At 51.2% G+C, this 55,610-nt stretch carries 57 protein-coding genes and 5 tRNA genes (1 of these 62 only partly in view); 27 read left to right on the top strand and 35 right to left on the bottom strand.

Going from position 1 to position 55,610, the window contains the following annotated elements; translation table 11 throughout:
* Together metE and metF are read right to left on the bottom strand one after the other, a co-directional pair.
* Nucleotides 1-804, bottom strand: the beginning of a protein-coding gene (gene metE / locus Q9J32_RS01750) for a 5-methyltetrahydropteroyltriglutamate--homocysteine S-methyltransferase (RefSeq protein WP_301885435.1). The gene continues 1,473 nt to the left of window position 1, outside the view; the window shows 804 of its 2,277 coding nt (coding positions 1-804); its start codon is at nucleotides 802-804; the stop codon falls past the left edge of the window.
* A gap of 135 nt (nucleotides 805-939) precedes the next feature.
* Nucleotides 940-1,818, bottom strand: a complete 879-nt coding sequence (metF, locus tag Q9J32_RS01745) for a methylenetetrahydrofolate reductase (protein ID WP_002217399.1) — start codon at nucleotides 1,816-1,818, stop codon at nucleotides 940-942.
* A gap of 198 nt (nucleotides 1,819-2,016) precedes the next feature.
* Here metF and Q9J32_RS01740 point away from each other — a divergent pair, with 198 nt between their 5' ends.
* Both Q9J32_RS01740 and ykgO read left to right on the top strand, forming a co-directional pair.
* Nucleotides 2,017-2,292, top strand: a complete 276-nt coding sequence (locus tag Q9J32_RS01740; protein ID WP_002217400.1) for a type B 50S ribosomal protein L31 — start codon at nucleotides 2,017-2,019, stop codon at nucleotides 2,290-2,292.
* Complete coding sequence (gene ykgO / locus Q9J32_RS01735) at nucleotides 2,292-2,417, top strand: type B 50S ribosomal protein L36 (RefSeq protein WP_250314035.1); 126 nt, start codon at nucleotides 2,292-2,294, stop codon at nucleotides 2,415-2,417. The genes Q9J32_RS01740 and ykgO overlap by 1 nt, the downstream gene beginning before the upstream one ends.
* Nucleotides 2,418-2,678: 261 nt before the next feature.
* On the opposite strand, the gene Q9J32_RS01730 is transcribed toward ykgO, so the two are convergent.
* Nucleotides 2,679-2,879, bottom strand: a complete 201-nt coding sequence (locus Q9J32_RS01730; RefSeq protein WP_003675061.1) for a protein MIGRI — start codon at nucleotides 2,877-2,879, stop codon at nucleotides 2,679-2,681.
* Between the two features lie 156 nt (nucleotides 2,880-3,035).
* Between Q9J32_RS01730 and metX the strand changes: the two genes are divergently transcribed.
* The 3 genes from metX (at nucleotide 3,036) to Q9J32_RS01715 (ending at nucleotide 5,715) form a co-directional block, all read left to right on the top strand.
* On the top strand, nucleotides 3,036-4,175 hold the full coding sequence (gene metX / locus Q9J32_RS01725; RefSeq protein ID WP_301885436.1) for a homoserine O-succinyltransferase MetX: 1,140 nt from the start codon (nucleotides 3,036-3,038) through the stop codon (nucleotides 4,173-4,175).
* Nucleotides 4,172-4,753: a methionine biosynthesis protein MetW gene (gene metW / locus Q9J32_RS01720; protein WP_107863269.1), complete on the top strand. Its 582-nt coding sequence runs from the start codon at nucleotides 4,172-4,174 to the stop codon at nucleotides 4,751-4,753. Before metX ends, metW begins: the two co-directional genes overlap by 4 nt.
* Nucleotides 4,754-4,869: 116 nt before the next feature.
* Nucleotides 4,870-5,715: an NMB0938 family lipoprotein gene (locus Q9J32_RS01715; RefSeq protein ID WP_301885437.1), complete on the top strand. Its 846-nt coding sequence runs from the start codon at nucleotides 4,870-4,872 to the stop codon at nucleotides 5,713-5,715.
* 49 nt (nucleotides 5,716-5,764) lie between these two features.
* Here Q9J32_RS01715 and efp read toward each other — a convergent pair whose 3' ends face one another.
* From efp to Q9J32_RS01700, 3 genes are read right to left on the bottom strand one after another with little or no spacing between them, the layout of a single operon-like run.
* The gene (gene efp, locus Q9J32_RS01710) at nucleotides 5,765-6,325 is read right to left on the bottom strand and encodes an elongation factor P (RefSeq protein WP_002213793.1); all 561 of its coding nucleotides are present in this window, start codon (nucleotides 6,323-6,325) and stop codon (nucleotides 5,765-5,767) included.
* Between the two features lie 42 nt (nucleotides 6,326-6,367).
* Nucleotides 6,368-7,519 carry an elongation factor P maturation arginine rhamnosyltransferase EarP gene (gene earP, locus Q9J32_RS01705; protein ID WP_304675354.1) on the bottom strand — a complete coding sequence of 384 codons (1,152 nt, stop codon included), beginning with the start codon at nucleotides 7,517-7,519 and terminating at the stop codon, nucleotides 6,368-6,370.
* A gap of 48 nt (nucleotides 7,520-7,567) precedes the next feature.
* Complete coding sequence (locus Q9J32_RS01700; protein WP_304675353.1) at nucleotides 7,568-7,846, bottom strand: hypothetical protein; 279 nt, start codon at nucleotides 7,844-7,846, stop codon at nucleotides 7,568-7,570.
* A 122-nt stretch (nucleotides 7,847-7,968) separates the two neighbouring features.
* On the opposite strand from Q9J32_RS01700, the gene Q9J32_RS01695 reads away from it, so the two are divergent.
* The 5 genes from Q9J32_RS01695 (at nucleotide 7,969) to rlmB (ending at nucleotide 11,664) form a co-directional block, all read left to right on the top strand.
* Complete coding sequence (locus tag Q9J32_RS01695; RefSeq protein ID WP_304675352.1) at nucleotides 7,969-8,637, top strand: carbonic anhydrase; 669 nt, start codon at nucleotides 7,969-7,971, stop codon at nucleotides 8,635-8,637.
* Between the two features lie 50 nt (nucleotides 8,638-8,687).
* Nucleotides 8,688-9,629: a tRNA (adenosine(37)-N6)-dimethylallyltransferase MiaA gene (gene miaA / locus Q9J32_RS01690; RefSeq protein WP_304675351.1), complete on the top strand. Its 942-nt coding sequence runs from the start codon at nucleotides 8,688-8,690 to the stop codon at nucleotides 9,627-9,629.
* A gap of 3 nt (nucleotides 9,630-9,632) precedes the next feature.
* Nucleotides 9,633-10,352, top strand: coding sequence for a tRNA adenosine(34) deaminase TadA (gene tadA / locus Q9J32_RS01685; RefSeq protein ID WP_304675350.1), 720 nt, complete (start codon nucleotides 9,633-9,635; stop codon nucleotides 10,350-10,352).
* 4 nt (nucleotides 10,353-10,356) lie between these two features.
* Nucleotides 10,357-10,845 (top strand): DUF456 domain-containing protein, encoded by a 489-nt coding sequence (locus Q9J32_RS01680; protein ID WP_301885441.1) that lies wholly within the window; start codon nucleotides 10,357-10,359, stop codon nucleotides 10,843-10,845.
* A 66-nt stretch (nucleotides 10,846-10,911) separates the two neighbouring features.
* Complete coding sequence (gene rlmB, locus Q9J32_RS01675) at nucleotides 10,912-11,664, top strand: 23S rRNA (guanosine(2251)-2'-O)-methyltransferase RlmB (RefSeq protein WP_003675027.1); 753 nt, start codon at nucleotides 10,912-10,914, stop codon at nucleotides 11,662-11,664.
* A 61-nt stretch (nucleotides 11,665-11,725) separates the two neighbouring features.
* On the opposite strand, the gene Q9J32_RS01670 is transcribed toward rlmB, so the two are convergent.
* The gene (locus tag Q9J32_RS01670; protein ID WP_061818234.1) at nucleotides 11,726-13,117 is read right to left on the bottom strand and encodes a nucleobase:cation symporter-2 family protein; all 1,392 of its coding nucleotides are present in this window, start codon (nucleotides 13,115-13,117) and stop codon (nucleotides 11,726-11,728) included.
* Nucleotides 13,118-13,494: 377 nt separating this feature from the next.
* On the opposite strand from Q9J32_RS01670, the gene dapA reads away from it, so the two are divergent.
* A complete protein-coding gene (dapA, locus tag Q9J32_RS01665) occupies nucleotides 13,495-14,370 on the top strand; it encodes a 4-hydroxy-tetrahydrodipicolinate synthase (protein ID WP_301885442.1) in 876 nt (291 codons plus the stop codon).
* Between the two features lie 8 nt (nucleotides 14,371-14,378).
* Nucleotides 14,379-15,575 carry an NlpB/DapX family lipoprotein gene (locus Q9J32_RS01660; protein WP_301885443.1) on the top strand — a complete coding sequence of 399 codons (1,197 nt, stop codon included), beginning with the start codon at nucleotides 14,379-14,381 and terminating at the stop codon, nucleotides 15,573-15,575.
* Between the two features lie 56 nt (nucleotides 15,576-15,631).
* On the opposite strand, the gene pip is transcribed toward Q9J32_RS01660, so the two are convergent.
* Complete coding sequence (gene pip / locus Q9J32_RS01655; protein WP_301885444.1) at nucleotides 15,632-16,564, bottom strand: prolyl aminopeptidase; 933 nt, start codon at nucleotides 16,562-16,564, stop codon at nucleotides 15,632-15,634.
* Between the two features lie 1,263 nt (nucleotides 16,565-17,827).
* On the opposite strand from pip, the gene Q9J32_RS01650 reads away from it, so the two are divergent.
* The 5 genes from Q9J32_RS01650 to yciA all read left to right on the top strand — a co-directional run bounded on the left by Q9J32_RS01650 (nucleotide 17,828) and on the right by yciA (nucleotide 20,139).
* Nucleotides 17,828-18,580: an opacity family porin gene (locus Q9J32_RS01650; RefSeq protein ID WP_304666770.1), complete on the top strand. Its 753-nt coding sequence runs from the start codon at nucleotides 17,828-17,830 to the stop codon at nucleotides 18,578-18,580.
* Between the two features lie 13 nt (nucleotides 18,581-18,593).
* Complete coding sequence (locus tag Q9J32_RS01645) at nucleotides 18,594-18,764, top strand: hypothetical protein (RefSeq protein ID WP_304675349.1); 171 nt, start codon at nucleotides 18,594-18,596, stop codon at nucleotides 18,762-18,764.
* A gap of 182 nt (nucleotides 18,765-18,946) precedes the next feature.
* The gene (locus tag Q9J32_RS01640; RefSeq protein WP_199901114.1) at nucleotides 18,947-19,117 is read left to right on the top strand and encodes a hypothetical protein; all 171 of its coding nucleotides are present in this window, start codon (nucleotides 18,947-18,949) and stop codon (nucleotides 19,115-19,117) included.
* Between the two features lie 157 nt (nucleotides 19,118-19,274).
* Nucleotides 19,275-19,505, top strand: a complete 231-nt coding sequence (locus Q9J32_RS01635; RefSeq protein ID WP_300905696.1) for a hypothetical protein — start codon at nucleotides 19,275-19,277, stop codon at nucleotides 19,503-19,505.
* A gap of 187 nt (nucleotides 19,506-19,692) precedes the next feature.
* Entirely contained in the window at nucleotides 19,693-20,139 is a 447-nt protein-coding gene (gene yciA / locus Q9J32_RS01630) for an acyl-CoA thioester hydrolase YciA (RefSeq protein WP_002230436.1), read from the top strand.
* 50 nt (nucleotides 20,140-20,189) lie between these two features.
* Here the strand turns inward: yciA and Q9J32_RS01625 are convergent, their stop codons facing one another.
* On the bottom strand, nucleotides 20,190-21,011 hold the full coding sequence (locus tag Q9J32_RS01625) for an SDR family oxidoreductase (RefSeq protein WP_118788102.1): 822 nt from the start codon (nucleotides 21,009-21,011) through the stop codon (nucleotides 20,190-20,192).
* 114 nt (nucleotides 21,012-21,125) lie between these two features.
* Between Q9J32_RS01625 and Q9J32_RS01620 the strand changes: the two genes are divergently transcribed.
* Nucleotides 21,126-21,584 (top strand): c-type cytochrome, encoded by a 459-nt coding sequence (locus Q9J32_RS01620; protein ID WP_002217424.1) that lies wholly within the window; start codon nucleotides 21,126-21,128, stop codon nucleotides 21,582-21,584.
* Between the two features lie 163 nt (nucleotides 21,585-21,747).
* Here the strand turns inward: Q9J32_RS01620 and lst are convergent, their stop codons facing one another.
* Nucleotides 21,748-22,863: an N-acetyllactosaminide alpha-2,3-sialyltransferase gene (gene lst / locus Q9J32_RS01615; protein WP_301885448.1), complete on the bottom strand. Its 1,116-nt coding sequence runs from the start codon at nucleotides 22,861-22,863 to the stop codon at nucleotides 21,748-21,750.
* Nucleotides 22,864-23,191: 328 nt separating this feature from the next.
* On the opposite strand from lst, the gene Q9J32_RS01610 reads away from it, so the two are divergent.
* Both Q9J32_RS01610 and Q9J32_RS01605 read left to right on the top strand, forming a co-directional pair.
* The gene (locus tag Q9J32_RS01610) at nucleotides 23,192-25,417 is read left to right on the top strand and encodes an NADP-dependent isocitrate dehydrogenase (protein ID WP_301885449.1); all 2,226 of its coding nucleotides are present in this window, start codon (nucleotides 23,192-23,194) and stop codon (nucleotides 25,415-25,417) included.
* Nucleotides 25,418-25,559: 142 nt separating this feature from the next.
* Nucleotides 25,560-25,862, top strand: coding sequence for a hypothetical protein (locus tag Q9J32_RS01605; RefSeq protein WP_301885450.1), 303 nt, complete (start codon nucleotides 25,560-25,562; stop codon nucleotides 25,860-25,862).
* A 328-nt stretch (nucleotides 25,863-26,190) separates the two neighbouring features.
* On the opposite strand, the gene Q9J32_RS01600 is transcribed toward Q9J32_RS01605, so the two are convergent.
* The 5 genes from Q9J32_RS01600 to dut form a co-directional block, all read right to left on the bottom strand.
* Nucleotides 26,191-26,280 (bottom strand) — tRNA-Ser (locus tag Q9J32_RS01600).
* Between the two features lie 78 nt (nucleotides 26,281-26,358).
* Nucleotides 26,359-26,449: transfer RNA gene (locus Q9J32_RS01595), tRNA-Ser, on the bottom strand.
* Nucleotides 26,450-26,531: 82 nt separating this feature from the next.
* Nucleotides 26,532-27,311 (bottom strand): peroxide stress protein YaaA, encoded by a 780-nt coding sequence (yaaA, locus tag Q9J32_RS01590; protein WP_301885451.1) that lies wholly within the window; start codon nucleotides 27,309-27,311, stop codon nucleotides 26,532-26,534.
* A 155-nt stretch (nucleotides 27,312-27,466) separates the two neighbouring features.
* A complete protein-coding gene (gene dapC, locus Q9J32_RS01585; protein ID WP_301885452.1) occupies nucleotides 27,467-28,654 on the bottom strand; it encodes a succinyldiaminopimelate transaminase in 1,188 nt (395 codons plus the stop codon).
* 71 nt (nucleotides 28,655-28,725) lie between these two features.
* Nucleotides 28,726-29,178 carry a dUTP diphosphatase gene (dut, locus tag Q9J32_RS01580; RefSeq protein WP_301885453.1) on the bottom strand — a complete coding sequence of 151 codons (453 nt, stop codon included), beginning with the start codon at nucleotides 29,176-29,178 and terminating at the stop codon, nucleotides 28,726-28,728.
* A gap of 165 nt (nucleotides 29,179-29,343) precedes the next feature.
* On the opposite strand from dut, the gene Q9J32_RS01575 reads away from it, so the two are divergent.
* Complete coding sequence (locus tag Q9J32_RS01575) at nucleotides 29,344-30,054, top strand: AzlC family ABC transporter permease (protein ID WP_301885454.1); 711 nt, start codon at nucleotides 29,344-29,346, stop codon at nucleotides 30,052-30,054.
* Nucleotides 30,051-30,359 carry an AzlD family protein gene (locus tag Q9J32_RS01570; protein WP_301885455.1) on the top strand — a complete coding sequence of 103 codons (309 nt, stop codon included), beginning with the start codon at nucleotides 30,051-30,053 and terminating at the stop codon, nucleotides 30,357-30,359. Before Q9J32_RS01575 ends, Q9J32_RS01570 begins: the two co-directional genes overlap by 4 nt.
* A gap of 68 nt (nucleotides 30,360-30,427) precedes the next feature.
* On the opposite strand, the gene Q9J32_RS01565 is transcribed toward Q9J32_RS01570, so the two are convergent.
* The 6 genes from Q9J32_RS01565 to dnaB all read right to left on the bottom strand — a co-directional run bounded on the left by Q9J32_RS01565 (nucleotide 30,428) and on the right by dnaB (nucleotide 35,282).
* Nucleotides 30,428-30,901 carry a PilX family type IV pilin gene (locus Q9J32_RS01565; RefSeq protein WP_300905694.1) on the bottom strand — a complete coding sequence of 158 codons (474 nt, stop codon included), beginning with the start codon at nucleotides 30,899-30,901 and terminating at the stop codon, nucleotides 30,428-30,430.
* Between the two features lies 1 nt (nucleotide 30,902).
* Nucleotides 30,903-31,499 carry a pilus assembly PilX family protein gene (locus Q9J32_RS01560; protein ID WP_301885456.1) on the bottom strand — a complete coding sequence of 199 codons (597 nt, stop codon included), beginning with the start codon at nucleotides 31,497-31,499 and terminating at the stop codon, nucleotides 30,903-30,905.
* Nucleotides 31,478-32,419, bottom strand: a complete 942-nt coding sequence (locus tag Q9J32_RS01555; RefSeq protein WP_301885457.1) for a PilW family protein — start codon at nucleotides 32,417-32,419, stop codon at nucleotides 31,478-31,480. Before Q9J32_RS01555 ends, Q9J32_RS01560 begins: the two co-directional genes overlap by 22 nt.
* Nucleotides 32,416-33,027 (bottom strand): type IV pilus modification protein PilV, encoded by a 612-nt coding sequence (gene pilV / locus Q9J32_RS01550; protein WP_301885458.1) that lies wholly within the window; start codon nucleotides 33,025-33,027, stop codon nucleotides 32,416-32,418. The genes Q9J32_RS01555 and pilV overlap by 4 nt, the downstream gene beginning before the upstream one ends.
* A 28-nt stretch (nucleotides 33,028-33,055) precedes the next feature.
* Complete coding sequence (locus tag Q9J32_RS01545; protein WP_301885459.1) at nucleotides 33,056-33,721, bottom strand: GspH/FimT family pseudopilin; 666 nt, start codon at nucleotides 33,719-33,721, stop codon at nucleotides 33,056-33,058.
* Nucleotides 33,722-33,875: 154 nt separating this feature from the next.
* Nucleotides 33,876-35,282 carry a replicative DNA helicase gene (dnaB, locus tag Q9J32_RS01540; RefSeq protein ID WP_301885460.1) on the bottom strand — a complete coding sequence of 469 codons (1,407 nt, stop codon included), beginning with the start codon at nucleotides 35,280-35,282 and terminating at the stop codon, nucleotides 33,876-33,878.
* A 160-nt stretch (nucleotides 35,283-35,442) separates the two neighbouring features.
* Between dnaB and Q9J32_RS01535 the strand changes: the two genes are divergently transcribed.
* Complete coding sequence (locus Q9J32_RS01535; RefSeq protein WP_301885461.1) at nucleotides 35,443-36,024, top strand: superoxide dismutase; 582 nt, start codon at nucleotides 35,443-35,445, stop codon at nucleotides 36,022-36,024.
* Between the two features lie 64 nt (nucleotides 36,025-36,088).
* Here Q9J32_RS01535 and Q9J32_RS01530 read toward each other — a convergent pair whose 3' ends face one another.
* Entirely contained in the window at nucleotides 36,089-36,421 is a 333-nt protein-coding gene (locus Q9J32_RS01530) for a general secretion pathway protein GspG (protein WP_301667833.1), read from the bottom strand.
* 333 nt (nucleotides 36,422-36,754) lie between these two features.
* On the opposite strand from Q9J32_RS01530, the gene cysT reads away from it, so the two are divergent.
* The 3 genes from cysT to Q9J32_RS01515 all read left to right on the top strand — a co-directional run bounded on the left by cysT (nucleotide 36,755) and on the right by Q9J32_RS01515 (nucleotide 39,784).
* Nucleotides 36,755-37,591 carry a sulfate ABC transporter permease subunit CysT gene (cysT, locus tag Q9J32_RS01525; protein WP_301885462.1) on the top strand — a complete coding sequence of 279 codons (837 nt, stop codon included), beginning with the start codon at nucleotides 36,755-36,757 and terminating at the stop codon, nucleotides 37,589-37,591.
* Between the two features lie 262 nt (nucleotides 37,592-37,853).
* Nucleotides 37,854-38,714, top strand: coding sequence for a sulfate ABC transporter permease subunit CysW (gene cysW / locus Q9J32_RS01520; RefSeq protein WP_301885463.1), 861 nt, complete (start codon nucleotides 37,854-37,856; stop codon nucleotides 38,712-38,714).
* A complete protein-coding gene (locus tag Q9J32_RS01515; RefSeq protein WP_301885464.1) occupies nucleotides 38,711-39,784 on the top strand; it encodes a sulfate/molybdate ABC transporter ATP-binding protein in 1,074 nt (357 codons plus the stop codon). The genes cysW and Q9J32_RS01515 overlap by 4 nt, the downstream gene beginning before the upstream one ends.
* Nucleotides 39,785-39,839: 55 nt before the next feature.
* Here Q9J32_RS01515 and ilvA read toward each other — a convergent pair whose 3' ends face one another.
* Nucleotides 39,840-41,366: a threonine ammonia-lyase, biosynthetic gene (gene ilvA, locus Q9J32_RS01510; protein WP_301885465.1), complete on the bottom strand. Its 1,527-nt coding sequence runs from the start codon at nucleotides 41,364-41,366 to the stop codon at nucleotides 39,840-39,842.
* A 147-nt stretch (nucleotides 41,367-41,513) separates the two neighbouring features.
* Here ilvA and Q9J32_RS01505 point away from each other — a divergent pair, with 147 nt between their 5' ends.
* A complete protein-coding gene (locus Q9J32_RS01505) occupies nucleotides 41,514-42,683 on the top strand; it encodes a D-alanyl-D-alanine carboxypeptidase family protein (protein WP_301885466.1) in 1,170 nt (389 codons plus the stop codon).
* 124 nt (nucleotides 42,684-42,807) lie between these two features.
* Here Q9J32_RS01505 and Q9J32_RS01500 read toward each other — a convergent pair whose 3' ends face one another.
* From Q9J32_RS01500 to panB, 12 genes are all read right to left on the bottom strand, one after another.
* Entirely contained in the window at nucleotides 42,808-45,459 is a 2,652-nt protein-coding gene (locus Q9J32_RS01500) for a restriction endonuclease (RefSeq protein ID WP_301885467.1), read from the bottom strand.
* A 234-nt stretch (nucleotides 45,460-45,693) separates the two neighbouring features.
* Nucleotides 45,694-47,643, bottom strand: a complete 1,950-nt coding sequence (locus Q9J32_RS01495) for a site-specific DNA-methyltransferase (RefSeq protein ID WP_304675348.1) — start codon at nucleotides 47,641-47,643, stop codon at nucleotides 45,694-45,696.
* A 347-nt stretch (nucleotides 47,644-47,990) separates the two neighbouring features.
* Nucleotides 47,991-48,563 carry a 50S ribosomal protein L25/general stress protein Ctc gene (locus Q9J32_RS01490; RefSeq protein WP_003678083.1) on the bottom strand — a complete coding sequence of 191 codons (573 nt, stop codon included), beginning with the start codon at nucleotides 48,561-48,563 and terminating at the stop codon, nucleotides 47,991-47,993.
* Nucleotides 48,564-48,628: 65 nt separating this feature from the next.
* Complete coding sequence (locus Q9J32_RS01485; protein ID WP_301885468.1) at nucleotides 48,629-49,612, bottom strand: ribose-phosphate pyrophosphokinase; 984 nt, start codon at nucleotides 49,610-49,612, stop codon at nucleotides 48,629-48,631.
* 167 nt (nucleotides 49,613-49,779) lie between these two features.
* A tRNA-Gln gene (locus tag Q9J32_RS01480) sits at nucleotides 49,780-49,855 on the bottom strand.
* An 8-nt stretch (nucleotides 49,856-49,863) separates the two neighbouring features.
* Nucleotides 49,864-49,939, bottom strand: a tRNA-Gln gene (locus Q9J32_RS01475).
* A gap of 12 nt (nucleotides 49,940-49,951) precedes the next feature.
* Nucleotides 49,952-50,027: transfer RNA gene (locus Q9J32_RS01470), tRNA-Gln, on the bottom strand.
* A gap of 7 nt (nucleotides 50,028-50,034) precedes the next feature.
* Entirely contained in the window at nucleotides 50,035-50,880 is an 846-nt protein-coding gene (ispE, locus tag Q9J32_RS01465; RefSeq protein WP_301885469.1) for a 4-(cytidine 5'-diphospho)-2-C-methyl-D-erythritol kinase, read from the bottom strand.
* Between the two features lie 9 nt (nucleotides 50,881-50,889).
* On the bottom strand, nucleotides 50,890-51,471 hold the full coding sequence (locus Q9J32_RS01460; protein WP_301885470.1) for an outer membrane lipoprotein LolB: 582 nt from the start codon (nucleotides 51,469-51,471) through the stop codon (nucleotides 50,890-50,892).
* 99 nt (nucleotides 51,472-51,570) lie between these two features.
* Nucleotides 51,571-53,415, bottom strand: coding sequence for a tetratricopeptide repeat protein (locus tag Q9J32_RS01455; RefSeq protein WP_301885471.1), 1,845 nt, complete (start codon nucleotides 53,413-53,415; stop codon nucleotides 51,571-51,573).
* Between the two features lie 326 nt (nucleotides 53,416-53,741).
* Nucleotides 53,742-54,578 (bottom strand): pantoate--beta-alanine ligase, encoded by an 837-nt coding sequence (gene panC / locus Q9J32_RS01450; RefSeq protein ID WP_301885472.1) that lies wholly within the window; start codon nucleotides 54,576-54,578, stop codon nucleotides 53,742-53,744.
* A gap of 122 nt (nucleotides 54,579-54,700) precedes the next feature.
* On the bottom strand, nucleotides 54,701-55,492 hold the full coding sequence (gene panB, locus Q9J32_RS01445; protein ID WP_301885473.1) for a 3-methyl-2-oxobutanoate hydroxymethyltransferase: 792 nt from the start codon (nucleotides 55,490-55,492) through the stop codon (nucleotides 54,701-54,703).
* Nucleotides 55,493-55,610: the final 118 nt, after the last annotated feature.

Genomic DNA, 55,610 nt, shown 5'->3' with positions numbered 1-55,610 from the left:
CTCGGGCGCGCGTACCAAGTCGATATGCAGACCGTCAACAGGCAGGGCTTTCAGCAATGCGGCGTGTTCGGCAACAGAACCGAAGTAAGTGCTCAACAGGATTTTGGCGTTTACTTTGCTCAAAGTAGCGTAAACGTCTTTGTAGGCTTCCACCCATTCTTTAGGCAGATCGACAGCCAAAGCAGGCTCGTCGATTTGAATCCACTCGGCACCGGCTTCAACCAAAGCAGTCAGGATTTCAACGTAAACAGGCAACAGTTTAGGCAACAGGCTCAGACGGTCGAATTCGACTGCGCCTTTTTCTTTACCCACCCATAGGAAGGTCAGCGGACCAACAACAGTCGGTTTGGCTTTCAGGCCCAAAGCTTGGGCTTCTTGCAGTTGTTGAACGTAGTGTTTAGCGTTCGCTTTGAATTCGGTATCGGCGTGGAATTCAGGCACCAAGTAGTGGTAGTTGGTGTCGAACCATTTGGTCATTTCGATAGCGAATTGGTCTTTGTTGCCGCGCGCCAGTTGGAAGAATTGTTCCAAAGACAGGTTTTGGCTGTCGAAGCCGAAGCGAGCAGGGATGGCACCGGTAGCGACTTGCAGGTCGAGGATATGGTCGTAGAAAGTGAAATCGCCTGCGGCAACGTAATCGGCGTTAGCGGCAGCTTGGTGTTTCCAGTTTTTCTCGCGCAAGTCTTTAGCAACAGCCAGCAATTCTTGCTCGCTGATTTCTTTGCGCCAGTATTTTTCTTGTGCGAATTTCAATTCGCGGAAGGCGCCGACACGCGGGAAGCCTGAGAAATGTAATGTTGTCATGTTGAACTCTCCAGTTGGATTTTGTAAGGACCGGTTCGATCCGAATCGGCCGGTATTGTAAATCAGAATGGCTAGGATGGGGCGGCGTTTTGCTTTTCAGACGGCCTCGGATGCCGTCTGAAGCCGTTTTCAGCTTTAAGGGCGCACGCCCAAAATATGGCAGATGGCGTAAGTCAGCTCGCTGCGGTTAAGCGTGTAGAAGTGGAAATCTTTCACGCCTTCGCGGGATAGGACTTTGACCATATCGATGGCGATACTGGCGGCGACGAGGTTGCGTGTGCCTTGGTCGTCGTCCAAACCTTCATACATTTGCGACAGCCAGCTTGGGATTTTGACGTTGGTTACTTGCGCCATTTTGCCGAGCTGCTTGAAGTTGGTAACAGGCAAAATACCAGGGACGATTTCCACATCGATACCCAACATCACGCAGCGGTCGCGGAAGCGCAGGTAGCGTTCTACGTCAAAGAAAAATTGGGTGATGACGTGGTTTGCACCCGCATCGATTTTGCGCTTCAGATTAATCAGATCGGCTTGTGCGGATTTGGCTTCGGGATGCACTTCGGGATATGCCGCCACAGAGATGTCGAAGTCGGCGACGGAGCGTAATAGCTTAACCAAGTCTTCGGCGTAAAACGGTTTTTTCTCATAACCGGGCGGCTCGTCGCCACGCAGGGCGACAATGCGGCGGATGCCGCTGTCCCAATAGTCTTTGGCGATTTGGCGCAATTCGTCGGGGGATGCGTCGATGCCGGTCAGGTGCGGCGCGGCTTCCAAGCCGGTTTCCTGTTTGATGCGTTTGACAATGCCGTGCGTGCGGTCGCGTTCGCCGGAGTTTGCGCCGTAGGTTACGGATACGAACTTGGGATGCAGGGTTTGCAGACGGTGGATGGAATCCCACAGCATCGTTTCCATTTGCTCGTTTTTCGGTGGAAAAAATTCAAACGAAACGTTGATGTCGCCTTTCAAATCGGAAAGGCTGTTATTTAACGCATTGATTTCTTTTGCGTAATTCATATCTGCATACCTTCGTTATCTTTTATATGATGTTTTAGGCGGTATGATAAGGTTGCACCGAATATGAGTCAATTTCAAAATTTTCAGGTTTATGATGAAAATTTTTAATATTTAGCAAAAACCATACGCTTTCCTTGTACAACCCTTCTAAATTATGCTAGAGTTTGTTATGTTATAACACTCCAAGCAAGGCAATATATGAAACCGAATATTCATCCTGACAATTACCGGACCGTTCTTTTTTTCGACAGCAGTGCCAATGAAGGCTGGCTGATTCGTTCTTGCGCCGAAACACACGGAAAAACGATGGTTTGGACAGACGGCAAAGAATATCCGCTGTTTTCGCTGGATACTTCTTCCGCATCCCATCCCGTCTATACCGGCAAACAGCGCAACGTCAATACCGAAGGCCGTGCCAGCAAATTCAACCAACGTTTCCAATCCGTCATGTCATCGTTTAGAAAGGACAAATAATGCAGGTTCTGTCTTCACTCAAAACCGCCAAACAACGCCAACGCGACTGTCAGATTGTCAGACGTAAAGGCAAAGTTTACGTCATCTGCAAAAGCAATCCGCGTTTTAAAGCACGCCAACGCTGACCCCCTGCCCCTTCCTGCTTCGGTTGTATAGTGGATTAACAAAAATCAGGACAAGGCGACGAAGCCGCAGACAGTACAAATAGTACGGAACCGATTCACTTGGTGCTTCAGCACCTTAGAGAATCGTTCTCTTTGAGCTAAGGCGAGGCAACGCCGTACTGGTTTAAATTTAATCCACTATAAAGCACCTCCTACCGCAAGCCCTTTTCATCAAATATGCCGTCTGAAACAGAAAATGCGTTTCAGACGGCATTTTTTCCGTCAATACGAATCCGGAATGTGTTTGAAATACAGCATGACCAAATACCAAAACAGCGTCGCGGCGGCTGCGCCAAGCAGTACCCATGCGCTGATTTTGGCGACATCGCGCAGGGCACGTTTTTGCTTGCGGCTGAAGAGGCGGTTGATAATCAGCGCGGCAAGTGCGAAAAAGAAAAAAATACGGAAAAGTCTGCCTATCATATAGGGAAGCGGTGGAGGTCGTCTGAAAAAGTATGGATCGGTTGCGGCGGCATGGGGACGGATGTTTCAGCGCGTCGGGCTGCCTGCCCAGCCGTGTCAAAAAGTCATACCGTTTGCGATATAATAACGCTTTTGCCGCATTTGTTGGAACAGGATATGAGTCAAAATGCCTCGGTGGGCATTGTTACGCCCCGAAAAATTCCGTTTGAGATGCCGCTGGTTTTGGAAAACGGTAAAACTTTGCCGCGTTTCGATCTGATGATTGAAACCTACGGCAAGCTGAATGCCGAAAAAAACAATGCGGTTTTAGTCTGCCATGCGCTGTCGGGCAACCATCATGTTGCGGGCAGGCATTCCGCAGAGGATAAACATGCGGGCTGGTGGGACAATATGGTCGGACCCGGCAAACCGATTGATACGGAACGTTTTTTCGTGGTCGGTTTGAACAATCTGGGCGGCTGCGACGGCAGCAGCGGGCCTTTGTCGATCAATCCTGAAACGGGCAGGGAATACGGCGCGGATTTTCCGATGGTTACGGTGAAGGACTGGGTAAAATCCCAAGCCGCGCTTGCCGATTATCTCGGCATCGGGCAATGGGCGGCGGTTGTCGGCGGAAGTTTGGGCGGTATGCAGGCTTTGCAGTGGGCGATTTCCTATCCCGAACGCGTGCGCCATGCCTTGGTGATTGCCTCTGCGCCGAAATTGTCCACGCAAAATATCGCGTTTAATGATGTAGCACGTCAGGCGATTTTGACCGATCCCGATTTCAACGAAGGACATTACCGCAGCCGCAACACCGTTCCCGCGCGCGGTTTGCGGATTGCCCGTATGATGGGACACATTACCTATCTTGCCGAAGACGGTTTGGGCAAAAAATTCGGACGCGATTTGCGTTCCAACGGCTATCAATACGGCTATGGCGTTGAATTTGAAGTAGAATCCTATCTGCGCTATCAGGGCGACAAATTCGTCGGGCGGTTTGATGCCAACACCTATTTGCTGATGACCAAGGCTTTGGACTATTTCGATCCGGCGGCGGATTTCGGCAACAGCCTGACTCGCGCCGTGCAGGACGTGCAGGCAAAATTCTTTGTCGCCAGCTTCAGCACCGACTGGCGTTTCGCGCCCGAACGTTCGCACGAACTGGTCAAGGCCCTGATTGCCGCCCAAAAATCCGTGCAGTATATCGAAGTCAAATCCGCACACGGGCACGATGCCTTTTTAATGGAAGACGAAGCCTATATGCGTGCGGTCGCCGCCTATATGAACAACGTTTATAAGGAATGTCAGCAATGAACCTGCGCGATGATTTGCAACTGATTTACGACCGGATACCCGAAGGCAGCCGCGTCTTGGACTTGGGCTGCGGCGACGGCGAACTGCTTGCCGCATTGGTCGAACACAAAAAATGCAGCGGCTACGGCATCGAAATCGACACCGACAGCGTGATTGCCGCGATGTCGCGCGGCGTGAATGTTATCCAAGCCGATTTGGAAGAAGGTTTAACCGCATTCAACGATCAAAGTTTTGATGTGATTGTGTTGAGCCAAACCATCCAAGCGATGCAGAATACCGAAAAAATCCTGCGCTGCCTCATGCGTGTGGCTAAACAGGCGATTGTTAGCTTCCCGAATTTCGGCTACTGGCGCAACCGCGTCCAAATCGCACTCGGCGGACATATGCCGGTTTCCGAACGTATGCCCTACCATTGGTACGACACGCCGAACATCCATTGGTGTACGCTCAAAGACTTTGATTTGTTGTGCGCCAAAAACAACATACGCGTCCTCGAGCGCGCCGTGATGACGGGTAACAAACAGGTCAAACATTTCCCCAACCTTTTGGGCAGCCTTGCGTTTTACCGCGTCGGGTAAGACAGGTTGAGAACCTTGTCGGCAATAACGGGTTCTTCGGTTCTATTAACAACAGGCCGTCTGAAAAATGAAACGGCAGGTTTTCAGACGGCCTCTTTAATACTGGAAACAATAGAATGAAAAACAAAACCTCATCACTTCTCTTATGGCTTACCGCAATCATGCTGACCGCGTGTTCTCCGAGCAAAGAAGATAAAACGAAAGAAAACGGCGCATCCGCCGCCTCGTCCACGGCATCCGCCGCTTCGTCTTCCGCGCCCCAAACCGATTTGCAACCGGCCGCATCCGCCCCTGATAACGTCAAGCAGGCAGAAAACGTGCCGCCGTCAAATTGCACCGACCTGCACCCCGCCACCGGCATTGACGATCTCATGCAGCAAATCGCCGAACACATCGACTCGGACTGTCTGTTTGCCCTTTCCCATCACGAACTGGAAACCCGTTTCGGCTTACCCGACAGTGGCTATGACAACATACAGCGGCTGCTGTTTCCCGACATCCGCCCTGAAGATCCCGACTACCATCAGAAAATCATACTGGCAATTGAAGACTTGCGTTACGGAAAGCGCACGATCAGCCGGCAGGCACAAGATGCCTTGATGGAACAGGAACGCCGCCTCCGAGAAGCGACGCTGTTGCTGACACAGGGCAGCGAAGAAACCCGCGGGCAAGGCGAGGAGCCGAAACGCACGCGTTATTTTGAAGTTTCGGCAACATCTGCCTATTTGAGCCGGCACAACAACGGACTCGGCGGCAATTTCCAATACATCGGCCAATTGCCCGGCTATCTGAAAATACACGGAGAAATGCTTGAAAACCAATCACTCTTCCGGCTGTCCAACCGTGAACGCAATCCCGACAAACCGTTTTTAGACATCCATTTTGACGAAAATGGCAAAATCACGCGTATTGTCGTTTACGAAAAAAACATCTACTTCAATCCAAACTTGGGGCGAAGATAAAAAAATGCCGTCTGAAACGTTTTCAGACGGCATTTTTCAATGCAACAAATCAAGCGCGTTTGCGGAATTCGCCGGTGCGGGTGTCGATTTCGATTTTGTCGCCGTTTTCGATGTAAGACATCACTTGGATTTCAGTGCCGCCGACCAGACGCGCGGTTTTCATCACTTTGCCGGAAGTATCGCCTTTAACGGCAGGCTCGGTGTACTCAACTTCGCGTACGATGATGGTGGGCAGTTCTACGGAGATTGGGTTGCCTTCGTAGAAGGTTACTTCGCATTGGTCTTCCATGCCGTCAACGATAAATTTCAACGCGTCGCCGATGTTGTCGGCTTCGATTTCGTATTGGTTGAATTCTTCGTCCATAAAGACGTACATAGGGTCGGCAAAGTAGCTGTACGTACAGTTTTTGCGGGACAGGATGACCACGTCGAATTTGTCGTCGGCTTTGTAAATGGTTTCGGAAGCCGCACCGGTCAGCAGGTTTTTCAGTTTCATGCTAACTTTGGCGGAAGAGCGGCCGCCTTTGATGTATTCGGTTTTTTGAACGACCATAGGATCGTTGCCGACCATAAATACATTGCCGGCGCGCAGTTCTTGTGCTGTTTTCATTGTGATTTTCCAATCAAATCGGTTGTCGTAAAACGCGCTATTCTAGCGTATTTTTTGATGCTTTGAAACAAAGGCGGCGAGTTTTTCGGATGCGGACGGCTGCCCGAAAAGATAACGGCTCCAATCCTCCGCGCCTTGCCGCCAGTCATTTTGATGTTGTTGCAGAGTTTGCCAACATTCGAGGCGTTGCGTGGCGGATAAAGCCCTTCCGCCGTTGAGGTCGTCTGAAAGGCGGCGGTGTGCCGATGCGGTTTCGGGCGTGTAGAAACCGTGTGCCTTATCCCAAAAGGCGTGGAGTTTGTCAAGATGGACGTTTTCGTCTTGCGGGTAGATGTGCCAAAAGAAAGGTTTTCCGGCAAGCTGGGCGCGCACGAAACTGTCTTCGCCGCGGATGACGGCGCAGTCGGCGAGGTGCAGCAATTTGTCGAAGTCCTGTTGCGGCACGAAAGGGATTTTGACAAGGCGGACTGATGCCGTCTGAAAGACATCGCCGTCGTTTTGCAGGGCGTTTTGCGGAATGATGCCGCTTTGTTTGAGGCTGTCGATAATTTGCGCCCCCGCCAGCAGTAGGGTCATCGGGCTGCCTGCCTGTTGCCACATTTCCAGCCACTTCGCCCAAACATCGCTCCGATAGCCGAAAAGCAGCCATTCGGGGGCGTTTTTTTCGGGCAGCATCAGCCGCTGACGCAGGGCTTCGGTATCAAAACGGACGGCATCTCGGTAATCATGTTCGCGTATCAACCCGCCGCTTTTTTCGCTGAAACCCATAAACCAAAAATATTTTTGAACGCCCTCCTGCGGCGAAGGCATCAGGTGCAGCCTTTCATTACTTTCTTCCGCGCTCAAATATTCCCAATTCAGCCAAAGCGGTTTGTGTTGGCGGATAATGTTCAACACATTTTCGGGCAGGTCGCAGGCAAAAGTTTCGATAACGGCATCGGGAACGGAGGCAGTATCGATGTCCGCCGCATCAGAATGCCAAGTGCGGACATAAATATCCTGATGAACGCAGGGAACATCGGGCAAATCAGGGCAAAGCGCACGCAAGGCGGACACATCGTCCGTCCACAAATGCACCTGCCAACCGAACTCACGGTGCAAAACACGGGCAAGCCGCCACGAAACGCCGATGTCGCCGAAATTGTCGATGACGTTGCAAAAAATCCAACAAACAGGAAAAGCGTATGTATTCATAAAAGACTTGAGGCCGTCTGAAATCCGTTTCAGACGGCCTTTTCAAAACTAAAACGCGCCGAAATAGTGGAACAAATACACAACCAGCAAAACAATCGGAACAAACAGCAACATGGTTTGCCGTTTCAAATCAAACTCTTGCTTAAGATGATGCTTGATGGTGTCAAAAAGGACGAATTTGAACAGAAACGTCGCTTCGCAGGCAAGAATGATGCCGTTGATTAAGTGTTGCGCCGCATCTTTAGGCGGATTGGCAGCGAAAACGGCAAGCGTCGCCAAGGGTATCAGGCAGACGGCAAGCCAGCGGACAAGCAGGTTTCGGGACATCGCAAGGCTTTCAAAAAAAGCAAAACGCCATTATCGCCTCAAGAACGAACCTTGTCTAACGGCAGCATCGGGCATAGACTGTCGGCAATGCCGTCTGAAACGCGCATCAAAAGGAGAAATACATGAACAAAACCAAACAGGACATTTTTGAATACAACCGCCGCTGGGCAGAAGAACAGTTGCGGCACAACCCTCATTTTTTTGAGACGCTCTCCGCAAATCAAACGCCTGACTACCTCTACATCGGCTGTTCCGACAGCCGCGTTACTGCCGAAGAAATGATGGGCATGAAGCCGGGTGAGGTATTCGTCCACCGCAACATCGCCAATATGGTCAACCCTCTGGACATCAATGCTGCCAGCGTGGTCGGCTATGCGGTCGATCATCTGAAAGTCAAACACATCGTCGTCTGCGGACACTACAACTGCGGCGGCATCAAAGCCGCCATGCAACCCTGCGACTACGGCGCGTTGAACCCGTGGCTGCGCAACATCCGCGACGTGTACCGGCTGCACCGCGAAGAGCTGGACGCGGTTGACGACGAAAACATACGCTACGACCGTTTGGTCGAACTGAACGTTCAGGAACAATGTATCAACATCATCAAAATGGCGGAAGTCCAAAAACGCTATCTGAACGAGCATTATCCTACCGTCCACGGCTGGGTGTTCGATATCCGCTCCGGCAGGCTGAAAGACCTGGGTATAGATTTCGAACGAATTTTGAAAGACATACAAAAAATCTACGACCTCACCGACAGACAATGGGTGGTTCCGCAAACCAAAATATAACGTCGGCACGCTTTCCGCTATAATCCGCATTTTCGCAACCCTGAAACATCATGCCGATTCCCAAAGCCTTTGCCCTCTTGGGCCCGACCGCCGGAGGAAAAACCGCGCTCGCCCTCAAAATCGCCGAAACCCTGCCGGTCGAAATCATCAGCCTCGATTCCGCGCTGGTTTACCGCGATATGGACATCGGCACGGCAAAACCGTCCGCCTCCGAACGCGCCTTTGTCCCACACCACCTTATCGACATCATCCCGCCTACCGAATCATACAGCGCCGCCCGCTTTGTCGAAGACTGCACGCGCTTGGTCGGGGAAATTTCCTCACGCGGCAGGTTTGCCCTTATTGTCGGTGGCACGATGATGTATTTCCGCGCCCTTACCCAAGGTTTGAACGATTTGCCCGAGGCCAATGCCTGCCTGCGTGCCGACTTGGACGAACAAAAACAGATGTACGGCTTGGATTTTCTCTACCGCACCCTGCAAAAAGTCGACCCTGAAACAGCATGCCGTCTGAAACCGAACGACAGCCAGCGTATCGGACGCGCTTTGGAAGTTTATTACTTAACCGGCAAACCGATGAGTGCGCACCTTGGCAGCCCAACCTCCCATACGCTCCCTTTTGATTTACATACCACCGCTCTGATTCCCGAAAACCGCGCCCACCTGCATGAAAATATCGCCCTGCGTTTCCACCTGATGCTTGAACAGGGTTTTATCGGCGAAGTAGAAAACCTGCGCCGCCTCTATCCCAGCCTGACCGCCGACTCCCCTGCCATACGCTGCGTCGGCTACCGTCAGGCATGGGAATATCTGGATGGAAAAACCGATTTCCCGGCATTTGTCGAGAAAGGCATTGCCGCCACCCGCCAACTTGCCAAACGCCAACTGACTTGGTTGCGCAAAACACCTTTAGACTGCGTTGCCGACCCGTTTTCAGACGGCACTTCAGGCACACGCCTGATTGAGGCGGCAAAACGGTTTTTTGGCGCATAAACCATGCTGACCACGCCGCCGCTCGCCCCCAAAACCGTCGCCGCCCTGCACAGGCTCGGTATCCGTACGCTCGAAGAACTGCGGCAAAACGGTTCGGTCAAAGCCTTTCTGCTGCTCAAAGCATCGGGTTTGACCCTCACGAAAAGCACACTGTGGCAGCTTCAGTCGCTGCTGGACGGCACGCCGCCGCAAGAAATGTCCCAAGCGCATAAAGCCCGCCTGCTTGCCGAGTTGAAAAACCATCCGCCCGTCGCCGCCTTTCCGCCGCAGGAAGAAATGGAACACTTCATGCGCGAAGCACTGCTCCAAGCAAAACAATCCGCCGCCGACGGCGAAATACCCGTCGGGGCAGTCATCGTTTCAGACGGCAAAATCATCGCATCGGCACACAACACCTGCATTGCCGACTGCAATGTCAGCCGACACGCCGAAATCAACGCCCTGGCACAGGCAGGCAGCAAAATACAAAACTACCGCCTTGACGGATGCGACATCTACATCACCCTCGAACCCTGCGCCATGTGCGCGTCCGCACTGATACAGGCACGAATCAGGCGCGTGATATACGGTGCGGCAGAACCCAAAACCGGCGCGGCAGGCAGCATCGTCAACCTATTTGCCGACAAACGCCTCAATACGCACACCGCCATACGGGGCGGAATCCTGCAAGAAGAATGCCGCGCCGTATTAAGCCGTTTTTTTCAGAACAAAAGAAAAGGTTGAACCTATGATCGCCTTGCTCGTCATCCTCGCCCTCGCCCTGATAGCCGTCGGTACGGCGGGCATCGTTTACCCCGCCCTGCCCGGATTGGCATTGATGTTTGCCGGAACATGGCTGCTTGCCTATGCCGGCGGATACCAAATCTACGGCGCAGGTGTTTTGTGGACGGTCGGACTCATCAGCCTTGTCGGCATACTGGCGGACTATGTGGCAGGCATATGGGGGACAAAATATACCGGAGCGGGCAGGCTCGCCGTGCGCGGTGCTTTTATCGGCAGCATCATCGGTATGTTTTTCTCCCTGCCCGGACTAATACTCGGCCCCTTTATCGGCGCGGCGGCAGGCGAACTCATCGACAGACGCAATATGCTTCAGGCAGGTAAAGCGGGCTTGGGTACACTGTTGGGGCTTGTCGTCGGAACGGCCTTCAAAATCGGCTGCGCCGTATCCATCTTGTTTATCCTGTTGGTGAAATACATCGCCTACCTGTTTTAACCCCTTCAGACGGCATACCGGCAAATTGCTATAATGCCGTCTGAACCCTTCTCACAAAGCACCATCATGGCAAACCAAAGACCCATCTACGGCTTCCACGCCGTCAATGCCCGATTGTGGCAAAACCCCAAATCCATCGTCGAACTCTACATCCAAGAAGGCAAATCAGACGCACGCACGCGCGAGGTATTGGAAAAGGCGGCAAACGAAAACATCCGCGTATATTTTGCCGATGCCGACCGCCTCAACGCCATCAGCAAAGGCGCGCGCCATCAGGGCGTGGTCGGGTTTATCGACGCTTCCAAAAACCACGTCCACCTCGAAGACGTATTGGAAAACCTCAGCGAACCGCCGCTGCTGCTGATACTCGACGGCATCACCGATCCGCACAACCTCGGCGCGTGCCTGCGTACCGCCGACGCGATGGGTGTACACGCCGTCATCGCACCGAAAGACAAAAGCGCGGGACTAAACGCCACCGTCAGCAAAGTCGCCTGCGGCGCGGCGGAAACCGTCCCCTACATCACCGTAACCAACCTCGCCCGCACCCTGCGCGAGCTGAAAGAATACGGCATCTGGATTATCGGTACCGACATGGGCGGCGACGCCGACCTTTACCATTGCGATCTGCCCGACAGCGCGGCATGGGTAATGGGCAACGAAGGCGACGGTATGCGCCGCCTCACGCGCGAACACTGCGACATGCTGGTGTCCATACCCATGTTCGGCACGGTCGAAAGCATGAACGTCTCCGTGTCTGCCGGAATGGTATTAAGCGAAACCCGCCGACAACGCGTATTAAAAAACGAAAAAGCGTAAGCCTCAAAAACAATGCCGTCTGAAACAGGGATTCTGTTTCAGACGGCATTCATTTTCAAAATCAGTGTTCCAAGTGGTCGGTATCAAACTTGACCGCCGCCTCGGTTTTATCTTCGGGCAAGACCAAATTCAGCAAGACTGCCGTAATGCCGCCGGCGGAAATAGAGTTTTGGAACAAGACGGGCAGGTTTTTAAATACTTCCGGCTCAAACGCGACACCCAAGCCCAAACCGACCGAAGTTGCCGCAATTACCGCCTCGCGCCTGCGGATGCCGTGGCTGACCAAAATCCGCACGCCCGCAATCGCAATTAAGCCGAACATCAAAACCATCGCGCCGCCCAACACCGGACTCGGAATCGTCGTAAACGCGCGTCCGACAACGGGGAACAGACCCAACAACACCAAAATCACGGCAATATATTTGCCCACATGACGCGAAGCCACGCCGGTCATCTGAATCACGCCGTTGTTTTGTGCAAACGTCGTCAGCGGCAGCGAACCCAAAGCCGTCGCAATCACCGACACCAAGCCGTCAGCCAACACGCCGCCGCGTAGGCGTTTGGTGTATTCCTCGCCTTCAATCGGCTGGTCGGACACCATTGCCGTCGCCGTCAAATCGCCGACCGCCTCAAACACGCTCAACAAGAAAATCGCACCCGCCACAATAAATGCGTGCCAGTCAAAAGCAAAACCATATTTAAACGGTACGGGCAGCGTAACCAGCGGCAGGTTTTGCAGCGCGGAAAAATCCACCTTGCCCAAAAACAGCGCGACGATGTAGCCGGCAATCAGCCCGACCGCGATACCGCTCATCCGCAGCAGCGGATTTTTCATGCAGTTGAACACCAGCACAATCAGCAGCACCAGCGAAGCCAGCCCCAAGTTTTCCATTGAGCCGAACGTGCCGTCCGCCTTTGCGCCGAAGCCGCCGCCGAAATCGGTAATGCCGACGTGTACCAAACTCAAACCGATCAGCATCACGACCACACCGCTGACCGTCGGCGTAATCACTTTTTTCAAATACGGCAGAAGCCACGCCGAGAAACACACCAAAAACGCGCCGACAAACGATACGCCCAAGAGCGTCGAAATCATCGCATCCTTAGTCAAGCCGCCCTCCTTCATCCCCGCGCCGAGCGCAATCATGACGGTAACAAACGAGAAATTCACCGACTGGATGGACAGCATCCCCGAACCGACCGGCCCGAAGCGGTTGACCTGCAAATAAGTGCCGACACCCGACGCAACCATCGCCATCGACACGAGATACGCCGTCATTTCCACCGGCAGTTCCAGCGCGCCGCCCACAATCAGCGCGGGCGTAATCATCGGCACAAAAATCGCCAAAAGATGGGTAACCGCGCTCAAGAGCGCATTACCGAACGGCGGCCTGTCTTCCAAACCGTACACCAAATCAGGCGAATCCGCCTGTTTTTTCATTGTTTCAGCCATTGGAGTCTTTCTATCCGTTGTCAAACGTTAAAAAATTTTAAGAACGAAATTGTAACGAATCAAAGATTCCTTATCAATTCAAATCCTCATGTGCAAAAACACCACCGGTTGTCCGAATTCAAATTTCTTTGAATTTCCGCACCGGACAGTCCTTCATTTTCAGAGAGCCTTCATGCGCTTAACACATTTTAATCCTCAACGGCGCATCCACTGCTTAAACCCAATAATTTCATGATTATAAAAAATATTATTTATTAAGATATGATAGAACTTAAGCCTTAGAACCAACCGTGCGACCGATATGTTTCACACAAACAACAAAGTAAGCTACAATCCGAAGCATAATCGACCTCACTCAATGAATAAAAGGTTTCCGTATGTTACAAGGTAGCTTGGTTGCCCTGATTACCCCGATGAATCAAGACGGCAGCATCCATTACGAACAACTCCGCGATTTGATCGACTGGCATATCGAAAGCGGTACCGACGGCATCGTCGCTGTCGGCACGACAGGCGAATCCGCCACCCTCTCCGTCGAAGAACATTTAAGCGTAATCGAAGAAACGGTCAAACACGTCAACAAGCGCGTTCCCGTCATCGCAGGTACCGGCGCCAACAACACCCTCGAAGCCATCGCACTTTCGCAAGCCGCCGAAAAAGCCGGTGCAGACTTCACCTTATCCGTCGTCCCCTATTACAACAAGCCCTCCCAAGAAGGCATTTACCAACATTTCAAAACCATCGCCGAAGCCACTTCGATTCCGATGATACTCTACAACGTGCCCGGCAGAACCGTCGTCAGCATGAACAACGAAACCATCCTGCGCCTTTCAGAAATCCCCAATATCGTGGGCGTTAAAGAAGCCAGCGGCAACATCGGCAGCAACATCGAACTCATCAACCGCGCCCCCGAAGGCTTCGCCGTCCTTTCCGGCGACGACCATACCGCCCTGCCGTTCATGCTGTGCGGCGGACACGGCGTTATTACCGTAGCCGCCAACGCCGCACCCAAGCTCTTTGCCGATATGTGCCGCGCCGCACTGCAAGGCGACATTGCCCTCGCACGCGAACTCAACGACCGGCTGATTCCGATTTACGACACCATGTTCTGCGAACCCAGCCCCGCCGCGCCGAAATGGGCATTGTCGGCACTGGGCAAATGCGGGCCGCACGTCCGCCTGCCGCTCGTTCCTCTGACGGAAGATGGACAGGCAAAAGTCCGCGCCGCACTGCAAGCCGCAGGACAACTTTAAATATAGCTATGCCGTCTGAACCGTTCAGACGGCATAACGCAACAAACACTTTAATATCCATCACACAGGATGACACGATGACCCATATCAAACCCGTCATTGCCGCGCTCGCACTCATCGGGCTTGCCGCCTGCACCGGCAGCAAAACCGAACAGCCCAAGCTCGACTACCAAAGCCAGTCGCACCGCCTGATCAAACTCGAAGTCCCGCCTGATTTGAACAACCCCGACCAAGGCAACCTCTACCGCCTACCTGCCGGTTCGGGAGCCGTCCGCGCCAGCGATTTGGAAAAACGCCGCACACCCGCCGTCCAACAGCCTGCCGATGCCGAAGTATTGAAAAGCGTCAAAGGTGTCCGCCTCGAGCGCGACGGCAGCCAACGCTGGCTTGTCGTTGACGGCAAATCCCCCGCCGAAATCTGGCCGCTCCTAAAAGCCTTTTGGCAGGAAAACGGCTTCGACATCAAATCCGAAGAACCCGCCATCGGACAAATGGAAACCGAGTGGGCGGAAAACCGTGCCAAAATCCCCCAAGACAGCTTGCGCCGCCTATTCGACACAGTCGGTTTGGGCGGCATCTACTCCACCGGCGAGCGCGACAAATTCATCGTCCGTATCGAACAGGGCAAAAACGGCGTTTCCGACATCTTCTTCGCCCACAAAGCGATGAAAGAAGTGTATGGCGACAAAAACAAAGACACGACCATGTGGCAGCCTTCCGCTTCCGACCCCAACCTTGAGGCCGCTTTCCTGACGCGCTTTATGCAATATTTGGGCGTTGACGGACAGCAGGCGGAAAACGCATTGGCAAAAAAACCGACCCTTCCCGCCGCAAACGAAATGGCGCGTATCGAAGGCAAAAGCCTGATTGTCTTTGGCGACTACGGCAGAAACTGGCGGCGCACCGCGCTCGCCCTCGACCGCATCGGGCTGACCGTCGTCGGTCAAAACACCGAACGCCACGCCTTCCTGGTTCAAAAAGCCCCGAACGAAAGCAATGCAGTTACCGAACAAAAACCCGGCCTGTTCAAACGCCTGCTGGGCAAAGGCAAAGCGGAGAAACCTGCCGAACAGCCGGAACTGATTGTCTATGCAGAACCCGTTGCCGACGGCTCGCGCATCGTCCTGCTCAACAAAGACGGCAGCGCATATGCCGGCAAAGACGCATCCGCACTGTTGGGCAAACTCCATTCCGAACTGCGTTAAGCCGTTCAAAACAAAAGCAGCTTCCAAACAGAAGCTGCTTTTTTGTGCGGAACTTTTTACAACAACCGAGGAAAAATATCCTCAACCGCCTGAACCAACGCATCCGCCAAAGGCGGATCGAACGCACAATGCCCTGCCTGAACCACCCTCAACTCCGCTTCGGGAAAGGCTTTCGACAACTCCCACGCACTCTGCATCGGCGTACACAAATCATACCGCCCCTGTACGATAATGGTCGGGATATGCCGTATTTTGCCGATATTGTTCAAAATCGCCTTATCGCCCTGCAACCAGCCGCCGTTGACAAAATAATGGTTTTCCAAACGCGCGATTGCCAGTGAGGCATAAGCATCTTCATCCACTTCCTCCGGCTCGAAACGGATCAGATAGCTTTCCCAATCCGCCCAAGCCTTCGCGGCAGACAGGCACACTTCTTCATCTTGATGAAACAGCAACCCGTGATACGCCTCAATCAGCCGGTTCCGCCGATTTTCAGCAATCGGCGCGACAAATTTTTGCCATTGTTCCGGATAAATCCGGCTCACACCGCCCGCCTCGTTCAGCCACGCCGTTTCAGACGGCCTGCACAAAAATATCCCGCGCAACACCAATCCCTTTACCCGTTCCGGATGGGTTTGGGCATAAGCCAGCGACAAAGTGCTGCCCCACGAACCGCCGAACACCAGCCATTTCCTGATACCCAGCATTTCACGGACTTTTTCAATATCCGCCACCAAATCCCAAGTCGTATTGTCTTCCGCACAAGCATACGGGCGCGAACGTCCGCAACCGCGCTGGTCGATGATGACAATGCGGAACACATCGGGATTGAAAAAACCCCGACATTCAGGCGAAGCCCCCGCGCCCGGCCCGCCGTGTAAAAAAATGACCGGCACACCGTCGGGATTGCCCGATTCCTCCCAATAAATTTGATGAATTTCAGACACCTGCAAGTATCCGCTATGAAAAGGCTGTTTTATCTCATACATCATCTTCTCCCATATTGCTTCTGACAATCCGAACATTCCCACACGCAACATCACGCACGAAACACAAGCCGCCCCGAAGGGCAAATGCCGAAAAATCGCGATATAGTGGATTAACAAAAATCAGGACAAGGCGACGAAGCCGCAGACAGTACAGATAGTACGGAACCGATTCACTTGGTGCTTCAACACCTTAGAGAATCGTTCTCTTTGAGCTAAGGCGAGGCAACGCCGTACTGGTTTTTGTTAATCCGCTATATTCCGCCATCTCTAAGATTTACAGCGATACACGGGTGATTTAAGGAATGCCCGAACCGTCATTACCGCAACTTTTCGTCATTCCCGCGCAGGCGGGAATCTAGAACCTCAAACTTTCAGATAATCTTTGAATATTGCTGTTGTTCTAAGGTCTGGATTCCCGCCTGCGCGGGAATAACGAATCCATCCGCACGGAAACCTGCACCGCGTCATTCCCACGAACCTACATCCCGTCATTCCCACGAAAGTGGGAATCTAGAATCTCGGACTTTCAGATAATCTTTGAATATTGCTGTTGTTCTAAGGTCTAGATTCCCGCCTGCGCGGGAATGACGAATCCATCCGCACGGAAACCTGCACCGCATCATTCCTACGAACCTACATCCCGTCATTCCCACGAAAGTGGGAATCCAGAACGTAAAATCTGAAGAAACCGTTTTATCCGATACGTTTCCGCACCGACAGACCTAGATTCCCGCCTACGCGGGAATGACGGCAGTGCTTCCTTAGCTTAGTTTTATTTTAACCAACTACATAGCGGATTAACAAAAATCAGGACAAGGCGACGAAGCCTCAGACAGTACAGATAGTACGGAACCGACTCACTTGGTGCTTCAGCACCTTAGAGAATCGTTCTCTTTGAGCTAAGGCGGGGCAACACCGTACCGGTTTTTGTTAATCTACTATAAAAACCATCAATCGGAAAATATTGCATAAACAGGCGGAAATATATCATTTAAAAGAAAACCCATACAATGTCTGACAGAAACAAGCCTCTTTGCCATTATTTCCTAACAGTTAAGCCCCACCCTTCAAGGCGGCGGGCCGGTCTTGTTTCAAAATGGCGTAAGCCCTTTCCGGAAGCTGCAACGCGCAGGATTAAACCATAATGGCGGCTTTCTTATTGTTTCTTATTGAAACATCGCCCCAAACCCGATACAATCCGCCCTTGAACCATCAGTGAAAATCGTTCTTTTTTAATCAGTTAAACCGAATACGGAGCCGAAAATGAATCCAGCCCCCAAAAAAACCCTTCTCTTCTCTTCTCTTCTCTTCTCTTCTCTTCTCTTCTCTTCCGCAGCGCAGGCGGCAAGTGAAGACAATGGCCGCGGCCCGTATGTACAGGCAGATTTAGCCTACGCCGCCGAACACATTACCCACGATTACCCTAGCGACAATGCCAAAGTCTTCGACGACTATCGCGACATCAAAACCCATTCCACCCACCCACGCCTTTCCGTCGGCTACGATTTCGGCAACTGGCGCATCGCCCTCGATTACGCCCGTTACAATACTTGGAGACATGGCAAGCATATTCTTAATGAAAAAGACACAACTGTTCAGAACGGCACTCCTATCAAACTAATTGCCGACCACACTGACAAAGGCACGTTCAAAGCCGAATCCAACTACGGCATCTCCGCCATCTACGATTTCGACACCGGCACCCGTTTCAAACCCTATGCCGGTGCACGGGTTGGTTTAGGCAAAATCAAACACAGCTTTTTTATAAAAGACGTAGCTGATGCAAAAGTCCCTGGTATTCCTGCTTCCTTACCAAGCTTCCCTAGAGTCGTCAATGATATCCACCAAAGCCGCAGCATCCGCCGCGTGGGCTTCGGCGCGGTGGCAGGCGTAGGCATAGACATCACGCCCAACCTGACCTTGGACACCGGATACCGCTACCACTACTGGGGACACTTGGAAAACACCCGCTTCAAAACCCACGAAGCCTCATTGGGCGTGCGCTACCGCTTCTGATTCCCCGATACCGATGCCGTCTGAACCTTCAGACGGCATTTTTGATGCACTCGCCGTTTACAGGCGCAGGACAGGCGTAGTGAAATACCCAAACCGTCATTCCCGACAACACCGTAATCTTGAAATCCGTCATTCCCGCGCAGGCGGGAATCCAGACCTGTCCGCACAGAAACTTATCGGATAAAAACAGTTGCTCAAACCCCGAGATTCTAGATTCCCACTTTCGTGGGAATGACGGTTCAGTTGCGTAGGGCTGGATTGTCGAAAGGGACGGATTCGATGGATTCAATGAAAACGGTAGAAATGTTGGATTGATAGAAATGGCGGACTGAAGCACACCCTACGGCTCGCTGATTCCCGATACCGATGCCGTCTGAACCTTCAGACGGTATTTTTGATGCACTCGCCGTTTACAGGCGCGGGGCGGGCGCAGGGAAATGCCCGAACCGTCATTCCCGACAACACCGTAATCTTGAAACCCGTCATTCCCGCGCAGGCGGGAATCCAGACCTGTCCGCACAGAAACTTATCGGATAAAAACAGTTGCCCAAACCCCGCGTTCTAGATTCCCACTTTCGTGGGAATGACGGGTTCAGTTGCGTAGGACTGAGTCGTCGAAAGTGGCGGATTCGATGGATTCAATGAAAACGGTAGAAATGTTGGATTGATGGAAATGGCGGACTGAAGCCCACCGATTCATCGACTCCAATGCTTCCGATGCTTCCAACGGTTTCAGACGGCATTTTTTACACAATTCCCGCCATTTCCTGTCATTCCCGACAACACCGTAATCTCGAAACCCGTCATTCCCGCGCAGGCGGGAATCCAGACCTGTCCGCACAGAAACTTATCGGATAAAAACAGTTGCCCAAACCCCAAGATTCTAGATTCCCACTTTCGTGGGAATGACGGTTCAGTTGCATAGCAACTGTATTTTTCACCCCGTCGGGCAAAAATACAGTTGCTACGGCCCCGCCCTACAATGCGCCTTGCGAATCTGTCCCGCGCCCGCCCTTGTATGTCTCAAATGGGTTAAACTACGTACTTCCCGACTTCCCGTTTCGGGCAGGGGTGCAGGTCCGATTTATCTTTCAATAAAACAAGGAAACTTTATGCAGCACGAAGAAGGCAACCGCCAACGCCCTCAAGGCGAACTGCTCCTGCGTACCGTCGCTATGCCGCGCGATACCAATCCCAACCAAGACATTTTCGGCGGCTGGATTATGTCGCAAATGGATTTGGGCGGCGGCATATTGGCGGCGGAAATCGCGCGGGGACGCATCGTTACCGTCGCCGTTCAGGAAATGAACTTCATCCGTCCGGTCAAGGTCGGCAACGTCGTCTGCTGCTACGGGCATTGCGTCCGCGTGGGCAATACTTCCCTCCAGCTTAAAGTGGAAGTCTGGGTCAAAACTTTGATGAACGATTGCGTTACCGAAGACCGCCACCTCGTAACCGAGGCGGTGTTCACTTATGTCGCCATCGATGCGGAAGGCAATCCGCGCCCGATTCCGAAAGAAGGCAACCCCAAATTGTCGGGCTTATTGCCTACTCCGTAAAAATACCCGTAAAAATGCCGTCTGAAACTGTCTTCAGACGGCATTCCGCATCATTTGAACCAGGACCTGATGCGGGAAAACAGCGACATACTCTGTTTTTCAAAGTCTTCCCGCACTTCGGGCACGGCTGTTTTTATGACCTTCATTCCTGCAAAAGTCTGCGCCACGGGCATGATTTCAATCGTGTTCACATTCATATGCGCCGGCCGGCGGTACAGCCACAATGCGGTTTCCGCAATATCTTCGGGGCGGATAAATTCCACACCCTCATACACGCCCGCCGCCCTCTCGTCATCGCCTTTGAAGCGCACGTTGGAAAACTCCGTATCGCCGCACAAACCCGGCTCGATATTGGTAACGCGGATATTTTTATCCGCCAACTCCGCACGCAGGTTCAGGCTGAACTGGCGCACAAACGCCTTGGTCGCTCCGTAAACGTTGCTGCCGGCATAAGCATAATTACCCGCAATCGAACCCAAATTCATCACATAGCCGCCGCCGCGCTCCACCATTTGCGGCAAAATCTTGCGCGTCAGGAACGCCAAACCCAAAACATTGGTTTGAATCATCGTTTCCCAATCTTCAAAATCCGCCTTGTCCGCCGTGTCCAGACCCAAAGCCAGCCCGGCATTGTTGATGAGGCAGTCGATATCGGAAAATTCATCGGGGATGCCGTTTAAGGCGTTTTCCACCGACTCGCGGCGCGACACGTCCATTTCCAAAGGGTAAAACAAAGCACCCAATTCATCCGCCAAGGCCTGAAGCCTGTCCGCACGGCGCGCCGCACCGATAACGCGGTATCCCGCCCCGACAAACGCGCGGCACATCGCTTCGCCGAATCCTGCCGAAGCACCGGTAATTAAAACAGCCATTGTTTTTCCTTTCTTTCTCGTTTCCCAAACCTGTTTCAGGTATCATAACGCCCTTCAGACGGCATGACCGCCTGATTCAAAACAACCATACCACCACAACAGGACACATTCAACATGAAAACCCAAATCAGCCTTGCTGCCGCCGCCATCACACTGCTCCTTTCCGCCTGCGGAGGCAGCGGAATACCTTCCCAACCCAAAGGCGAAATTTCCGAAAACCGCACCGCCGCGTTCAAATCTATGATGCCCGACTTCTCGCGTATGGGCAAAATGGTCAAAGGCGAAGAGCCTTACGATGTCGAAAAATTCAAACAGGCTGCGGCGGCGTTTGCCGAAAGCAGCAAAAAACCGTTCACGCTTTTTGAGTCCGACCCGCAAGGCAACGGCCGCGCCCTGCCCGCCGTTTGGTCGGATGGTGCAAAATTTGAAGCCGAAAAAACAAAATTCGCCGCCGCCGTCGAAAAACTCAACGCCGCCGCCCAAACCGGCAAACTGGATGAAATCAAAGCCGCCTACGGCGAAACCGGTGCAAGCTGCAAATCCTGCCACGACAGTTTCCGCGCGCCCGAATAACATCCGAAACAGAACAATGCCGTCTGAAGCTTTCAGACGGCATTTTCTTTGTCATTTCAGCACACGCAAAGCAATCGGAAATTATCGTCAATTCAAAAAATACGCCATATCCTGATTTTTGCCTTACTTACTCCGCCATCTTCTATTTTGATTTGCTATGCGATTAATCTTTATCGTCAAATGTCAAAATCGGGATGCCGGATTGGGTAAACAGGGCATACACCGGCTTGAGCCAATAATCTTCCGGAAGGGAAGCCGGTTTCAATGCGTAAACGTGCACATTGGGAAAATCCTTCATCGTCAACGCCGCGCCGCTGAAAAAGGTATAAATTTCATACCTCGTATGCGGGTTTTTCTTAATTTCGCGCAAAATATAGTCTTCGATAACATAGGGCGAATTTAATGTGGTTACGCCGGAAAGCCCGTAGGTTTGGCGGGGGTGCGGTGCGACATATTGTATGTTGAAATCTTTTGCTGCCTTTTCCGAAATTTCCTTCATCTCTTTGTCGGGCGAACCCAAAAGTATCCGCACCGTGCCGCCCGTTTCGTCCCCCGCCTTCAGTTCGGACGCATCGAACAGCGGCAGGTAAGTCATCTTGCGGCGGCCGTCGTCCATAATGTTTTTCAAACCCTTGAATATCGTGTAATGCTCGTCGGAAGCATTGCGGGTTTTGGCGATGCTCCAATCTCCGATCATCATCCGGGCAAAATTACGCTTGATCGTCCCGTTTACAGAAAACTCATCGCCCAAATAGCTGCTGCTTTGAATTAAATTGCCTGTCCCGTCGTCAAAGGTTTTGATTTCCGCATCCGGGTAAGTGCTCAAAAAGGCGGCAATGCTGACTTTTTCCAAACTTGCCAAATAAATCCGCTTGACCTTCGGCAGCAGCATCGACTTTACCTTCAGCTCCGCCATCGTCGGAATGAAATCAAACGATTTGTTCAAACCGTAGGGCAGGTAGAAAAAATACGCCCGCTCCGCCTTATCCTTTATCTGATTGAAATAATAATCGTATTTTTCGTTCCTGTTTTCAGACATCAGCACCACATAAAACCGCTCCCCCGGATGCTGCGCCATAATCCTTTCTGCCACCTTCATCTGCAATATGGTATAGCAGAAAATCAGATTGACGGGTTCCCCCTCTTCATTGAAGAGTTTGTCCTTCAGCAGGGAAACCGCATTCCTTTCCCCCTGATTTACCCGGTCAAATGTATAAAATATCCCGAAACAAAAAACAATCAGGCACAACACTGTCAAACAGACCTTTTTCAGCCCCATATCCCTAAAACTCCATTCCGACAAATTGAACATACACCCCGAGTGTCCCGGGTGGAAAAATGCGGAATTTTAGCAGATATTCAGAAAGTTACCGAATATTAAAATCAATTTCACCGAAAATGTGCCGCCGCACATCAGGCACAACGCCGCCGTTACCGCCGCCAAAAGCGGGAAAGTCATTTCCCCCTTCTTTTCCCGCCGCCGCGTGCAAACACGCCAAGATCGAACAAAGCGCGAACAAAGCCGCCAAAATATGCCATAATAGCCGCGCACATTCCCCGCGCAATGTGTTTCAAAAGAAAAAACCAACCTACAAGAGAATAATCCTATGACTCAAAAATCCACCATTGTTTATACCCATACCGACGAAGCCCCCGCGCTGGCGACCCAATCTCTGCTGCCAATCGTGCAGGCGTTTACCCGCCACGCCGATATTGATGTCAAAACCAGCGACATTTCTCTCTCCGGCCGTATTTTGGCGGCGTTCCCCGAATACCTGACTGAAGCGCAGTGCGTACCCGACGCGCTTGCCGAGTTGGGCGAACTGGTAAAACAGCCCGACGCAAACGTAATCAAACTGCCGAACATCAGCGCGTCCGTACCGCAACTGACCGCCGCGATTAAAGAATTGCAGTCTAAAGGCTTTGCCGTCCCCGATTATCCTGCCGACCCTCAAACCGATGAAGAAAAAGCCGTGCGCGAACGCTACGACCGCATCAAAGGCAGCGCGGTAAACCCTGTCCTGCGCGAAGGCAACTCCGACCGTCGCGCCCCTAAAGCAGTGAAAAACTTTGCGAAAAAAAATCCGCACAGCATGGGCGCATGGACGAAAGACTCCAAAACCCACGTTGCCACCATGCAAAACGGCGACTTTTTCCATAACGAACAATCCGTTACCGTACCCGATGCGACTTCCGTATCCATCGTATTCACCGACAAACAAGGCAACAAAAAAGAGCTGCGCGAGCCTGTTGCCCTGAAAGCCGGCGAAATCATCGACGCAACCGTAATGAGCAAAAAAGCCCTGCTTGCCTTCCTTGCCGAGCAAGTCAAAGACGCGAAAGCTAAAGGCGTATTGTTCTCGCTGCATATGAAAGCCACGATGATGAAAGTGTCCGATCCGATTATCTTCGGACACGCCGTCAAAGTATTCTTCGCGCCTGTATTTGAAAAATTCGGCGGCAAACTGGCTGCCGCAGGCGTCAATGTCAACAACGGCTTCGGCAACCTGCTTGCCAATCTGGACAAACTGGATGCAGATACCCGCGCCGCCGTTGAGGCCGAAATCGCTGCCGTTTACGCCGCCAACCCTGATTTGGCAATGGTCGATTCCGACAAAGGCATCACCAACCTGCACGTTCCCAGCGATGTCATCGTCGATGCTTCTATGCCCGCGATGATCCGCAATTCCGGCTGTATGTGGGATAAAGACGGCAAAGCGCAAGACACCAAAGCCGTGATTCCCGACAGCAGCTATGCCGGCGTTTACCAAGCGACTATCGACTTCTGCCGCGAACACGGCGCATTCGATCCGACAACCATGGGTACTGTTCCCAATGTCGGTTTGATGGCGCAGGCAGCCGAAGAATACGGTTCGCACAATAAAACTTTCGAAATCGAAGCCGACGGTCAAGTTCAAGTCATTGATGCGGCAGGAAAAGTCCTGATGCAGCACGACGTTGAAGCAGGCGATATTTGGCGTATGTGCCAAACCAAAGACGCGCCCGTCAAAGACTGGGTACAACTCGCCGTCAACCGCGCCCGCCTGAGCAACACGCCTGCCGTGTTCTGGCTCGACGAAAACCGTCCGCACGACAAGAGCCTGCTCGCCAAGGTTAAAGCCTACCTTGCCGAACTGGATACCGACGGCCTCGACATCCGCATCCTCGCTCCTGAAGAAGCCGCCAAGTTCAGCTTAGGCCGTCTGAAAAACGGCGAAGACACCATTTCTGTAACCGGCAACGTCCTACGCGATTATCTGACCGACCTGTTCCCGATTTTGGAACTCGGCACCAGCGCGAAAATGCTGTCTATCGTTCCATTGATGAATGGCGGCGGTATGTTTGAAACCGGTGCGGGCGGTTCTGCACCGAAACACGTCCAACAATTCCTCGAAGAAAACCACTTACGTTGGGACTCTTTGGGCGAATTCCTCGCACTCGCCGTATCGTTTGAACATCTGGCGCAAAAAACCGGCAATGCCAAAGCCCAAGTCCTCGCTGACACTTTGGATGCCGCCACCGAAAAACTGCTGTTGAACGACAAATCGCCTAAACGCAAAGCTGGCGAACTCGACAACCGCGGCAGCCATTTCTACCTCACCCTCTACTGGGCGCAAGAATTGGCAGCTCAAGACAAAGATGCCGAACTGAAAGCCGTATTTGCTCCATTGGCAGCCGCTTTGACTACCAACGAAACCAAAATCGTTGAAGAACTCTCTGCCGTACAAGGCAAAGCGGCCGACATCGGCGGCTACTACGCCGCCAATCCTGAAAAAGCCGCACAAGCGATGCGTCCGAGCGCAACCTTTAATCAGGCACTAAACGCCTTATAAGCATAAAGGCAAAAATGCCGTCTGAACATTTATCGTTCAGACGGCATTAGTTATTCCTATCTGCCTGATTATGATTAAACGCAACACTCATTGATTATAAATAATATAATCTTTAGTTTTTACCCTAGGAAAAGACAATAATATGAAAGCTATTCCAACCATCCTGATTAGCATCCTTTTGGCAACCGCCCTTCCCGCATCCGCACACGGTATGCATAAGAGCAAACCCCTGGCTATGGACGAGCTGCCGCCGATTTGCCAACAATATTTCAAACGCGCCGAAACCTGTTACAACAAAGCCGGAAACAAAGCAGATTTCGCACGCAACAACACCAAATTCCTATTCCAAGCCCTGCCTGCCGCCGATTTGGGACAGCGTAAGCAAATGTGCCAAATCGCTATGGATTCGTTTGCAGAAAAAACCCGCAATCTGAATTGCGAATAAAGCCGCATCAGCAATAGCAATGCCGTCTGAAACCAAGGTTCAGACGGCATTCTCACATCAAAACTCACCGGTTTGATAAAACCCGCCTTCCCCGCATCCCTGACCCGAACAGGATTAAACGGAGTAACGGCTTTAACCATTATGGCAAGTTCCCATTCTCAAAAATTACCATATAAATTAATACCATAAAAACTGTGATCAAAGCATCTGCCGATTGCAGTTTGTTGCAGATAGTTGCGATAAGTCGGCATAATCCGATGATTTTTTATGGTAATTTACACAACCTGAACAAAAAAGAACCGCCCTGAATCAGGACGGTTTTGTTTTGTGGCGGAAACGGTGGGATTCGAACCCACGGAGGATTTGCACCCTCAGCGGATTTCGAGTCCGCTGCATTCAGCCTCTCTGCCACGTTTCCGAAAGATGAAGTAAAACCAAATAAAAATGCCGATGCTTTATGCTACTTCATTTTTATTTGGTTTTTGACTTCAAGGATTGGCGGAAGCGGTGAGATTCGAACTCACGGAGGGCTATCAACCCTCGACGGTTTTCAAGACCGTTGCATTAAACCGCTCTGCCACGCTTCCGTCTTCTTGAAGAAAAGGAATAATAATGAAGTTTATACATTTTGCCAAGCACTTTTTTTGGAAAATACTTAATTTATTGTTTTCACTTTATTTGTTCCGAACGCATAAAAACCCATTCGCTTTCATTGGAAGCCGCGTCATTGAATGCGTAGCCTTCGTAATTAAAATTTTTCAGCATTTCAGGGTCGGTAATATGATGTTCTGCCGCATAGCGCACCATTAATCCGCGTGCGCGCTTGGCATAGAAACTGATGATTTTATATTTGCCGTTTTTTTCGTCTTTAAATATCGGGGTAATCAGCCGCGCCCGAAGTTTTTTCGTGTTGACGGACTTGAAATATTCCTGTGAGGCAAGGTTGACAAGCGTATTACTGCCTGCTTGGGCAAGCGTGTCATTTAAAAGGTTGGTAATGATGTCGCCCCAAAACTCATACAAATTCTTGCCGCGCAAATTGGCAAATGCCGTCCCCATTTCCAAACGGTAGGGCTGCATCAGATCCAGTGGACGCAGAAGACCGTACAGACCGGACAGCAGGCGGACATGGTTTTGTAGATAGCGTATCTGTCCAATATCCAATGTGTTTGCATCCATACCTTCGTAAACATCGCCGTTGAACATAAAGACCGCCTGTTTGGCGTTTTCCGGCGTAAACGGCGTGTGCCATTCTGCATTGCGCTGCGCGTTTAAGAGTGCGATTTTGTCGGAAACGTGCATCAGTTCGGCAATCTGTTGCGGCGCAAGCTCGCGCAGCTGCTGCATTAGAATTTCGGACTCTGCCAGCAGGTCGGGTTGGGTAAACTCGCTGACAGGGGCAGGGTCTTTTTCGTTAAGGTTTTTCGCAGGGGAAAGGACAAAAAACATAATCTGCTCGGTATTGTGTAAAACGTCGGAATTTTAGATTTAAAAACATACTCAGGCAAGCCGATTGATGTGATGCAAATACCGTTATAGCAAATTCAACCGTAAAATATTGAAAATGCCGTCTGAACAAAAGTTCAGACGGCATTTTTTATTCTTTACCGATATAGGGAAACAATGGTTTCCGCAGCTTTGACACAAGTTGCGACATCGGCAACCAAAGCGATACGTACATAACCTTCCCCGGGATTGCCCTGTTCGGTATCCCGCGCCAAAAAACGTCCGGGCAATACTTGGATAGCGGCTTTTTGCCATAAATTGCGTGCAAATGCCAAATCGTCGCCATCCGGGACTTTCAACCAGATGTAAAACGAGGCATCCGGTAATTTAACATCAAATACCTGTTGCAAGATAGGAATAACCCGTTCGAATTTCTCTTGATACAGGCGGCGGTTGTCGATAACGTGTTGTTCGTCGTCCCAAGCGGCAATACTGGCGCGCTGCACGGGAATGCTCATCGCACTGCCGTGATAGGTTCTGTAAAGAAGAAAGTTTTTAAGCAGTTCGGCATCGCCGGCGACAAAACCGGAACGCAGGCCAGGAACATTGGACCGCTTGGACAAACTGGTAAACATAAGCAGTTTTTGCCTGCTTCGACCCGACTGTACAGCGGCTTGCAGGCAGCCCAAAGGTTTGTTGCCGTCGAAATAGATTTCGGAATAACATTCATCCGAGGCAATAATGAAACCATATTTGTCTTGTAAATCAAAAATTTCTTTCCAGCCATCCAAATCCAGTACGCTGCCGCTGGGGTTATTGGGCGAGCAGACGAACACCAGTTTGGTGCGTTTCCAAACCTCTTCGGGAATACTGCGCCAATCGGGGTTGAAAGACGGTGCGGGGCAATTGGCAAAATGGATTTCACCGCCGCCCAAAAGTGTCGCACCTTCATAAATCTGATAAAAGGGATTCGGGCTGACGATTACGGGTTTGATGCCGTCTGAAGCAGGGTTCAACACGGTTTGGACAAAAGAAAACAACGCCTCCCTACTGCCCAAAACCGGCAGAATTTCATTATCCGCATCCACTGTCAAGCCGTCATAACGGCGTTTTAACCAGTTCGCACACGCCTGACGCAGTTCAGGCAGACCCGCAGTCAGCGGATATTTTTCCAACTCGTGCAATGAGGCGGTCAGCGCATCCGTAATGACTTTCGGTGTCGGGTGTTTCGGTTCGCCGATATGCAGCGGGACGGCTTCCATGCCTTCAGGCGCGGAAATGCCCTGCATCGCCTCGCGCAGTCGGGCAAAGGGATAGGGTTTGAGTTGGTTGAGTAAGGTATTCATGATTTTCTCCGGTTGTCGGTATATCGGAAGATATGCCGTCTGAACCGTCCTTCAGACGGCATTCTATATTTTTAGTGGGAACCCGTACTGCCGAAGCCGCCCTCACCCCGGCTGCTTCCGACAAACTCCTCGACACGTTTGAAGCCCGCCTGTACGACCGGAACGATAACCATCTGCGCGATACGCTCGAACGGTTTGACAGTAAACGGCTCGCTGCTTCTGTTCCATAACGACACCTTCAATTCCCCCTGATAATCGGAGTCGATCAAGCCGACCAAATTGCCCAAAACAATACCGTGTTTATGCCCCAATCCGGAACGGGGCAGCAAAACGGCGGCGTATGCGGGATTCGCCAAATAAACCGCCAAACCTGTCGGTACAAGCAACGTTTCGCCCGGCTGCAAAACGACTTCCTCATCCAAACAGGCGCGCAAATCCAAACCTGCAGAACCCTCCGTCGCATAGGCAGGGATAAAATCCGCCATCCTCTCGTCCAACACTTTCATTTCTACTTCAATATTCATCGTCTTGCTCCTGCATACGGCCGGTTTCAAAGATGGGAGATTATACACAAGCCGTGTTTACGCTGAAACACAACAAACTGCTTTTGTTTTGAAACCATCCTCGACTGTCAAAAACATTCTGCCTGTGTATAATACCGCCCCGTCTCTTCATATATAAACATTAACATGACGCACACAGCCTCTCCACGTGATGAATTCATACGCGGCATCAAAGAAAGTTCGCCCATGCTGATTGGGCTTTTGCCTTGGGCATTGATACTCGGTATGCAGGGCGGACAAAAAGGCATGAGCTGGCTGGAAATGTTGTTAATGACGGGGATGAACTTCGCCGGCGGCTCCGAATTTGCAACGGTCAATCTGTGGGCGGCCCCTCTGCCGATACTGCTTATCGCCACCGTAACCTTTATGATCAATTCGCGGCATATCCTGATGGGGGCGGCACTTGCCCCGCACATGAAAGAAATACCGCTGAAAAAAGCCGTGCCCGCACTGTTTTTTATGTGTGATGAAAGCTGGGCGATGGCATTCTCCGAAATCCAAAAACGGAAAGCAGCCGGTTTGCCCGCATTCAATATGCCTTTTTATATGGGCGTATGCTTTATCCTCTACATTACCTGGATAGGGTTTGCCGCCCTCGGCGCGGCAGTAGGGCCTGTGTTCGGCAATGTGTCCGCTTGGGGATTCGGTATGGCGTTTCCTGCCGTATTTCTGGTTTTATTGAGAGGGATGTGGAAAAGTTTTTCCGCATCAAGACCTTGGTTTGTCAGCCTGATTGTTGCATCCGCCGTTTACCTGACCGTTGACGGCGCGTGGTATGTTCCTGCCGGCGCACTGTCCGGTCTGTTATCGGCTTATCTCTGGGGAGAACAAAAATGAAAGACTTGCTGTCGCTCCAATCATTCCTGTTGTGTGCCTCTATGCTTGCCGTAACCTACTCTACACGTCTGATCGGATTTTTCGCACTACGCAACCGAACCCTAAGCCACCGCGCCCAAACCGTTATGGAAGCCGCGCCGGGCTGCGTCCTGATTTCCGTCATTGCCCCCTATTTCGTATCCGACAAGCCGCACGAACTTATTGCCATCGCGTTAACCGCCTTTGCGGCCTGCCGCTTTTCTATGCTCCTTACCGTATTGATAGGAGTCGGCTCGTCAGGCATCTTGGGATGGTTGATGGCATAATTCATTTCAAAATACCCATAAAAATGCCGTCTGAAAATTGATTTTCAGACGGCATTAGCAAAACAGCCCTATTTTTTACGGTTAGAGAAAGCCTCACAACCGGCATCCGCAGACAAGGTTTCCAAATGAGCCCGGGCAGAAGCGGCATCGCGGCATTTGTATCCGTCGCCCACACTGTTCACCCATACCGACAAGGTATAACCCGTCCCTGCCTTCGGAACACCGACCAACCTGTATGCCCTTGATTTTGCCGCATCGACAAACTCCCCCGAAACACTATATTTTTCGGCAATTTTCGGATTCATCTTATAAGCCGGTGCAAACTTTTTCAGTTCCGTATCAAGTTTCTGATTACTTTCCCCGGGATTTTTCAAAATAATCTGCTTGAAAGCATTGTTGATACTGACCATCTCCGTATAAAGCTGGGACTGATAGCCTTTTTCAATATAACTTTGATAAGAAGGTATGGCAATGACGCTGATGATACCGAGTATCGCGACAACTATCATCACCTCAACCAATGTAAACCCTTTTTGCTCCATTTTATTGCTCATCATTATTGCTTACATAAGATTGCAGGACGACCACGGTATTGGCATTCTTACCCCAAGCCTTGGCAGTAACCCTGTAAATATTTTGGTTATTCTTCACACCCAAATATTCGATAATATAACGCGGCATTTTGCTGACGCTTCCCGTACCTTTCCCATATACCATCCCCTTGTTGTCAATGCACAGGTTGGTAGAATTTGCAGGGCAAAAACGCTTCACGGCTTCAACGGTAGGCTTGCCTTGCACCACAATATTGTCAAAAGCCTCTTCATTATCATTATTTGTCCGCACATTAACTGCGGTACACAGGCCGTTTTCACAGTTTTCGCTAAATGTAACCTTACTATCCGTAGTATATTCCAAATCCAAAACCTGAAATTCGCCGTCCCGCAAAGCCGCCTCGGCTAAAGACAAAGCCAATTTCCTGTCTGATTCGTTGGCACTGATCCGCTGTTCGGTATTGTAAGACTGCGCGGCAGTCACAACCAAAAAGGCCACTACTATCATAACCATCAGCACGATAAACAGTGCGAACCCCCTCTGTCCGTCAGAAGTCGGGATTCCCGTCAAAGCGTTCTGTTTGCGCATACATTTCCCCCGCGTATTGTCGCATCGATACGGTAAGCATAAATATTATTGTCTGAGGAAGCGGCAATCTTGGCATCGGTACCGCTATTCAATAAAACCTCCACCCCGGCGGGCGTAACAGCACCTTTGGAGCTGTCGAATTTATCCGTATATTTGAATTTTTCCTCTTTGCCGACATCTTCATCTTCAGGGCAGTCGGAAACATAGATATACCGCACATTCATATGGGTAATCTTTTTCACGAGCAACTGGGGATTACCCCACCCGCCTTTATCATTCAATTGGAAGCGGAACAAACCCTCCTCATCAGAAATCTTGCCGACCGCATAGGCATTGACCTCATGCCTTTGCCGCGCAATATTGCCATTTTGCCTATTATCCGTATCCAGAATCTTCAATTCTTTTTTTACATTTTCTAATGTAGAGATTTGCTTGCCCGGTTTTGATATTGCGGCACAACTGCTGACGACGGTAGTCGCGGCGTTTGCATTAGCATCGTCGATACCGTATTGGAAAATCAATGCCTTACCGGATTGGGTAAAACCCGGATAACCGATATTTGCAGATTCCGCTACGGGGATAAGTTTATCTATACCGTTCCTTTTTAAGGAAAAAAGGGGGTTTTGTTGCGCCGTATCGGAAACAACATCAGTTGTAGTATGCTCGGACATATTGAAACAACCGAAGCCCCCCGCCATTCTTGCATCGCGGACAATCAATGTTGCCGCATTCCGCAAATCCTGTTGTGCGGAAAGACGCTCGTTTGCCGCATCATTTAATTTCCGGGATGTAAAGTAACTCGAACCGACCGCCATCAGGACAATCATACTGAGCAGGCCCGCAACCAGAAATTCAACAATGGTAAAACCTTTCATACCATCATAACTACCTTTGGGTACGTTTAGCATTTTACGTCTCATTCCCGACCTCCGACCCTTGCCTGATAGGTATATACGATATTGTCGCCGTTCGCTTCAAGATTCGTACGGGCGATATCCGAATCCCCTGCCGAATCATTTACCCACAATACTTTAATCAAAGTATCCCCATTTGCCTTATTGTCGCAATTTGAAGAAAAAGTACCGCTGTCGGACAATGTCGGCGCGTTACCCGACGAATCCTTGCAGACGGCGTAATAGATACCGACCGCATCCGGCAAGGCATTTTTCAATTCATAACCGAACCTGTCCAACTGGGCTTTTGCCAAATCCTTCTTGGTTTTCACGGTGCCAAGCGTAAAATCGCCATCCCCGGCTGATGGTGTATAGTTTCCCGTGTAAAGATTATAGTTTTTCTTGTTGCTGTCCGAATCAATGGTCGGATTCATCAACATTCCCTCCATCAGGTTTTGCGTGATTTGGCTGACGATGGTTTGCGTCTCTGCCTCCCTGACGGAAGCGACTGTCCGCAACTGCACGGACAATAGTGCCAAAATACCGATGGTCAGAACGAGCATAGCAACCAAGACTTCTATCAGTGCCATACCGGACTGGGGATCTTTCAGGCGGAAGCAATCATTATTCTTCATTTTTTATTTCCCAAACCGACTAAAACAGTCATTGATGTTGGCATACGGCACGCGTATCGTTTCTAGGACAAACCTCAACCCTGCCGCTGCTGTCAATCAAAACTACCGCCGAGCGGAATTTCTTTTCATCGGCGGAAACCGCCTTCGCATCTGTCAGCACGATTTGGATATAACCGTCGGAGTAAACAAATCTGGAAGTACGCGCGAGATTCTGATCGGGAGAATAGCCGAATGCCCCGTTTTGGTTGAAAGTCCAAACAACACGGTCGGCGGTCGGCTGGGACTTACCGAAAGCGATATGGTTGAAGGCATAATTAATCCGGCCGTCGTCGGCATCATTCAACACCACGCTGCGGAGGAAAACATCCGCCGCATCGCCGTCATATGCCTTATTGCCGTTTTTGTCGCCGAAAGCCAACACTCCCTGCCCCTTCTTGCCCAAGTCGCACTGGTTGTTGACCGTACCGTCTTTTTTAACTTGAACAGGACAGATATAGACAGGGATATTGAGTCGGACGGCTTCGCCCCTGGAGAAACGCAAAAGGTTGGCAACCTGCTCCGCGTGACTGGCAATGCGGCGGGATGCAATCCACCGGCTCATACTGGGGAGGGCTATCATCGCCATAATGGCTGCGATGACCATCACGATAAGCAGCTCTATTAGCGTGAAACCTTGTTGTTTTCGTGTACACATAAGCAATAGGACGTTAACTGGTAATGTATTTTCAATTATATGCCGTCTGAATGCAAAAATGCCTCAAGACCGCATTTTATTTTTTAGGGCAATCTCTAAGCATGATTTTAAACGATTTTGCCTGATTTCGCCTAATAAATTTTTATATAACCATTTAATCTTCTATCTTTGCCTCCTCGGGAACATAGGCAGCATTGTCGAATTTGGTAAACTGCCCCATCCATGTCAGGAAAACTTTTCCGACCGGACCGTTGCGGTGTTTGCCGATAATACATTCGGCAAGGCCTTTCATGGGTGAGTCTTGGTTGTAGTATTCGTCGCGGTACATGAACATAATCAGGTCGGCATCCTGCTCGATTGCGCCGGATTCGCGAAGGTCGGACATCATCGGGCGTTTGTCGGTACGCGATTCGACCGTCCTGCTCAACTGAGACAAAGCGATGATAGGAACCTGCAATTCTTTCGCCAACGCTTTGAGCGATCGCGAAATCTCTCCCAGCTCCGAAGCACGGTTGTCCGAACGTCCCGAACCAGACATCAGTTGCAGGTAGTCGATGACGATCAATCCCAATTTTCCGTTGAACTGACGTGCAAGACGACGGGCGCGGGCGCGCAGTTCGAGAGCAGTCAGGCCCGGTGTCTCATCGATATACATAGGTGCATCGGAAAGCTTGACGACGGCCTCGTTCAACCGCCCCCAATGTTCGTCTTCCAACCTGCCTGTTTTCAGGACGCTTTGGTCTAAGCGTCCGACAGAGCCGAGCATACGCATAACCAACTGCGCACCGCCCATTTCCATCGAGAAAACGGCAACGGGCAGCTTGCCTTCTACGGCAACGTGTTCGGCGATATTGATAGAAAAGGCGGTTTTACCCATAGACGGACGACCGGCGACGATAATCAGGTCTCCGGGCTGAAGGCCCGAGGTTTTTTTGTCGAGGTCGATGAACCCCGTCGGCACGCCGGTTACTTCATCGGGATTGTCGCGCGAGTAGAGCATATCGATGCGCTGTACGACTTCTTTCAGCAAATCGGGCATCTCCAAAAAGCCCTGTTTGGATTTGGCGGTGCTTTCGGCGATTTGGAATACTTTGTTTTCCGCCTCGTCCAAAAGCTGCCCCGCGTCCCTGCCTTGCGGATTGTATGCGCTGCGGGCGATTTCCGTTCCCACTTCGGCGAGTTGGCGCATAATGGAACGCTCGCGCACGATTTCGGCATAACGGCGGATGTTGGCGGCGGACGGGGTGTTTTGCGCCAGCGTAATCAGGTATTCAAATCCGCCTGCCGCTTCCAATTCTTCGTTCCGCTGCAAATCTTCCTGAACCGTAATCACATCGGCGGGACGGCTTTCGTTGATCAGCTTGGCAATGGATCGGAAAATCAGGCGGTGTTCGTGGCGGTAGAAGTCCTCTCCCGAAACCACATCGGCAATCCTGTCCCATGCCGGATTTTCCAGCATCAAACCGCCCAACACGGACTGCTCCGCCTCCATTGAGTGCGGCGGAAGCGACAATGCGCCGACCTCGCGGTCTTCAGACGGCATAGCTGCGTAATCGTTCATGGTACATCCTTATTGTGCCGAAATTGCATTCTTTTATTATAGCGTAAAGCAGGTTCAATTGGTTTCCATCCCTCAAAACAGGTAGAATGCGTGAGCTGCCGATTCGTTTGCAGCAACACTGCCAAAACACAACATCCAAAAACAACATTAGGAGCACAAAATGGAACATAAGCTGCCGCAACTGCCTTATGAACTGGACGCATTGTCCCCGCATCTAAGCAAAGAGACTTTGGAATTCCACTACGGTAAACACCATCAAACCTACATCACCAACCTGAACAATCAAATCAAAGGTACCGAATTTGAAAACCTGCCTTTGGAAGAGATTGTGAAAAAATCTTCGGGCGGCGTGTTCAACAACGCAGCCCAAACTTGGAACCACACCTTCTACTGGCTGGGTTTCACGCCTAAAGGTCAAGGCAACCCTTCCGGCGAACTGGCCGCCGCCATCGACGCCAAATGGGGGAGCTTCGAGAAGTTCCAAGAAGCGTTCAATGCCTGCGCGGCCGGTACTTTCGGCTCCGGTTGGGCGTGGCTGGTGAAAACCCCTGCCGGCGGATTGGATTTGGTTTCCACTTCCAACGCCGCTACGCCGCTGACCACTGAAAACACGCCGCTCTTGACCTGCGACGTGTGGGAACACGCCTACTACATCGACTACCGCAACAGCCGTCCCAACTACCTGAAAGGTTTTTGGGAAATCGTCAACTGGGACGAGGTTGCCAAACGTTTTGCCGCATAAGCCGCAAACCGGCAAAATGCCGTCTGAACACATTTCAGACGGCATTTTTTACGGGAAGTCCGAATCAATGTCCGCAGGCGCAAGCATCGCCGTGGTGTCCGCAACCTTTAGCCGCTTCGAGCCACGCGTCATCATCGCCTTCAAACTCTTCCACTTCGTCAAACTCGCCGCGTTCCACCATGGCGCACAACTCTTCAAGGCTTTCCGCGCCCTCTACCCAAAAACAGGGAATGCCCGGCGGCGTATCGGGCGCAAGCAGTGCCGCCACGCCTTCATGCCACGCAATCCAATAGCCGTTGTCCGTGCGGACGAATTGTGCGTTTTCGTTGACCGACTCGCCTTCCGTGCCTTCCAGCATACGTTCCGCAATGTCCGCCTGAAAAGATAAAATCTGCATAAGTGTTCCTTTATATGATGGTTTTCCGTCAAAACAAGGCGTTATAGTGGATTAACAAAAACCAGTACGGCGTTGCCTCGCCTTAGCTCAAAGAGAACGATTCTCTAAGGTGCTGAAGCACCAAGTGAATCGGTTCCGTACTATTTGTACTGTCTGCGGCTTCGTCGCCTTGTCCTGATTTTTGTTAATCCACTATATTTTAAAACATCGCACCTGCTTGAGAAACTGCCAACCGCTTTATAACAAATTCGTCTTTGCACCAAACTTTCCATTCTTTCCGTTTTTCAGACTGCATCGTTAAAGTAATGCCTTTATTTTCCACCCTTACCGACCATGTTACTGCTCAAAACACCCGGCATCCTTCCCGGCTTCAAAATCAGCCTCGGCCTGACCGTATTGTGCCTGTCGCTTCTGGTGATTTTACCGTTTGCGATGATGGCGGCGAAGGCGGCGGAAATCGGCTGGGGCGGCTTTTGGAACACGATTGCCGAGCCGAACGTGTTGGCGGCGGTATGGCTGAGTTTGCGGATGTCGTTTTATGCGATGCTGACCAATGTCGTGTTCGGCACGCTGGTAGCTTGGGTGTTGGTGCGCTATGAATTTCCGGGCAAGGGGCTGGCGAACGCGCTGGTCGATTTGCCGTTTGCGCTGCCGACGGCGGTTACGGGTATCGCGTTGGCGACCCTGTATGCGCCCAACGGTTGGATAGGCCGTTTTTTCGAGCCTTTGGGCATCAAAATCGCGTTTACGCCCGTCGGCATTTGGATTGCGCTGGTCGTCGTCAGCCTGCCCTTTATCGTCCGCGCCGTGCAGCCGGTATTGGAGGAATTGTCGGGCGAATATGAGGAAGCGGCGGCGACTTTGGGCGCAAACCGCTTTACGACGTTCCGCCGTGTGCTGCTGCCGGAAATCACGCCGGCGCTCTTGACCGGCGCGGGAATGATGTTCGCGCGGGCAACGGGGGAATACGGCTCGGTGATTTTTATCGCGAGCAACATTCCGATGGTTTCCGAAATCCTGCCGCTGATTATTACGGGCAAGCTGGAACAGTTCGACGTACAGGGCGCGTCGGCGGTAGCGTTGTTTATGCTGCTGGTTTCGTTTGTGATTCTGTTTGCGCTGAACGTGATGCAGTGGGCGTTGGGCAGGCGTTCGGGCGCGAAGGGTTGAGGTCGTCTGAAATACCTGTTACCGTCATTCCCGCGCAGGCGGGAATCCATTGGTAAATTTCGGCTGCCTTATTTATTTTCTGTTTTTCTGTTGCCCTGTGGTGGATTCCCGCCTGCGCGGGAATGACGGCAGCCGGACGTTTTTTGCTCCCCTTTTAATCCATAAAAGATAAAAGGCCGTCTGAAAACGAATCCGCCCCACAAAAAACAGTTTTTCAGACGACCTCCAAACATTTTAAAACCAACCAGAGAACACCACCGACATGAAACCCTATTCCGCCAATCCCAACCTGACCGAACCGCGTTGGCTGCGCGTATTGCTGACTGCTACCGCCTTGGGCTTTCTGTTGCTGATGTTGGTTGTGCCTTTGGTTGCCGTATTCTACGAGGCCTTAAAAGGCGGTTGGGATTTGTACCTGAAATCCTTAAGCGATTCCGAAGCGTGGTCTGCCATCAAATTGACGCTGATTACCGCGCTGATTGTCGTCCCCGTCAATGCCGTCTTGGGCGTGGCGATGGCGTGGCTGCTGACCCGTTTCGACTTTCGAGGCAAGCAGTTGCTGACTACCCTGCTCGACTTGCCGTTTTCCGTATCGCCCGTAGTTGCCGGTTTGATGTTCGTCTTATTGTTCGGCGCACACACGGCATTGGGCGGCTGGCTCGAAGCGCAAGGCATACAGATTATCTTCGCCATCCCCGGCATTATTCTGGCGACGCTGTTCGTTACCTTCCCCTTTGTCGCACGCGAAATCATTCCTTTAATGCAGGCGCAAGGCGACAGCGAAGAACAGGCCGCCTTAATACTCGGCGCCAGCGGCTGGCAGATGTTTTGGCGCGTTACCCTGCCCAACATCAAATGGGCGCTGCTCTACGGCATCATCCTCACCAACGCCCGCGCGATGGGCGAGTTCGGCGCGGTCAGCGTAGTATCGGGACACATACGCGGCGAAACCAACACCATCCCGCTTTTGGTCGAAATCTTCTACAACGAATATAACTTCACCGGCGCATTCGCCCTCTCCGGCGTATTGGCACTTTTAGCACTGGCGACGCTGGCGGTGCAAAACATCATCACAAAATTACAAGATAAAAAACTCGCCGCCGCCGAAAGGAACGCAATATGAGCATCACCATTCAAAACTTAAACAAACACTTCGGCAATTTTCACGCGCTGAAAAACATCAACCTCAACGTCCCCACCGGCAAACTCGTTTCCCTGCTCGGCCCGTCCGGCTGCGGCAAAACCACGCTTTTACGCATTATCGCCGGACTGGAAAACGCCGACGGCGGCAAGATTCTGTTTGACGGGCAAGACGTAACCGCCAAACATGTGCGCGAGCGCAAAGTCGGTTTCGTGTTCCAACACTACGCCCTTTTCCGCCATATGAACGTGTTTGACAACGTCGCTTTCGGTTTGACCGTATTGCCCAAGTCCGAACGCCCGTCCAAAGGACAAATCCGCGCCAAAGTCGAAGAATTGCTCAAACTCGTACAACTCTCGCATTTGGCAAAATCCTATCCGCACCAACTCTCCGGCGGGCAACGCCAGCGCATCGCCCTCGCCCGTGCGCTTGCGGTCGAACCGAAACTCCTGCTTTTGGACGAACCCTTCGGCGCGCTGGATGCCAAAGTACGCAAAGAATTACGCACCTGGCTGCGCGACATTCATCACAACCTCGGCGTAACCAGCATTTTGGTTACGCACGACCAAGAAGAAGCCCTTGAAGTTTCCGACGAAATTGTCGTCATGAACCACGGTAAAATCGAACAAACCGGCAGTGCCGAAGCCATTTACCGCAAACCCGAAAACGCCTTCGTTACCGAATTTCTCGGCGAAACCGACGCATTTGAAGGACGCATCGAAAAAGGCTTCTGGCATTACAACGGCTTCGCGTGGAAATTGGACGCACAATACAAGTGGCAGGAACAAACCGCCACCGGCTATATCCGCCCGCACGAATGGCAGATCGCCGCCGAACACGAACCCCCGATGATCCGTGCCAAAATCGAAAAAATCCACGCCGTCGGCGCATTGACGCACGTTTTGGTGAAACACGGCAAACAGGATGTACATATCACGCTGGCAGGCAGCGATGCCGCGCGTTACCCAATCGCCGAAGGCAAAGAATTAAACTTAATTCCGAAACAGGTTTATGTCTTCTCTCAAAACGAGCTGATTGAATATTCGATTTAACCCTGAAAGCACAATGCCGTCTGAAAGGCTTTCAGACGGCATTGCGTGTCAAGCGTCAGGCAAGAAACAGCTTGTACGCGGCATTTTGCGTTTCCTCGTGATAGCTGTATCCCAGACTTTCCAAGAAACCGTCAAATGCGGCGGAATCGTGAGGAGGCACGTCGATACCGACCAAAATCCGCCCGTAATCCGCACCGTGGTTGCGGTAATGGAAGAGCGTAATGTTCCAACCGCCCTGCATATGGTTCAAAAAACGCGCCAACGCCCCCGGACGCTCCGGAAACTCAAAACTGACCAGACGCTCGTTTTCTACTTTGTCCGTCCGCCCTCCAACCATATAACGGATATGGATTTTGGCAATCTCATTGTTGGTCAAATCGACATTGGGCAATCCCGCTTCGTCCAACCGGCTGCCGATAACCGCCAAATCCTGCGGGCCTGCCGCTTGAAGTCCGACAAAGATATGCGCTTTTTCATCGTCGCCGTAGCGGTAGTTGAACTCGGTAATATTCCTATTTCCCAATATATTGACAAACTTAAGGAAGCTGCCGCGTTCTTCGGGGATGGTAACGGCAAAAATACCTTCGTTGCCCTCGCCCAATTCGCTCCGTTCCGAAACGTGGCGCAAACGGTGAAAATTCATATTCGCGCCGCTGGTAACGGCAATCAGGGTTTGGTTTTCCGCGCCTTCTCGGGCGATATAGGCTTTCAGACCTGCCAATGCCAACGCGCCGGCCGGCTCAGTAATGCTGCGCGTGTCATCGAAAATATCCTTGACCGCACCGCAAACCGCATCGGTATCGACTGTAATGATTTCATCCAAAAGTTCTTTGCAGAGGCGGAAGGTTTCGTTTCCGACGACTTTGACCGCAGTGCCGTCTGAAAACAGCCCGACATCTTTCAAATGGACGATTTCACCCGCTTCGACCGACTGCTTCATACAGCAGGAATCGTTGGTCTGAACGCCGATAACTTTGATTTCGGGGCGGACCTGCTTGATAAATGCCGCCACGCCCGCCGCCAAACCGCCGCCGCCTATCGGTACGAATACGGCGCGGATTGGATCGGGATGCTGGCTGACAATTTCCATCCCCACCGTCCCCTGTCCCGCAATCACATCGGGATCGTCAAACGGCGCGATATAGGTCAGCCCTTCTTTTTCCGCCAACTCCATCGCATAATCGTATGCATCGTTGTATGAAACACCCCGCAAAACCACCTCGCCGCCACGGCTTTTAACCGCATCCACTTTGATTTTCGGCGTAGTCTCCGGCATAACGATAACGGCACGGCAGCCCAAACGCTGTGCGGACAACGCCACGCCTTGGGCATGGTTGCCCGCACTTGCCGCAATCACGCCGCAAGCGAGCGCATCTTTCGGCAACTTGGACATTTTGTTGTACGCGCCGCGTATTTTGAACGAAAAAACCGGCTGCAAATCTTCGCGTTTCAAAAGGATGTTGTTTTTCAAACGTACAGAAAGGCTGCGTGCCGTTTCCAAAGGCGTTTCGACCGCAACATCATAGACAGATGCCGTCAGGATGCGGATGAGGTAATCGGAATAAGGAAGGGGCGTGTTCATAATTCAATATGGGATAATCGGTTTATTAAAATCGCAAAACCCAAAACCATACGCCCAAGACGGCGCGAAAGCAAGAAAAATCCGCCCGATCAGACACCCTAAGCGTATAATCGGCAGACTGAAACACGCACACAATTAGAATATTTCATGACAGCACATAAAATCCTGCCCGTCCTGCTTTCCATCATCTTAGGCGTTTCTCACGCAACGGCTGCATCGCCCGCGCCCAACAGACCGACGGTACACGCCGCCCCTACGCTCCAAACACCCGAAACCCTCACAGCGGCACACATCGTTATCGACCTTCAAAGCAGGCAGACTTTATCCGCTAAAAACATCAATACCCCTGTCGAACCGGCGGCACTAACCCAACTGATGACCGCATATTTGGTTTTCAAAAACATGAAATCGGGAAATATCCAATCTGAAGAAAACTTAAAAATACCCGAATCCGCATGGGCTTCAGAAGGAAGCAGAATGTTTGTACGTCCCGGCGATACGGTCAGCACCGACAAACTCTTAAAAGGCATGATTGCCCTATCCGCAAACGATGCCGCCCTAACCCTTGCCGGCCGGCTGGGCAACGGCTCGATTGAAAATTTTGTGCAACAAATGAACAAAGAAGCCCGACGCTTGGGCATGAAGAACACTGTATTCAAAAACCCGACAGGCTTGAGTAGAGAAGGACAGGTTTCCACCGCCAAAGACCTCGCCCTGCTGTCTGAAGCATTGATGCGCGACTTTCCGGAATATTACCCGCTGTTTTCCATCAAATCTTTCAAATTCAAAAATATAGAACAAAACAACCGCAATATCCTTTTATATAGGGACAACAATGTAAACGGTCTGAAAGCCGGACACACAGAAAGCGGCGGCTACAACCTTGCCGTGTCATACTCCGGCAACGGCAGGCACATCCTTGTCATCACTCTAGGTTCGGAATCGGCGGAAACCCGCGCATCGGACAACAGCAAGCTGCTGAACTGGGCATTGCAGGCCTTCGATACGCCCCAAATATATCCGAAAGGCAAAACCGTTGCCCAAATCCAAATTTCCGGAGGCAGCAAAAAAACCGTCCGCGCAGGCTTCCTCAAAGAAGCCTACATCACTCTGCCACATAAGGAAGCGAAAATGGCAGAACAGATTTTGGAAACCATACAGCCGATTCCCGCCCCGGTAAAAAAAGGGCAGATTTTAGGAAAAATCAAAATCAGACAAAACGGACATACTGTTGCCGAAAAAGAAATCGCCGCGTTGGAGGACGTAGAAAAGAAAAACTGGTGGAAAAAACTCTGGGCACGCCTGACGGGACAATAAGCTTGAGACCTTTGCAAAATTCCTTTCCCTCCCGACAGCAGAAACCCAAACACAGGTTTTCAGAAGAAACCTCCCCAAAAGGCGCGGCGGAAACGTCAACGGAAAACAAAGCGGACAGCATATTTCATGCCTGCTCCTCTTTTTCTAACTTTAAGTCCCCCACTTTTTCCACAACACGGTATGCCAAACCGCCCAGTGCTTCAAAATGCCGTTCACCGCATTCGATTTTCAGCCTCTCATTCTGGCGTAGTTTGTCCATATCCACACCAGCCTGAATGCCTTTGCCAGTATTTTTGGTTTCTGCAACAAAGTACACTTTGCCCTGAACCTGTTTTACCACTGCCCAATCGGGATTGTAATTGCCCAGTGGGGTCGGGATTTTGAACCAGCCGGGCAGTTTGAAATAAAACGCTACACCACCTTCATGGTCAGCATCATAATGCTCGCAATCGGCGGCAAAGGTTTTTTCCGTACCGGAATCCAAAGGGATATAGTTTTCGCAAATGGTTTTCTGCGGTTTTCCGACTTTGAACGTAAAGCTGTTTTCATAAAACTCGATGCCTTCACGCTCCATGTCTGCCAACAGCTTTTGGTCGTACACTTCGCCGGTTCGCTCATACTCGATTCCTGCCGCCATCAATGCGTACAGGCTGCGGTTTACCGCTTCAGCGGCAAGGTCGATGAAGCGTTGCGGATTACCAACTACATCTTTCAGACGACCTGACTGTGCGATGATTTCATACACCGTGCGCCGCGTCAGCCCCGTTTTTCTTTGGATTTCGCCGAGTATGTCCGGAATCTCCCATTGAACGTCCATTTCACGGCTGCGGCCGGCAATTTCGACTGTTTCGATACCGTAGGTTTGGGATTGTTTCAAATGTGCTTTTTTGATGCGGATTTTCGGCTTTTGGATTTCTGGCAAATTTGCTACTGCCGCCGAAGCCTGTTTGATCAATTCTTCCGTATCGAAGCGCACGCGGTAGCGCGTTTTGTATTTCAACCTGTCCCAAATTGCCTGAAATTCGGGATCGAGCGGAAAATCTTTGCGGAATAGCTGTTTTTTCTTTTTATTGTGGTCTTTGATGTTTTTGGCGGAAAATTTGATACCGCATTCGTCTTCGTATTCCTTTTGCAGGTTGGCGGCAAACAATTCGTAGCTTTCGTTCGGAATCACGGTCAGCACATTCACTTCTTCATCGCGCACGCGCCGCCCTTCCTGATTGACGGCGATACGCAGCCCGCGCCCGATTTCCTGCCGCTTTTTCAGCGGCGAGCGGGTTTCGTTGAGCGTGCAGATTTGGAATACATTGGGGTTGTCCCAGCCTTCTTTCAGCGCGGAATGGGAAAAGATAAAGCGCAGCGGGCTGCCGAAGGAAAGCAGGGTTTCCTTGTCGCGCATAATGAGGCGGTAGGTATCGTTGTCCGCCTGCGTCGTGCCGTCGGTGTTTTTCAGACGGCCTTTCTTGTCTTGCGAGAAATAGCCGCCGTGTACGCCCGCCATATCGGTATTGCCTGCAAGCTCCCGATAGATTTCTTCAAACCAAAGGGCAAACTTGCCTGCCGTTCCGTCTGCCGCACGGTAATTCTCCACACGGTCGATAAAGAACAGCGACAACACCTTAATCCCCGACGGATTCAGCCGTTTCTCCTTCGCCAAATGCTCCCTTACCGTTTCGCGGATTTGGTTTTTCATAATTTCATCGCGCACCGCATCGCCGTCTCCGCCGCGCGTAATGGTTTTACCGCTGGAAAACGCCAATTCCTGATTCTCGAAATCCAGGCCGTCGATGATGAAACCGTGGCGGTAGGCTTCGTTGCCGCCCGATTTTTCAAACAAATCGTCTCCCGATTTGACGGATACCTTTTTCTTCTTGGTTTCCTTTTTATCCTGATAATGAATGTTCAAATCGGCTTTCAGACGGCCTTTGGCCGCCTGTTTCACTTCCAACAGCTCCGCAAATGCGCCGTTCACATCGTTTTCCGCCAATACCGGCAAAACTTCGATTTGCTTGACCAGCTTCAAATTGTATGCCTGCACGGGATTCAGGCTGTACACCTTGTGATACGGTTTTTTATGCGTTGCCGAATAGCGCAGGGTAAAGAGCGGATTGAGCGATGCCAAAGCGTTCAGACGGCCTTCCGTTTCCATATTTTGCGGCTCGTCGATGATGACGATGGGACACGTTTCCTGAATAAACTTAATCGGCGCATCCCCGCTTTCGTTTACCTTATTGATCACGTTTCCGTCTTTTTCAAACGACTGGATATTGATTACCAAAATTTCGATATGGTCGTTTACCGCAAAAGCGCGTAAGTCCGACAACCGGCCGCTTGAATATTCCGCATAACGCATCACGGGCCTGCCGAACACTCCGTCAAAATGTGCCTTCGTAATTTCCAGGCTTTTCAACACGCCTTCGCGTATCGGTACGCTCGGTACGACAATGACAAATTTCTTCCAGCCGTAGAGCTTGTTCAATTCGTAAACCGTGCGCAGATAGACATAGGTTTTGCCCGTACCCGTTTCCATTTCCAGAGAAAAATTCAGCCCGTGCGCGCCGATTTCCGTTTCAGGCTGTCCGTTTTGCTTTTGCACTGCATTCAGATTCCGACCCAGCGTTTCCCAATCCAAATCCAAGCCGTTGCCGACAAACCGCCCCGTCCCCTGACTGGTCAAATCAAATGTCCGGGCGTGGTTCGGCTGCCCTGCAAAAAGATTCGCAACGGCATTTACCGCATCAAGCTGATAGGGCAGTTCTTCAAATTTCAATTCCATTTTTATTTCCTTCTATCCGCTGTCGCGCGGAAAATCCACCTCTTTGCCGTCATTTCCGCGCAGGCGGGAATCCAGACCTGTCGGCGCAGAAACTGATATATCGTCATTCCCACGAAAGTGGGAATCTAGGTTCGTTGGGTTTCAGTCATTTCCGATAAATTCTTGCAACTTTGAGTTTCTAGATTCCCGCCTGCGCGGGAATGACGGCAGACGGCACTTCCCGCTTTCGGCTGACTACACGCATTCGAACATCACGCCCGCGTCCTTCATCTGCAATACGGTATTGCCTTTGAGCGCGTCGTCGCCGTCGAACAGCCTGTCCAAAACCACCGCCTTGACGGGATGCTTCGCCAGCACGGCATCAATCAAATCCTGATTCACGCGTTCCAGCAGGAAGGCGTACAGTCCGCCCGTATCCTCGTCTTCCACGAAATACACGCCGTCTGAAAGCGAAACCTTGCAAGTCAGCTTCAAACCTAAACGCAGCATCAATTCGCAGAGCAGGTTTTCAGACGGCATTTCAGACAACACAGAATCAATGCTCAAGGATAATTCGCCTTGCAGGGCTTCCGTATCGGCTTGTCCGGGCTGCCGCCATTGTTTGAAACCGCTTTCGGCCAGTTTGAAGACTTTAAAGCCCGTATCCACGTTTTGACCGCTTTGAAGGCCGTCTGAAATCTGCCTGCCCGCGCGGCGGATGCGTTCTTTGGCGATTTCGGCAATCGTGTCGAAACCCGCCTTGCGCGCTTCGGATTTTTCGTCGGTTTCTTCGGGAAGCTGGACACAGATGAAACGGCGGCTGCCGCCGTCTTCGGCATTCAGTTGCATCACGGCATGGGCGGTAGTGCCTGAGCCAGTGAAGAAGTCTAATATAATTGAATCTTTTTTATTTGATGCAATTTTAAGCATCCTTTTGATTAATGAAGGAGGTTTCGGAAAAGTAAATATTCCTTTACCAATCATGGATTCCAACTCTTTGCTGGCAGCATCTGTTGTTCCTGTTTCATCATGTTTCCATAAATCAACTGGCACCATTCCGCCATCCATCTCTGTGAGAAATTTCTTTAAGCGTGGATATTTGTTTTCTCCATTCTTTCCCCAATACAGTCTGTTATCTTCCTGATAGGATAAATATTTTGAATACTCAAATTTCCATGCATTTGTTGGGTGTGTAATGACTTCTCCCGTGTGTGGATTTTGTATTTCATATGATAAATTCGGGCGTTGTTCCTTTGTTGCTGGGTTAACACAAGATACGCTTGTCCATACTCCTCTTGGATCATTATCTGGATTGGTATAAGTGGAATCTGCTTTTTCATTTCTAGGCTCTTTTAACTCCTGTAAGTTATCAGATTTCCTGTAGCAAACTATCTGCTCCGTTAATGTTGTGAACATGCGGGCGTTGTTACTTCTGGTATACCTCTTCTCCCATATAATATTTGACACAAAATTCTCCGCCCCAAACACTTCATCACATAACAATTTCAACTGCGCCTGTTCGTTATCGTCTATCGAGATAAAAATCACGCCGTCTTCACGCAGCAGGGTTTTCGCCAGATGCAGGCGCGGCAGCATCATGGAGAGCCAGTTGCTGTGGTAATGGCCGCTGTCTTTGCCGTTTTTTCGCCACGCGCCTTGGAATACGCCGTCGCGCTTCAGGTAGCCCGCGTCGTCGATATCGCCCACGCGTCGGGCGTATTCTTCGCGGCTTTCGGAGAATTTGTCGGGATAAATAAAGGAATCGTTGCCGGTATTGTAGGGCGGGTCGATGTAAATCATCTTCACGCTGCCGGCGTAGGATTTTTGCAGGATTTTCAGTGCTTCGAGGTTTTCGGCTTCGATAAACACGTTTTGCGTGCCGTCGAAATCTGTGGATTCTTCTTTGCAGGGAACGAGGGTGCGGGAAGTGGGGCTTTGCAGGTTGAGATAGGCGGCGGTTTTGCCCGCCCAATCGAGTTGATAACGTTCGCCCGCGCCGGCAAGGTTTTCTGCACCGAGGACGAGTTTGAGCTTCTCAAAGTCGATTTGGTCTTCGCAAAAGACTTCGGGAAAGAGTTGTTTGATTTTTAATATGTTGTTTTGTCTGAAATTATTTTCTAAATCGTGTATAATTTCGGTTCGGTTCGGTTCGGTTCGGTTCGGTTCGGTTCGGTTCGGTTCGGTTCGGTTCGGTTCGGTTGCCATAACTATGTCCATCAAGATCGGGTTACGAAATATCCTTTTATCGGGATGTTTCAAAAGTTGAAAGAAAAGTGATTTTCGGGTAAAAGTTGACCGACTATCTCTGATAGCCGGTTCGAGCCGGACAGCTACTGGAATATGAACGATATATCTTCTTCATTTTCATCCGGTACGAAATGCCGTTTTTGAGCCAATCATCCGTTGTCGCGCAATACGCCTAGATAGATTTCTACCCAAACGGAAATAAGCGGTTTTCCCTTATAAACGGATGAAATCAACCAAATATTGAAACACAGCCAAAAACAATAAGGCGGTACGCATCGTATACGTACCGCCTGCTTTTCAATCAATTAGCGTTTCTTACCGGTAACGGTGGCAACAGCCAGATTTTCGTTACGTTTCAGGGAAACGCTTTCTACACCTTCAGGCAGTTTGATGTCGGACAGATGCAGAATGTCGCCGGCAACCACTTCGGCACAATCCAAATCCAAGAAAGCAGGGATATTGGCAGGCAACGCAACCACTTCAACAGTCGTGTTCAGCAGAGATACGCGACCACCTTGCAGTTTGACCGCTTGGGAGTTTTCTGCGTTAACGATGTGAAGGGGAACACGGATACGTACAAGTTGATCGGCTTTCACAGCTTGGAAGTCGATGTGTTGAACTTCGCGGCGGAACGGATGCATTTGGAAATCGCGGACGATAACGTCTTTAGTTTCACCGTTCAGAGACAACTTAATCAACGCAGTATGGAAAGATTCTTTTTCCAATGCGTAGAATACAGTTTTGTGATCCACAGCAATTGCAACGGGCTCTTGACCTTCACCGTACAGAATGCCAGGGATTTGACCTTCGCGACGCAGGCGGCGGCTCGCACCAGTGCCTTGTGCTTCACGAACAGAGGCTTGAATTTCATAAGTCATGTTAAATACTCCATTTAAATAAAACTACCGTCATCGGCCGCGACCAGCTTAAGACGGCTTCGGGCTTATGGCAGCAACATGCTGCCTGTCATCACTTCTTCATTAAAAAGATATGAGACGGATTCTTCGTTGCTAATACGGCGAACCGTTTCAGCCAACAAACCTGCAATCGTTACCTGACGGATACGATCGCATTTTTGCGCTGCTTCAGACAAAGGAATGGTATCTGTTACAACAACTTGGTCGATTTCGGACGAGGCAATACGGCTGACTGCCTCTCCGGAGAATACGGCGTGGCTGGCATAGGCCAGAACACGTTCCGCCCCCCGCTCTTTCAGAGCGACGGCAGCTTTGCACAGCGTATTTGCAGTATCAATCATATCGTCCACAATCAAGCAAGTACGACCTTGAATGTCGCCGATAATGTTCATGACTTCCGCCACATTGGCTTTCGGGCGGCGTTTATCGATGATTGCCAAGTCGGCATTCAGGGATTTTGCCACGGCGCGGGCGCGGACGACACCGCCGATGTCCGGGCTGACGACGGTCAGATTTTCAATCCGCTGCTGCTTGATGTCGTTCAACAGAATCGGGGTAGCATAAATATTATCCACCGGAATATCGAAGAAACCTTGAATCTGGTCTGCGTGCAAATCAACGGTCAAAACACGGTCAATGCCCGCCGAATAGAGCATATTTGCCACCAGCTTGGCAGAAATCGGAACGCGGACGGAACGCGGACGGCGGTCTTGGCGCGCATAGCCGAAATACGGAATGGCTGCGGTAATACGGCCTGCTGAAGCGCGTTTGAGCGCATCTGCCATCGTCAGGATTTCCATCAGGTTGTCATTGGTCGGCGCGCAAGTAGGCTGAAGGATGAAAACATCGCGGCCGCGTACGTTTTCCAACAGTTCGACGGCAACTTCGCCATCTGAAAACTTGGAAACGGAAGCATTGCCCAAAGAAATGTCCAAATGCTTGACAACACGTTGTGCCAATTCGGGATTGGCATTGCCTGTAAATACCATCAAACTGTCGTACGCAGCCATATTCTCACCTGATTTTATGTTTAACTTCCGCTCAGAAAACACAATGCTTCCCTCCGCTTGTACCAAGCCCGACATTATACCTGCAACATCCGACACAAACAAAGGCATTTCAATATTTTTATTTCTATGAAATAAAAAGCGTGTAAGCAGGCTTACACGCTTTTGTCTGGCTGGGGAGGAAGGATTCGAACCTTCGCATGCTGGAATCAAAATCCAGTGTCTTAACCGCTTGACGACTCCCCAAAAAGGGCTGGCTGGGGAGGAAGGATTCGAACCTTCGCATGCTGGAATCAAAATCCAGTGTCTTAACCGCTTGACGACTCCCCAACTTGTTTGGCTTGGCTGGGGAGGAAGGATTCGAACCTTCGCATGCTGGAATCAAAATCCAGTGTCTTAACCGCTTGACGACTCCCCAACAACGTTTATACGGACAACAAAGGATGTTTTGAAAGACCCTCTGCCAAATATGCCTCGTACAAACCTGAAACTTGTCGGTATATATTGTATGCGCTATTCCTATCTTGACACGCCGTGAATACACACGCACCAGAACCTGTCATTAAGGCAAATCCATATCGGGACAACTCGGAATAGGCTTTCCAAACTTCAGGGTATTCTTTAAATACAACTGCCTGCATATCATTTCTAAACGGTTGCAGGTTTTGGAAAGTCGGCATTATGCTTGAGGCGGAATTTCGTGTCAAGCCTTCGTGTGTGAAAATTTTTGCGGTGGAAACGTGGACGGGCGGTTTGATGATGACATACCACTGTTTCGGAATATCCATTTCGTCCAGCCTGTCGCCTATACCCCGCGCAAACGCATTTTTGCCGAAAATAAAAAATGGTACGTCCGCCCCCAAAGCCGCGCCCGAATCAATGAGCTGCCGCTGCGTCAGACCGCACTGCCACCAACGGTTCAACACCAGCAAAACGGTTGCCGCATCCGAGCTTCCTCCGCCCAAACCGGCCCCGGTCGGAATTTTTTTGTCCAGCCATATCTCCACGCCGACAGGGGTGCGTGCATATTTTTGCAGTAATGATGCAGCACGGTAGCTTAAATCCGCTTCCTGCGGTATTCCATCAACCGGATTGTGCAGAATGATTTGTCCGTCGTCCCTTAGTTTCAAATATACGGTATCCTGCAAATCTATCAGGCAGAATATACTTTCAATATTGTGATAACCGTCCTCACGCCTGCCTGTAATCCTCAAATCGAGATTCAGTTTTGCAGGTGCAGGAAAGGCTTGCCGTCCGTCCGTAACACTCATATATCTACCTTACCGTATGCGTGCCGCACATTGTTCTTGGGTTTCAGTTTCAGACGGCATACCGATTTCGCTGAAAACCAGCCTGATGTTCAATTTCCCGTTATCCAATTGCAGGATGCGGGCTTTTCCTTCGCTGTTGACGGTTCTGCTGATTATCCAACCGTATTGCTCCAGCATACCGTCCGGCAGGATGCGGTAAGGTGCGCGTGCAACCCGTCTGCCGTCTGCCCAGATATGCAGATATTGGATTGGTAGCTTGAAACCAATAAGCTGCCGGCTCAACTCCTCCGCACTTTCCGCCTGATAAACATTTCCTTTAGCATCCACTGCCAACGCACCGTCTTTGTCTTGACACAACTGTCCGAGCGTACTGCCCAAAGGGGTGTTGATATTGATGGTTTCCACGGGTGGGCGGTATGTCCAATCGAAATTTGCATACGAACCTTTCCCTTCCGCTTTGACTGCCAACCGCCCTTCCGCTGCAAAACTGCTGATGTGTTCGGACGGCTGCCACAGATTTTCGTTATTTTGAGGTAATTGCGCGCAAGCGGTCAAAAGCAGGATGACCGATGCGGATACGGTGTGTTTCATCAGAATTTCCTTAACGGATGCCATCCTGCCGGCCGGCGGGTTCGGCGTGCCGTGCAAAACGCGTGCAAACCTTATGCCGTCTGAAAGGATGGGCCTGCATTATTTCCGGGACTTCCGGGAAGCTTGGGGCAATGCGATGCCGTGACGTTTGAGCGTTTCGCGCCATATTTTTTTGTCTCCCGCAAGGTGTGCCGCCTGCGCCCATACGTCAACCGCCAGATCGCGCTCGCCCAATGCCCACAACACTTCGCCCAAATGGGCGGCAACTTCGGGCCCGGGGTCGTTTTCAAACGAATACCACAGATACGGCAGCGCGCTTTCCGCGTCGCCTTTCAGGTAATACGCCCAGCCTATGCTGTCGTTGACGGCAATATCGTCAGGGTTAATTTGATATGCCTTCTGAAGCAATACAAAACCCTCGTCCAAACGCTCGGAATCGGAAAGCAGGCTATAACCTAAATTATTCATAATCTGAGCGTTATCGGGTGCAAGCCTGAACGCCCTTTCAAGATCTGAAATCATTTTTTTCCGCTTGCCAAGCCGGTCGTAAACAACTGACCGCTGTACCAATGCCTCTGCCTGTAACTCTGTATTACTGCCGGCAGGCGGTTTTTCGATAATCTTGTCCAACCCCCTCAAAGCCTCCCGTGCATCCGGCAGTTTTGACAGGGCAAACAACTGTACTTTAGACAAGTTCTCCGCCATAAAATAACGCCCCTGCTGCTCGGGAAGCTTCCGTACTTCCCTAATTTGCCGCAAAGCCGCCTTTGCACCATCCAGTTCGAGGGTTGCAACAACTGCCGACACACCTTTGTCGAATAAATATTCCGGCGCGGACACTTTTTTCAGCCACTGCCTGACTTTGGCGTAATCCCTGCGGTCTGCATACATCATCGCCGCCGTTAGCGCCGCCCTGCTCCGCTGTTCCTCCGTCCCCCTGCCGTATGCCTTTTCGACATAGCCATCGATAACGGAAATATCTTCTTTCCGGTTTGCCGCCAATATTGCCGCCTGAATATACAGATCCGCATTCGGATTGGCATCCAGCAACACTTTCAAGCGTTCATATGCATCATCGGGCCTGCGCAGGGAAACAAGGTTCATAATTTCCATTTCCTGCCAGACGGTTGAAAGGTTTTTGGTGTCTGTTTGCTCGAAAAAACCGCTGAGTATCTCGGGATAACGGCGCGCAACCAGACGCAAGGTTACCAGGGTCGGTGGTAGTATTTCTGTATCAAGTTTTGCCAAGCGTTGCAATGCCGCGATTGCTTTATCTTTTTCCCGCACTTGCACGTTAAAAACCACATCGGCAACCGCCGCTTCGGGCAGATGTTCATATTTCAACGCCGCGCGGTGGACGGCCTCCGATGCTTTTTTCGCCAATCCGTCCTGCTGCACGGCGGCTTGCGCCAGCAGCAAAAATATCCTGCGGTTTTGCCCGTCATCCGCCTGCGCCAATATCTCTTCCAGCCCGTCCAAACGTTGATTTTCTTCTCCTTTCAGCACACTCCGCAACCAGGCCATCCGTTTCTGCGCCTCACCCGGTATAGGCTCAATCTGCCGCCATTTCTGATAAATCATCTCAGCCTGTTCAAACGCATTCAGCGACACGGCCATTTCCAAGGCACGTTCGGCAACTTCGGGGGATTTTGTACGCTCCAACATCAGCATATAGGCGGCAAGTGCCGTTCCCGCCTGCCCCTTTTGCAAGGCGGTTTCGCCGCCCAGCAGCGTAAATATCCTGTTGACCCGTTCGCCCACTGCCGCAAGCCGTGCGCGTTCGTTTTTGATTTCTTCCTCGCTGTAACGCTGATGTTTTCTTAAAACCTTTACGACTTCCTTCGGCGGCTTCACATCAACTGCATCCCTGCCGGCGGCGGACACCTGTCCGGCAAGCAGGGCTGCCGCGAGCACAGATAAAATGGTGAAACGGGCGGGTAACATAATCATCCTTTATCCGACATCCGTCCGAACCTTCAGACGGCATATTGAGCCTATAGACAAGGCATCACTTTATCACAAGCCAAACGGTTTGTAGATTTGCAAAACCCGCCAGAAGGCAGGGCTGCATTTTGGGATTGCGTCGGTTTGCCTGCATACGATGCAGGACAATCCTTGCCTTATCATTTGGTTTGAAAGTTTAATTTATTGAACAAAAAGAAATTTATTTCATTCCGTCTATTTTTCGACATGATTCCGAAGCACAGCCGACGGCAAAATGCCGTCTGAAACGCAAATCCGCTTCAGACGGCATTCCCGGTTCCGGCGGGCTAAGGCAGGACAACTTCCACATTGTCAATCAGGCGCGTCGTCCCCAGACGGGCGGCGGCCAAGACCACCAGTTTCTTATCTCCCGCCCGCGCCACTTCGAGCGTATCGGCACGGCGGATTTCAACATAATCGACCGTCCAGCCGTGTTCCGTCAGAGATTTGACGGCCCGTTTTTCCAAACCTGCATAATCCAAACTGCCCTGCTTCAGCGATTCGGCAACCGCCTGCAGCTCGCGGTACAAGCGCGGTGCTTCGGCACGTTCCGCCGCACTCAAATACTGGTTGCGGCTGGACAGTGCCAACCCGTCTTCCGCGCGCCCTGTATCGACAGGCACTATTTCAACATCAAAATTCAAATCTTCGACAAAACCTTTAATCACAGCGAGCTGCTGGTAATCTTTTTTGCCGAAACAGGCAACATCCGGCGCGACAATATTGAACAGCTTGGACACTACCGTTGCCACCCCGCGGAAATGTCCCGGGCGGAATTTGCCGCACAACTCATTTTGCAGGTTGGGCGGTTCGACGTTATACCGTTGCTCCACGTTCGGATAGAGTTCTTTCTCATCGGGCGCGAAAACAACGGCAACGCCTTCGGCGGCAAGTTTGTCCGCATCCTGTTGCAACGTACGCGGATATTTGTCGAAATCTTCGCCCTGACCGAATTGCAGGCGGTTGACGAATATGCTGACAACAACGTTGTCGGCGCGTTTTTTGGCTTCGCGAACGAGGGCAAGATGCCCTTCATGCAGATTGCCCATGGTCGGCACAAATGCCACCGTTCCCGCATTTTTACGCCACGCGCGCAGTTCTCGAATGGTATGTATGATTTGCATAACGGTAATCCTTATCCTTCGGGCTTCCTGCCCGACAAAACGCGCCGATTATACGCGCCGCACACGGCAAAACAAAATGCCGTCTGAAACGGCTTTCAGACGGCATTGGCAGCAAACCTTGTTCAGTCTGCAAAAATATGTTCCGCAGCAGGGAAGGTTTTGGCTTTAACTTCTTCGACATACGCCCGAACCGCCGCCTGAATGCTGCTTTGCCCATGCATAAAGTTTTTGACGAATTTCGCCGTCTTGCCCGGAAAAATACCGAGCATATCGTGCATCACCAAAACCTGCCCGTCGCAACCCGCACCCGCACCAATACCGATAGTCGGACAGGAAACAGTTTCAGTTACCTTTTTTGCCAGTTCCGCAGGAACACACTCCATCAGCACGACCGCCGCCCCCGCATCATCATGCGCCTTGGCATCGTTAAGCAACGCCTGCGCCTTGTCGCCGCGCCCCTGAACCTTGTATCCGCCGAAGGCAAACACGGATTGCGGGGTCAGACCGATGTGCGCGCAAACCGGAATGCCGCGCATTTGCAGAAATTCAGTCGTTTCCGCCATCCACACGCCGCCTTCAAGTTTGACCATATGCGCTCCTGCCGCCATCAGTTCGGCGGCGGCGGCAAACGCCTGTTCCTTACTTTGCTGATATGCACCAAACGGCAAATCGCTGACAATCATCGCATTTTTTGCACCGCGTGCTACACATTCGGTGTGATAGCACATATCGCGCAGGCTGACCGGCAGCGTCGACTGCCGCCCTTGAACCGCCATACCCAAAGAGTCGCCGACCAGCAGCATTTCCACGCCGACATCGTCCATCAGCGCGGCAAAACTGGATTCGTAAGCGGTCAGCATGGCGATTTTTTCGCCCGCCGCCTTCATTTTTTGCAGTGTGTTCACAGTAATCATCAGATATTGTTACCCCGCCATTTTCAGACGGCCTTTTCAGTTTGAAACGGGCTATTATAGTGAAATGCCCGCAGCCCTGCCACCGACCGTGCCGCAAATGCAAAACAGCCCGACTGTT

Source organism: Neisseria uirgultaei, assembly GCF_962719845.1.
GTDB classification, from domain to species: Bacteria; Pseudomonadota; Gammaproteobacteria; order Burkholderiales; family Neisseriaceae; genus Neisseria; species Neisseria bergeri.
Note: the sequence above shows the minus strand (reverse complement) of the source record. Positions and strands in the feature narration are given on the sequence as shown.

Bases quoted from the DNA above. Each gene is read 5' to 3' on its own strand.
- metF (WP_002217399.1), bottom strand. From the start codon at position 1,818: ATGAATTACGCAAAAGAAATCAATGCGTTAAATAACAGCCTTTCCGAT.
- Q9J32_RS01740 (WP_002217400.1), top strand. From the start codon at position 2,017: ATGAAACCGAATATTCATCCTGACAATTACCGGACCGTTCTTTTTTTC.
- ykgO (WP_250314035.1), top strand. From the start codon at position 2,292: ATGCAGGTTCTGTCTTCACTCAAAACCGCCAAACAACGCCAACGCGAC.
- Q9J32_RS01730 (WP_003675061.1), bottom strand. From the start codon at position 2,879: ATGATAGGCAGACTTTTCCGTATTTTTTTCTTTTTCGCACTTGCCGCG.
- metX (WP_301885436.1), top strand. From the start codon at position 3,036: ATGAGTCAAAATGCCTCGGTGGGCATTGTTACGCCCCGAAAAATTCCG.
- metW (WP_107863269.1), top strand. From the start codon at position 4,172: ATGAACCTGCGCGATGATTTGCAACTGATTTACGACCGGATACCCGAA.
- Q9J32_RS01715 (WP_301885437.1), top strand. From the start codon at position 4,870: ATGAAAAACAAAACCTCATCACTTCTCTTATGGCTTACCGCAATCATG.
- efp (WP_002213793.1), bottom strand. From the start codon at position 6,325: ATGAAAACAGCACAAGAACTGCGCGCCGGCAATGTATTTATGGTCGGC.
- earP (WP_304675354.1), bottom strand. From the start codon at position 7,519: ATGAATACATACGCTTTTCCTGTTTGTTGGATTTTTTGCAACGTCATC.
- Q9J32_RS01700 (WP_304675353.1), bottom strand. From the start codon at position 7,846: ATGTCCCGAAACCTGCTTGTCCGCTGGCTTGCCGTCTGCCTGATACCC.
- Q9J32_RS01695 (WP_304675352.1), top strand. From the start codon at position 7,969: ATGAACAAAACCAAACAGGACATTTTTGAATACAACCGCCGCTGGGCA.
- miaA (WP_304675351.1), top strand. From the start codon at position 8,688: ATGCCGATTCCCAAAGCCTTTGCCCTCTTGGGCCCGACCGCCGGAGGA.
- tadA (WP_304675350.1), top strand. From the start codon at position 9,633: ATGCTGACCACGCCGCCGCTCGCCCCCAAAACCGTCGCCGCCCTGCAC.
- Q9J32_RS01680 (WP_301885441.1), top strand. From the start codon at position 10,357: ATGATCGCCTTGCTCGTCATCCTCGCCCTCGCCCTGATAGCCGTCGGT.
- rlmB (WP_003675027.1), top strand. From the start codon at position 10,912: ATGGCAAACCAAAGACCCATCTACGGCTTCCACGCCGTCAATGCCCGA.
- Q9J32_RS01670 (WP_061818234.1), bottom strand. From the start codon at position 13,117: ATGGCTGAAACAATGAAAAAACAGGCGGATTCGCCTGATTTGGTGTAC.
- dapA (WP_301885442.1), top strand. From the start codon at position 13,495: ATGTTACAAGGTAGCTTGGTTGCCCTGATTACCCCGATGAATCAAGAC.
- Q9J32_RS01660 (WP_301885443.1), top strand. From the start codon at position 14,379: ATGCCGTCTGAACCGTTCAGACGGCATAACGCAACAAACACTTTAATA.
- pip (WP_301885444.1), bottom strand. From the start codon at position 16,564: ATGTATGAGATAAAACAGCCTTTTCATAGCGGATACTTGCAGGTGTCT.
- Q9J32_RS01650 (WP_304666770.1), top strand. From the start codon at position 17,828: ATGAATCCAGCCCCCAAAAAAACCCTTCTCTTCTCTTCTCTTCTCTTC.
- Q9J32_RS01645 (WP_304675349.1), top strand. From the start codon at position 18,594: ATGCCGTCTGAACCTTCAGACGGCATTTTTGATGCACTCGCCGTTTAC.
- Q9J32_RS01640 (WP_199901114.1), top strand. From the start codon at position 18,947: ATGCCGTCTGAACCTTCAGACGGTATTTTTGATGCACTCGCCGTTTAC.
- yciA (WP_002230436.1), top strand. From the start codon at position 19,693: ATGCAGCACGAAGAAGGCAACCGCCAACGCCCTCAAGGCGAACTGCTC.
- Q9J32_RS01625 (WP_118788102.1), bottom strand. From the start codon at position 21,011: ATGGCTGTTTTAATTACCGGTGCTTCGGCAGGATTCGGCGAAGCGATG.
- Q9J32_RS01620 (WP_002217424.1), top strand. From the start codon at position 21,126: ATGAAAACCCAAATCAGCCTTGCTGCCGCCGCCATCACACTGCTCCTT.
- lst (WP_301885448.1), bottom strand. From the start codon at position 22,863: ATGGGGCTGAAAAAGGTCTGTTTGACAGTGTTGTGCCTGATTGTTTTT.
- Q9J32_RS01610 (WP_301885449.1), top strand. From the start codon at position 23,192: ATGACTCAAAAATCCACCATTGTTTATACCCATACCGACGAAGCCCCC.
- Q9J32_RS01605 (WP_301885450.1), top strand. From the start codon at position 25,560: ATGAAAGCTATTCCAACCATCCTGATTAGCATCCTTTTGGCAACCGCC.
- yaaA (WP_301885451.1), bottom strand. From the start codon at position 27,311: ATGTTTTTTGTCCTTTCCCCTGCGAAAAACCTTAACGAAAAAGACCCT.
- dapC (WP_301885452.1), bottom strand. From the start codon at position 28,654: ATGAATACCTTACTCAACCAACTCAAACCCTATCCCTTTGCCCGACTG.
- dut (WP_301885453.1), bottom strand. From the start codon at position 29,178: ATGAATATTGAAGTAGAAATGAAAGTGTTGGACGAGAGGATGGCGGAT.
- Q9J32_RS01575 (WP_301885454.1), top strand. From the start codon at position 29,344: ATGACGCACACAGCCTCTCCACGTGATGAATTCATACGCGGCATCAAA.
- Q9J32_RS01570 (WP_301885455.1), top strand. From the start codon at position 30,051: ATGAAAGACTTGCTGTCGCTCCAATCATTCCTGTTGTGTGCCTCTATG.
- Q9J32_RS01565 (WP_300905694.1), bottom strand. From the start codon at position 30,901: ATGGAGCAAAAAGGGTTTACATTGGTTGAGGTGATGATAGTTGTCGCG.
- Q9J32_RS01560 (WP_301885456.1), bottom strand. From the start codon at position 31,499: ATGCGCAAACAGAACGCTTTGACGGGAATCCCGACTTCTGACGGACAG.
- Q9J32_RS01555 (WP_301885457.1), bottom strand. From the start codon at position 32,419: ATGAGACGTAAAATGCTAAACGTACCCAAAGGTAGTTATGATGGTATG.
- pilV (WP_301885458.1), bottom strand. From the start codon at position 33,027: ATGAAGAATAATGATTGCTTCCGCCTGAAAGATCCCCAGTCCGGTATG.
- Q9J32_RS01545 (WP_301885459.1), bottom strand. From the start codon at position 33,721: ATGTGTACACGAAAACAACAAGGTTTCACGCTAATAGAGCTGCTTATC.
- dnaB (WP_301885460.1), bottom strand. From the start codon at position 35,282: ATGAACGATTACGCAGCTATGCCGTCTGAAGACCGCGAGGTCGGCGCA.
- Q9J32_RS01535 (WP_301885461.1), top strand. From the start codon at position 35,443: ATGGAACATAAGCTGCCGCAACTGCCTTATGAACTGGACGCATTGTCC.
- Q9J32_RS01530 (WP_301667833.1), bottom strand. From the start codon at position 36,421: ATGCAGATTTTATCTTTTCAGGCGGACATTGCGGAACGTATGCTGGAA.
- cysT (WP_301885462.1), top strand. From the start codon at position 36,755: ATGTTACTGCTCAAAACACCCGGCATCCTTCCCGGCTTCAAAATCAGC.
- cysW (WP_301885463.1), top strand. From the start codon at position 37,854: ATGAAACCCTATTCCGCCAATCCCAACCTGACCGAACCGCGTTGGCTG.
- Q9J32_RS01515 (WP_301885464.1), top strand. From the start codon at position 38,711: ATGAGCATCACCATTCAAAACTTAAACAAACACTTCGGCAATTTTCAC.
- ilvA (WP_301885465.1), bottom strand. From the start codon at position 41,366: ATGAACACGCCCCTTCCTTATTCCGATTACCTCATCCGCATCCTGACG.
- Q9J32_RS01505 (WP_301885466.1), top strand. From the start codon at position 41,514: ATGACAGCACATAAAATCCTGCCCGTCCTGCTTTCCATCATCTTAGGC.
- Q9J32_RS01500 (WP_301885467.1), bottom strand. From the start codon at position 45,459: ATGGAATTGAAATTTGAAGAACTGCCCTATCAGCTTGATGCGGTAAAT.
- Q9J32_RS01495 (WP_304675348.1), bottom strand. From the start codon at position 47,643: ATGGCAACCGAACCGAACCGAACCGAACCGAACCGAACCGAACCGAAC.
- Q9J32_RS01490 (WP_003678083.1), bottom strand. From the start codon at position 48,563: ATGACTTATGAAATTCAAGCCTCTGTTCGTGAAGCACAAGGCACTGGT.
- Q9J32_RS01485 (WP_301885468.1), bottom strand. From the start codon at position 49,612: ATGGCTGCGTACGACAGTTTGATGGTATTTACAGGCAATGCCAATCCC.
- ispE (WP_301885469.1), bottom strand. From the start codon at position 50,880: ATGAGTGTTACGGACGGACGGCAAGCCTTTCCTGCACCTGCAAAACTG.
- Q9J32_RS01460 (WP_301885470.1), bottom strand. From the start codon at position 51,471: ATGAAACACACCGTATCCGCATCGGTCATCCTGCTTTTGACCGCTTGC.
- Q9J32_RS01455 (WP_301885471.1), bottom strand. From the start codon at position 53,415: ATGTTACCCGCCCGTTTCACCATTTTATCTGTGCTCGCGGCAGCCCTG.
- panC (WP_301885472.1), bottom strand. From the start codon at position 54,578: ATGCAAATCATACATACCATTCGAGAACTGCGCGCGTGGCGTAAAAAT.
- panB (WP_301885473.1), bottom strand. From the start codon at position 55,492: ATGATTACTGTGAACACACTGCAAAAAATGAAGGCGGCGGGCGAAAAA.